At 41.8% G+C, this 57,671-nt stretch carries 50 protein-coding genes and 1 pseudogene (1 of these 51 running past the window's edge); 28 read left to right on the top strand and 23 right to left on the bottom strand.

Going from position 1 to position 57,671, the window contains the following annotated elements:
• Together VJ786_RS11155 and VJ786_RS11150 are read right to left on the bottom strand one after the other, a co-directional pair.
• Positions 1-915, bottom strand: the 5' portion of a protein-coding gene (locus VJ786_RS11155; RefSeq protein WP_099365761.1) for an electron transfer flavoprotein subunit alpha/FixB family protein. The gene continues 60 nt to the left of window position 1, outside the view; 915 of the gene's 975 nt are visible here — the first part of the coding sequence; the start codon lies at positions 913-915; its stop codon lies off the left edge, out of view.
• Positions 916-934: 19 nt separating this feature from the next.
• Positions 935-1,666, bottom strand: a complete 732-nt coding sequence (locus tag VJ786_RS11150) for an electron transfer flavoprotein subunit beta/FixA family protein (protein WP_099365762.1) — start codon at positions 1,664-1,666, stop codon at positions 935-937.
• Between the two features lie 156 nt (positions 1,667-1,822).
• Here VJ786_RS11150 and VJ786_RS11145 point away from each other — a divergent pair, with 156 nt between their 5' ends.
• Together VJ786_RS11145 and VJ786_RS11140 are read left to right on the top strand one after the other, a co-directional pair.
• Positions 1,823-2,155: a tetratricopeptide repeat protein gene (locus VJ786_RS11145; RefSeq protein WP_099365763.1), complete on the top strand. Its 333-nt coding sequence runs from the start codon at positions 1,823-1,825 to the stop codon at positions 2,153-2,155.
• Positions 2,156-2,257: 102 nt separating this feature from the next.
• A complete protein-coding gene (locus VJ786_RS11140) occupies positions 2,258-2,674 on the top strand; it encodes a copper resistance protein NlpE (protein WP_099365764.1) in 417 nt (138 codons plus the stop codon).
• A gap of 226 nt (positions 2,675-2,900) precedes the next feature.
• On the opposite strand, the gene VJ786_RS11135 is transcribed toward VJ786_RS11140, so the two are convergent.
• From VJ786_RS11135 to VJ786_RS11115, 5 genes are read right to left on the bottom strand one after another with little or no spacing between them, the layout of a single operon-like run.
• A complete protein-coding gene (locus tag VJ786_RS11135; protein ID WP_336557710.1) occupies positions 2,901-4,034 on the bottom strand; it encodes a cysteine desulfurase family protein in 1,134 nt (377 codons plus the stop codon).
• Positions 4,035-4,048: 14 nt separating this feature from the next.
• Entirely contained in the window at positions 4,049-5,680 is a 1,632-nt protein-coding gene (gene lnt, locus VJ786_RS11130) for an apolipoprotein N-acyltransferase (RefSeq protein WP_099365766.1), read from the bottom strand.
• Positions 5,681-5,683: 3 nt separating this feature from the next.
• Positions 5,684-6,430, bottom strand: coding sequence for a PH domain-containing protein (locus VJ786_RS11125; protein ID WP_099365767.1), 747 nt, complete (start codon positions 6,428-6,430; stop codon positions 5,684-5,686).
• Between the two features lie 29 nt (positions 6,431-6,459).
• Positions 6,460-7,125: a 16S rRNA (cytidine(1402)-2'-O)-methyltransferase gene (gene rsmI, locus VJ786_RS11120; RefSeq protein WP_336557709.1), complete on the bottom strand. Its 666-nt coding sequence runs from the start codon at positions 7,123-7,125 to the stop codon at positions 6,460-6,462.
• 16 nt (positions 7,126-7,141) lie between these two features.
• Complete coding sequence (locus tag VJ786_RS11115) at positions 7,142-7,585, bottom strand: acyl-CoA thioesterase (protein WP_099365769.1); 444 nt, start codon at positions 7,583-7,585, stop codon at positions 7,142-7,144.
• Positions 7,586-7,927: 342 nt separating this feature from the next.
• Between VJ786_RS11115 and VJ786_RS11110 the strand changes: the two genes are divergently transcribed.
• On the top strand, positions 7,928-10,717 hold the full coding sequence (locus VJ786_RS11110; protein ID WP_099365770.1) for a TonB-dependent receptor: 2,790 nt from the start codon (positions 7,928-7,930) through the stop codon (positions 10,715-10,717).
• 22 nt (positions 10,718-10,739) lie between these two features.
• On the top strand, positions 10,740-11,798 hold the full coding sequence (locus VJ786_RS11105; RefSeq protein WP_099365771.1) for a phytase: 1,059 nt from the start codon (positions 10,740-10,742) through the stop codon (positions 11,796-11,798).
• 199 nt (positions 11,799-11,997) lie between these two features.
• On the opposite strand, the gene VJ786_RS11100 is transcribed toward VJ786_RS11105, so the two are convergent.
• Positions 11,998-13,263 (bottom strand): DUF819 family protein, encoded by a 1,266-nt coding sequence (locus VJ786_RS11100; protein ID WP_099365772.1) that lies wholly within the window; start codon positions 13,261-13,263, stop codon positions 11,998-12,000.
• Between the two features lie 114 nt (positions 13,264-13,377).
• Between VJ786_RS11100 and VJ786_RS11095 the strand changes: the two genes are divergently transcribed.
• Together VJ786_RS11095 and VJ786_RS11090 are read left to right on the top strand one after the other, a co-directional pair.
• Positions 13,378-14,640, top strand: a complete 1,263-nt coding sequence (locus tag VJ786_RS11095) for a Gfo/Idh/MocA family protein (protein WP_099365773.1) — start codon at positions 13,378-13,380, stop codon at positions 14,638-14,640.
• Between the two features lie 49 nt (positions 14,641-14,689).
• Positions 14,690-15,763 (top strand): Gfo/Idh/MocA family protein, encoded by a 1,074-nt coding sequence (locus VJ786_RS11090; RefSeq protein WP_099365774.1) that lies wholly within the window; start codon positions 14,690-14,692, stop codon positions 15,761-15,763.
• A 191-nt stretch (positions 15,764-15,954) separates the two neighbouring features.
• On the opposite strand, the gene VJ786_RS11085 is transcribed toward VJ786_RS11090, so the two are convergent.
• Entirely contained in the window at positions 15,955-20,004 is a 4,050-nt protein-coding gene (locus tag VJ786_RS11085; RefSeq protein WP_218962186.1) for a glycoside hydrolase family 2 TIM barrel-domain containing protein, read from the bottom strand.
• A gap of 134 nt (positions 20,005-20,138) precedes the next feature.
• The gene (locus tag VJ786_RS11080; protein ID WP_099365776.1) at positions 20,139-20,762 is read right to left on the bottom strand and encodes a 7-carboxy-7-deazaguanine synthase QueE; all 624 of its coding nucleotides are present in this window, start codon (positions 20,760-20,762) and stop codon (positions 20,139-20,141) included.
• A 60-nt stretch (positions 20,763-20,822) separates the two neighbouring features.
• Between VJ786_RS11080 and VJ786_RS11075 the strand changes: the two genes are divergently transcribed.
• The 6 genes from VJ786_RS11075 (at position 20,823) to rplT (ending at position 25,378) form a co-directional block, all read left to right on the top strand.
• Complete coding sequence (locus VJ786_RS11075) at positions 20,823-21,437, top strand: Crp/Fnr family transcriptional regulator (protein WP_099365777.1); 615 nt, start codon at positions 20,823-20,825, stop codon at positions 21,435-21,437.
• Positions 21,438-21,503: 66 nt separating this feature from the next.
• Positions 21,504-22,028: a cupin domain-containing protein gene (locus tag VJ786_RS11070; protein WP_336557708.1), complete on the top strand. Its 525-nt coding sequence runs from the start codon at positions 21,504-21,506 to the stop codon at positions 22,026-22,028.
• Between the two features lie 156 nt (positions 22,029-22,184).
• Positions 22,185-24,110 carry a threonine--tRNA ligase gene (thrS, locus tag VJ786_RS11065; RefSeq protein WP_099365779.1) on the top strand — a complete coding sequence of 642 codons (1,926 nt, stop codon included), beginning with the start codon at positions 22,185-22,187 and terminating at the stop codon, positions 24,108-24,110.
• 17 nt (positions 24,111-24,127) lie between these two features.
• Positions 24,128-24,691 (top strand): translation initiation factor IF-3, encoded by a 564-nt coding sequence (infC, locus tag VJ786_RS11060; RefSeq protein WP_245153202.1) that lies wholly within the window; start codon positions 24,128-24,130, stop codon positions 24,689-24,691.
• Between the two features lie 38 nt (positions 24,692-24,729).
• Positions 24,730-24,930, top strand: a complete 201-nt coding sequence (rpmI, locus tag VJ786_RS11055) for a 50S ribosomal protein L35 (RefSeq protein WP_099365780.1) — start codon at positions 24,730-24,732, stop codon at positions 24,928-24,930.
• 103 nt (positions 24,931-25,033) lie between these two features.
• Entirely contained in the window at positions 25,034-25,378 is a 345-nt protein-coding gene (gene rplT, locus VJ786_RS11050; protein ID WP_099365781.1) for a 50S ribosomal protein L20, read from the top strand.
• Between the two features lie 419 nt (positions 25,379-25,797).
• Here rplT and VJ786_RS11045 read toward each other — a convergent pair whose 3' ends face one another.
• Entirely contained in the window at positions 25,798-26,562 is a 765-nt protein-coding gene (locus tag VJ786_RS11045; protein WP_180268422.1) for a DeoR/GlpR family DNA-binding transcription regulator, read from the bottom strand.
• 144 nt (positions 26,563-26,706) lie between these two features.
• On the opposite strand from VJ786_RS11045, the gene VJ786_RS11040 reads away from it, so the two are divergent.
• The 10 genes and pseudogenes from VJ786_RS11040 (at position 26,707) to VJ786_RS10995 (ending at position 40,183) form a co-directional block, all read left to right on the top strand.
• On the top strand, positions 26,707-27,987 hold the full coding sequence (locus tag VJ786_RS11040) for an MFS transporter (RefSeq protein ID WP_099365782.1): 1,281 nt from the start codon (positions 26,707-26,709) through the stop codon (positions 27,985-27,987).
• 76 nt (positions 27,988-28,063) lie between these two features.
• Positions 28,064-29,470 (top strand): annotated as a pseudogene (locus VJ786_RS11035) (FAD-dependent oxidoreductase).
• Between the two features lie 67 nt (positions 29,471-29,537).
• Positions 29,538-30,626, top strand: coding sequence for an endonuclease/exonuclease/phosphatase family protein (locus VJ786_RS11030; RefSeq protein WP_336557707.1), 1,089 nt, complete (start codon positions 29,538-29,540; stop codon positions 30,624-30,626).
• A gap of 273 nt (positions 30,627-30,899) precedes the next feature.
• The gene (locus tag VJ786_RS11025) at positions 30,900-32,171 is read left to right on the top strand and encodes an MFS transporter (protein WP_218962187.1); all 1,272 of its coding nucleotides are present in this window, start codon (positions 30,900-30,902) and stop codon (positions 32,169-32,171) included.
• A gap of 2 nt (positions 32,172-32,173) precedes the next feature.
• On the top strand, positions 32,174-33,184 hold the full coding sequence (locus VJ786_RS11020) for an NAD(P)-dependent oxidoreductase (protein WP_099365785.1): 1,011 nt from the start codon (positions 32,174-32,176) through the stop codon (positions 33,182-33,184).
• Between the two features lie 2 nt (positions 33,185-33,186).
• Positions 33,187-34,635, top strand: a complete 1,449-nt coding sequence (locus VJ786_RS11015; protein WP_099365786.1) for an FGGY-family carbohydrate kinase — start codon at positions 33,187-33,189, stop codon at positions 34,633-34,635.
• Positions 34,635-36,071, top strand: a complete 1,437-nt coding sequence (locus VJ786_RS11010) for an FGGY-family carbohydrate kinase (RefSeq protein WP_099365787.1) — start codon at positions 34,635-34,637, stop codon at positions 36,069-36,071. Before VJ786_RS11015 ends, VJ786_RS11010 begins: the two co-directional genes overlap by 1 nt.
• Entirely contained in the window at positions 36,068-36,664 is a 597-nt protein-coding gene (locus tag VJ786_RS11005; RefSeq protein ID WP_099365788.1) for a histidine phosphatase family protein, read from the top strand. The genes VJ786_RS11010 and VJ786_RS11005 overlap by 4 nt, the downstream gene beginning before the upstream one ends.
• 22 nt (positions 36,665-36,686) lie before the next feature.
• Complete coding sequence (locus tag VJ786_RS11000) at positions 36,687-37,562, top strand: glycerophosphodiester phosphodiesterase family protein (RefSeq protein ID WP_099365810.1); 876 nt, start codon at positions 36,687-36,689, stop codon at positions 37,560-37,562.
• A 59-nt stretch (positions 37,563-37,621) separates the two neighbouring features.
• Positions 37,622-40,183, top strand: coding sequence for a DUF3857 domain-containing protein (locus VJ786_RS10995; RefSeq protein ID WP_099365789.1), 2,562 nt, complete (start codon positions 37,622-37,624; stop codon positions 40,181-40,183).
• Here the strand turns inward: VJ786_RS10995 and rimK are convergent.
• The 7 genes from rimK to purH all read right to left on the bottom strand — a co-directional run bounded on the left by rimK (position 40,180) and on the right by purH (position 46,762).
• Positions 40,180-41,115 carry a 30S ribosomal protein S6--L-glutamate ligase gene (gene rimK, locus VJ786_RS10990; RefSeq protein ID WP_099365790.1) on the bottom strand — a complete coding sequence of 312 codons (936 nt, stop codon included), beginning with the start codon at positions 41,113-41,115 and terminating at the stop codon, positions 40,180-40,182. The genes VJ786_RS10995 and rimK overlap by 4 nt on opposite strands.
• Before the next feature lie 29 nt (positions 41,116-41,144).
• Positions 41,145-41,576 carry an ATP-dependent zinc protease family protein gene (locus tag VJ786_RS10985; RefSeq protein WP_099365791.1) on the bottom strand — a complete coding sequence of 144 codons (432 nt, stop codon included), beginning with the start codon at positions 41,574-41,576 and terminating at the stop codon, positions 41,145-41,147.
• Between the two features lie 11 nt (positions 41,577-41,587).
• On the bottom strand, positions 41,588-42,766 hold the full coding sequence (locus VJ786_RS10980; RefSeq protein ID WP_099365792.1) for an AIR synthase related protein: 1,179 nt from the start codon (positions 42,764-42,766) through the stop codon (positions 41,588-41,590).
• A gap of 56 nt (positions 42,767-42,822) precedes the next feature.
• Positions 42,823-43,554 (bottom strand): helix-turn-helix transcriptional regulator, encoded by a 732-nt coding sequence (locus VJ786_RS10975; RefSeq protein WP_099365793.1) that lies wholly within the window; start codon positions 43,552-43,554, stop codon positions 42,823-42,825.
• 103 nt (positions 43,555-43,657) lie between these two features.
• Complete coding sequence (locus VJ786_RS10970) at positions 43,658-44,140, bottom strand: DNA-deoxyinosine glycosylase (protein WP_099365794.1); 483 nt, start codon at positions 44,138-44,140, stop codon at positions 43,658-43,660.
• A gap of 54 nt (positions 44,141-44,194) precedes the next feature.
• Complete coding sequence (locus VJ786_RS10965; protein ID WP_144038102.1) at positions 44,195-44,851, bottom strand: hypothetical protein; 657 nt, start codon at positions 44,849-44,851, stop codon at positions 44,195-44,197.
• 384 nt (positions 44,852-45,235) lie between these two features.
• Entirely contained in the window at positions 45,236-46,762 is a 1,527-nt protein-coding gene (gene purH / locus VJ786_RS10960; RefSeq protein ID WP_099365796.1) for a bifunctional phosphoribosylaminoimidazolecarboxamide formyltransferase/IMP cyclohydrolase, read from the bottom strand.
• 69 nt (positions 46,763-46,831) lie between these two features.
• On the opposite strand from purH, the gene VJ786_RS10955 reads away from it, so the two are divergent.
• On the top strand, positions 46,832-48,025 hold the full coding sequence (locus tag VJ786_RS10955) for an alpha/beta hydrolase-fold protein (protein WP_099365811.1): 1,194 nt from the start codon (positions 46,832-46,834) through the stop codon (positions 48,023-48,025).
• 24 nt (positions 48,026-48,049) lie between these two features.
• Here VJ786_RS10955 and purN read toward each other — a convergent pair whose 3' ends face one another.
• A complete protein-coding gene (gene purN / locus VJ786_RS10950; protein ID WP_099365797.1) occupies positions 48,050-48,625 on the bottom strand; it encodes a phosphoribosylglycinamide formyltransferase in 576 nt (191 codons plus the stop codon).
• 117 nt (positions 48,626-48,742) lie between these two features.
• On the opposite strand from purN, the gene VJ786_RS10945 reads away from it, so the two are divergent.
• From VJ786_RS10945 to VJ786_RS10935, 3 genes are all read left to right on the top strand, one after another.
• Positions 48,743-49,246, top strand: a complete 504-nt coding sequence (locus tag VJ786_RS10945; RefSeq protein ID WP_099365798.1) for a TlpA family protein disulfide reductase — start codon at positions 48,743-48,745, stop codon at positions 49,244-49,246.
• Between the two features lie 253 nt (positions 49,247-49,499).
• On the top strand, positions 49,500-49,934 hold the full coding sequence (locus VJ786_RS10940) for a helix-turn-helix domain-containing protein (protein WP_099365799.1): 435 nt from the start codon (positions 49,500-49,502) through the stop codon (positions 49,932-49,934).
• A gap of 81 nt (positions 49,935-50,015) precedes the next feature.
• On the top strand, positions 50,016-50,390 hold the full coding sequence (locus VJ786_RS10935; RefSeq protein ID WP_099365800.1) for a RidA family protein: 375 nt from the start codon (positions 50,016-50,018) through the stop codon (positions 50,388-50,390).
• Between the two features lie 109 nt (positions 50,391-50,499).
• Here VJ786_RS10935 and VJ786_RS10930 read toward each other — a convergent pair whose 3' ends face one another.
• Genes VJ786_RS10930 through VJ786_RS10915 form a run of 4 tightly spaced genes read right to left on the bottom strand, consistent with a single transcriptional unit; the run spans position 50,500 to position 54,624 of the window.
• On the bottom strand, positions 50,500-51,951 hold the full coding sequence (locus VJ786_RS10930; RefSeq protein ID WP_099365801.1) for a serine hydrolase domain-containing protein: 1,452 nt from the start codon (positions 51,949-51,951) through the stop codon (positions 50,500-50,502).
• Between the two features lie 20 nt (positions 51,952-51,971).
• Entirely contained in the window at positions 51,972-52,715 is a 744-nt protein-coding gene (locus VJ786_RS10925; RefSeq protein WP_099365802.1) for a LytR/AlgR family response regulator transcription factor, read from the bottom strand.
• A complete protein-coding gene (locus VJ786_RS10920) occupies positions 52,708-53,751 on the bottom strand; it encodes a sensor histidine kinase (RefSeq protein WP_099365803.1) in 1,044 nt (347 codons plus the stop codon). Before VJ786_RS10920 ends, VJ786_RS10925 begins: the two co-directional genes overlap by 8 nt.
• A 3-nt stretch (positions 53,752-53,754) precedes the next feature.
• On the bottom strand, positions 53,755-54,624 hold the full coding sequence (locus VJ786_RS10915) for a LiaF transmembrane domain-containing protein (protein ID WP_099365804.1): 870 nt from the start codon (positions 54,622-54,624) through the stop codon (positions 53,755-53,757).
• Between the two features lie 269 nt (positions 54,625-54,893).
• Between VJ786_RS10915 and VJ786_RS10910 the strand changes: the two genes are divergently transcribed.
• Positions 54,894-55,232 (top strand): DUF3276 family protein, encoded by a 339-nt coding sequence (locus VJ786_RS10910; RefSeq protein ID WP_099365805.1) that lies wholly within the window; start codon positions 54,894-54,896, stop codon positions 55,230-55,232.
• 93 nt (positions 55,233-55,325) lie between these two features.
• A complete protein-coding gene (locus VJ786_RS10905) occupies positions 55,326-57,455 on the top strand; it encodes a S9 family peptidase (RefSeq protein WP_336557706.1) in 2,130 nt (709 codons plus the stop codon).
• The last annotated feature ends 216 nt before the right edge of the window (positions 57,456-57,671 follow it).

Genomic DNA, 57,671 nt, shown 5'->3' with positions numbered 1-57,671 from the left:
TCCAACGATTCCATAATCGGCAACCTTAAAGAATGGTGCCTCCGGATCTTTGTTGATCACCACGATGGTTTTGGATGAACTCACCCCAGCCAAGTGCTGGATAGCACCGGAAATACCGATAGCGATGTAAAGGTTCGGGCTTACCACGATACCTGTTTGGCCTACGTGTTCGGAATGAGGTCTCCAACCGGCATCAGAAACGGGCTTGGAACATGCCGTAGCAGCACCCAATACATCCGCCAATTCTTCAATCATGCCCCAGTTTTCTGGTCCTTTCATTCCTCTTCCCGCAGAAACAACGATCTCTGCTTCCGGAAGCGTCACTTTATCCGTTGCGCGAACGATATCCTTCACCAATACATTGAAATCTGTTGCTTCGATGTTTGGCGTGAAATCCACGATTTCGGCCGAACCTCCAACTTCTTTGACCTCAAATGCATTAGGATTGACCGCAATAACTTTAACCGCCGATTTGATAACTTCAGTCGCAAAAGCCTTATTGGAAAAAGCGGTCTTTTTGATCTCCATGCTATCGCCTTGGAAGCTTGGAAGATTGATAGCGCCATCCGCCAATCCAGCATCCAATTTAGCCGCTAAACGTGGTGCCAAGCCTTTTCCACTGAAGGAATTCGACAATACCACCACTTTAGATGATTCTTGCTGTGCAGCTGATGCGATGATCGATGCATAGGCTTTGTTCACAAAATTCTTTAGGTTCTCTTGGTTAGCGTTCAATACCTTGCTAACCCCATATTTCCCTAATTTTTCCAATTCCGCAGCATCCACGTTTCCAATGGAAAGTGCGGTTACCGAATCCCCTAATTGATCAGCGATTGCTTTAGCATAGGATGCTGCTTCAAAAGCCGATTTTTTTAAGGTTCCGTCTGTATTTTCGATATATACTAAAATTGCCATGATAATTTCTTTTTAAGGATTAGATAACTTTTGCCTCGTTGTGTAATAATTGAACCAATTGATCGACTTCATCTACCAATTTCACGGCTCCGCGAGGAGCAGGAGATTCAAATTTACTGATGCTCGACAATTCGGCTACTTCAATAGGCTCTACAACCTGCAAAGGCTTTGATCTTGCACCCATGATGCCGCGCATATTCGGGATTTTTGGCTCTGCAACACCTTCTGCTGTTCCCACAACAACCGGAAGAGAAACGGTAAGTACCTCTTTTCCGCCTTCGATCTCGCGATCGATGGTTGCTTCCGTACCTTGTATATCTAATTTTTTGGCGATGGATACCGATGGAAGATTCAATAATTCACCCAATAATGCCGCCACCTGCGCTCCATTGAAATCAATGGATTCACGACCGGTCAAGATCAGGTCAAATCCTTGCTCTTTGGCATATTTAGCGATCTGATTGGCTACGAACCAAGCATCACGAGGTTGGGCGTTGATGCGAACTGCATCATCTGCGCCAATGGCCAACGCCTTACGGATCGTAGGTTCTGTGGAGGCATCTCCAACATTGATCACCGTTACGGTACCTTTGCCACCTTCTGCCAGCTCCACCGCTTTCGATAAAGCAATCTCATCGTATGGATTGATGATGTATTGAACACCGTTGGTATTGAATACCGTGTTATCATTCGTGAATGTTATTTTGGAAGTGGTGTCAGGGACATTACTGATACATACTAATATTCTCATAATTCTAACGTTTTACACAAACCTACTTTTTTTTGTAAGCATTTCAAAACCTTTCCAAAACCAGAGGTCATGGAATTGTCATTTTCTATGCTAGCATAGTAATTTTATTCCTTCTTATAGCGCTCCCACGCAATTATTATTTGCTTAACTTTGGGGATGAAAACGCGATTAGATCAACTTAAAGAGTTTTTAAAGGAGTCTCCACAGGATCCTTTTTTGAAGTATGCCCTGACGATGGAGTACGTGAAAATGCAGGATAACAGCCTAGCTTTAGCCGGATTTGAGGATCTGGTAATGGAACATGCTGATTATGTAGGGACCTATTATCATTTCGGGAAGTTTTTGGAAGGGCAGGGAGAAAAGGATAAGGCTATTGAAATCTATGAAAAAGGGATCGCTGTAGCGCAATCCAAGCGGAATTTCCATGCCTTAGGGGAGCTGAAGAATGCTTTGTTGATGGCACAAGGTCTTCTGGATGAAGACGAGTAAATGAGGATGTGTTAATGTTCAAGGGGAAACGGAAATGTTAAATTTTCCTAAACAACCATTTATGGTATCTTTTTTGTTTTTTAAAAGTATATCATAAAAATCATGCGCAGGCTTACTTACATATTATTCAGTATTATCCTCTTGGTTTTTGGTTTTAGTTGTATCAATAACAAAACCAATGTAAACCAGTTAGTGGGTAATGAGGGTAATGCGTTAAAGGGTACTGGCGTGGTTGGAACCTATGAAGGAAAGCTTCCCTGTGCTGATTGCACCACGATTTCAACGGTTTTGAGCTTGGATAACAATAAGAATTACCTGATGAGGTATATGTATGTTGGGAAGAGCGAAGAGGTGTTTGAACATAAAGGAAAGTGGCAATTGGATAATGATATTCTGAGTTTGGAGAATATTGATTATAATTTCAGGATATCGAATAATCAATTGCAGCAGTTGGATTTGTCCGGAAAAGAGATCAAAGGCGACCTCGCCGAGAAATATGTGCTCTTAAAGATTAAGTAAGGTTTTTTATTAGAAATGTAAGGTATTGCGGTTTTGCGTTTATGCTTTTGTGCGTTTGCGCGTTTGCGCGTCATTGCGAGGAGGTACGACGAAGCAATCTTTACATTAGTAGAAAGATTGCTTCGTTCCTCGCAATGACGAATATCCTCGCAATGACGGGGTGAAGATTGCTTCGTTCCTCGCAATGACGGACGCCTCGCAATGACGAATATCCACGCAATGACGGTTATTTATGCTCGCAAATCTCCTTCAAAACACCCACTACAAAATCCACTTCCTCCTTCGTATTATACTTACAGAAAGAAAATCTCACCGATGGTCTTTTCGGATCAGCACAGATCCCTCTCAACACATGCGAACCAATATCCGAGCCCGAGCTACAAGCCGAACCACCAGAAGCCGAAACCCCTTTGATATCCAAATTGAACAATAACATATCGCCCATATTCGTACATGGCAAGGACACATTCAATACCGTATACAAAGCCTTATCCGCATCTGTCTCCCCATTGAACTGTACCCCAGGAATCTCCTGTACCAATTTATCCTTCATATAATCCTTCAGTCCTTGAATATGCGACTGATGCTCTTCCATTTCCTCATAGGCCAATTCCAACGCTTTCGCCAAGCCCACAATACCATACACATTCTCTGTTCCTCCGCGCATATTCCGTTCCTGTGCACCCCCATAAATCAACGGCTTGATCTTATTCTTTCCATTGATATATAAAAATCCGACACCTTTTGGGCCATGGAATTTATGCGCCGCACCCGTAATAAAATCGATCTTCAGATCAGAAAGGTCATGCTTATAATGCCCCATGGTCTGCACGGTATCCGAATGGAAAACCGCATCATACTGCTCGCATAACTCACTAACCCGTTTGATATCCGTCAAATTCCCAAGTTCATTGTTTGCATGCATGATGGAAACAAAAGTCCTTGGGTTCTTCGCCAATAATTCCTCCAAATGGTTCAGGTCGATATTTCCTTTCGCGTCCACCTTCAACAGATCCAGCTGGATCTTTCCGGCATGTGCCAGTTCTTCCAAAGTATGGAGCACTGCATGGTGTTCGATAGGAGAGGTAATGGCATGGGTAATCCCATAACATTCAATGGCACGTACGATGGCCATATTATCCGCCTCGGTACCACCAGAAGTAAAGAAAATCTCCGATGGGGAAGCATTAAGTAATTTAGCTACTGTTCTTCTTGCCTTTTCCACAATGGTCTTGGTTTCACGGCCGTGCGCATGAATAGAAGAAGGGTTCCCGAAGTTCTCGTTCAGGGTTTTAACCATTGCTTCGATAACTTGTTTATCTAAAGCTGTGGTCGCGGCATTGTCAAAATAAACTTGCATAAAGGCAAATATAATTAATCGTTAGGAGAATCGTTTGTAATTTTCTTATTTCTGACCATCATCAAACCTATTGATATCAAGCCCGTTAATAAAGCCAAATAAACGATCAAATCCTTGTTCTTTGTATAAAATGTTAATTCTTCGTTCAGGTTGATTTCCTGCGATAGGGCGGTTGGCACCCACCAGCTCGAACGCTGAACAATATCCCCGCGTTGGTTGATAAAGGCCGATATACCTGTATTGGCCGAACGCACCACCCATCTTCTGTTCTCTATGGCTCTTAATTTGGCATAGAGCAGGTGTTGATCCTTGCCCGAGGTGTCGCCCCACCAGCCATCGTTGGTAATCACAGCAATGAATTGTGCCCCTTTGGCCACATATTCCGCCACGTAATTTCCCCAGATGGATTCATAACAGATCACCGGAGCCGCGCCAATTCCGCTAGCAGAATAGAAAACCGAAGGCTCTTCCTGACTGCCATAACCTCCTGTTGTTCCGCCAAAATGTTGGAACAAGGGTTTCATAAAGGCAAGTTTAGATCCAAATGGCATCAATTCGGCACCAGGTACCAATTTTGATTTATGGTAGAACTGCAGTTTGCTGGATCCGTCGATCAGTACCGCTGCATTAAAATGGTCCTTGAATAGATTTCCGACAGGTCTCGCCGTAAAAGTACGTTGGTCATCATAAAACTGATAGCTTTCGATTCCTGAGAGTACATTTCCATTGTGGTAGGGTTCCAGGAAATCAATCACCGCGCGATACTGTGGATATTCTCGGAATTCTTCCTCGTTGATACCACCATAATTGGAAATGGCCGTTTCTGGCCATATAAAAAATTCCGTATTCAATTTCGCCACTTTCTGCGAAAGATCCATCAGCACCCTCATTTGTTCCTCAGGTGTAATCGGTCCCCATTTTCCAAATGGATCGATGTTCGGTTGAACCGTTACGACTTCGGATGGATTGATGTGTTCTTCATATTGGCTGTAGGCGATGATCGAACCTACGGAAGGGATCAACACTAATGCTGAAGTAACCGATAAAAGGATCTTATTGCTGTAAACTTCTACCTGCTCTCTTCTTTGCCAGTACCATAGGAAAACAACGACATTGACCAGCCAGATCCATAAGGTTCCACCATAAACGCCTGTCACACTGTACCATTGTACCAATTGATGGAAATTTGAAAAACCGTTTCCAAGGGTCATCCAAGGAAAGGAAAGTTCCCAAGATTGGTGCAGGTATTCATAGGCGATCCAAAAGGAAATCAGCCCCATAAAGCTTAAAAGGATGGAGTTTCTTTTCCGCATTTGATAATACAGCCGAAACGCCAGTGCCATGAGCAATGGCCCGAGGGTATAAGGGATCAGGGCTACAAAAAGGGATGGTAGGGCAGGTAAGAATGCGTTCATCGCATTGTACACCCAATAAATGGAAGCGGTATTCCAGACAAAACCGGTAAAAAAAGCCAATCCAAAAACCTTGCTTCCTTTCCGCTTGTAGTTCCCGCGCATCACCTGTTCTATGGCAACCAAAAGTGGTACAAAACCAATGAACAGCAAAACGCTGGAATAAGGAATAGGAGGCCAAGCCAACCACAATAAAAAAGCACTTAACAGCGCCAAAAGGTAATTATTGCGCATGACTTATAACTGGCTTAGGATTTCTGCCTTCTTGGTTTCGTATTCCGCTTGGGTGATCAATTGCTTATCATACAAGCTCTTTAATTTTTTTAGTTTAGCCGTGATCTCATCTTCTTCTTCCTGCTCCACTTTAACAGGCTCCGGTCTTGCCGGTTCAGGTCTAAAAGGCTCCGACCTTACAGGCTCCGGTCTGTTAGCTTCAGGTTTAGTCTCCTCAGCCACCGGACTCGGTGTGGTATTAAAGCCTTGGAAAGTCTTCGGTGATTCCTCTTCCTTAACCTCTGGTTTAGGTGCCGAATAAACAGGCTTATTCTCAATAACAATTTTATTTTCCTTTGCTTCCAGTTTCTGGTTCTGTAGATTATCCAAAGCCGCCTTGATCAATTGGTATAATTTTCTGGCCTGCGTTTTAGGAATATAATCAATGGTCAGATTTTCCCCTGTAAATGGAATAACAGTTACCTTCGATCCGAAGATTTCCTCTTTGAAAGCGATATCCTTCACATCCTGCCAAGAAAAGATCTCAAAGTTCGTCGCCAGTCCCAACTTGGTGAATTCGCATAAGAAGATGCGCTTGTTACTAACGGTTATCGAATCCGGTAAAAGCGTTACGGCCGGTTTCTTCTGTAGGGCAATATAATTGATGGATTCGCCAGGCGTCAGCATATCCAGGATCTTTCCGTGGATTTTCTCTACGACCTTTGGGTCCTGACCATCCTGTACATATTTGTCGATTTGATAATTTTCCATGTTCAAATTCTTTTTTAACGTCTATTTAATTAATCAAGACCAGCCACGCAGCATACAAACTCGCCTTTGATGGGATTGGTCTCGAAATGGGTCTTTAGTTCTTGCAGGGTTCCACGTACGGTCTCCTCATATAATTTACTGATCTCTCTGGAAAAGGAAGCCTGTCTATCTGGTCCAAAAACCCCAATAAACTCATCAATTGATTTGAGGATCCGATGGGGCGATTCGTAAAAGATCATGGTACGCTTTTCCTCCGCCAAGGCTTTCAACCGGGTCTGTCTGCCTTTCTTGACAGGAAGGAAACCTTCAAAACAGAAACGGTCGTTCGGAAGGCCAGAATTGACCAAAGCGGGTACAAAAGCGGTCGCACCTGGTAGACATTGCACTTCCAATCCTTCCTTTATGGCTTCGCGAACCAACAGAAATCCAGGATCGGAAATAGCTGGCGTACCGGCATCCGAGATCAATGCGATCTGATTTCCCTCCTTCAGTAATCGGATGATTTCATTGAAGGCCTTGTGCTCATTATGTTGATGATGGGCAAACACCTTTTTATCGATTCCAAAATGTTTCAAGAGGGGGGCCGATGTCCGGGTATCCTCCGCAAGGATGATATCCACTGCTTTCAGCACATTGATGGCCCTAAAGGTCATATCTTCTAAATTTCCTATCGGAGTAGGTACGATATACAGCATAGGTCAAAGATAATTATTATTCATTGATTTCGAGGTAATCTGCTGCACGTGGAATTTTATGGATGATGCTCATCCATTCTTCGGGGATGTTCGTTAATTTTCGGGCTACAATATCCATCCATGCACCATCAACCACCACAACAGCTGCTTTCACGCCGTTTTCCTTGAAGATCTCATGTCGAAAGGAGAACCTGGAGTTTTTTACATTGAACTTGATGATCTCAACACTGACCTTGATGCGTTCATCCAAGCCGATTTCCCGCAGGTAGTTCAATTCCTCCCGAAATAGAATCGGGCCTATTTTCTTCTGGTTGAATTCGGAGAGGGAAAGCCCCAGTTGGTTCAACATATTGCTCCTTGCCTGCGCACAGAAATCGGCATAGGCCGAGTGGCGTAAGTGTACATTGGCATCAATCTGAGACCATAAAACCTGTCCTTCGTAAAATATATTGTTTTCCATTTGTTTCGATTTATCAATATGCCTAAATTAAGCAAAAGCTCACAGAATTTCCCAATTTAGTTCGCTATGAAACTAAGGTGAAAGCATGGTGAAAGTATGTAAAATGTATGCTAAGGTTATAAAATCATGCTTTATGTATACTTAAGCCTTGGTTTTGCCTCGAAAACATAGGGTTTACATAGGAAAAACATCGATTTTCCACTTAATTGATAATCTTATTTGTTAATATCTAATTAATTTAATTTCTTTAAAAGGTTATCTACTTAACAAATTGATAACATTGCCTTAATTCTGGTTTTAATTATCTGCAATAGTTTTGCAAAAAAATAAAACCATTATTATATGAGATTTTCTTTACTTATTATTTTTCAATTGATTTGTTGTTTAGGATTTGCCCAGAATACGATTCTGAAAGGTAAGGTCATGGACAGCAATGATAAATTCTCCATGCCGGGAGCTACCCTTCGCATTACAGAAGGTAATAGATATACGGTTTCTGATGGAAACGGTAATTTCGAATTCTTAAACCTACCAACAGGAACCTATACATTATCTGTTGATTATTTGGGATATGAACATTACGAGCAGAAAGTGAATGTTTCTGCGAAATTAGGAACTTTAGAAATTCTTTTGGAACCTGCTTCCAGAACTTTGGATGAGATCCAGGTGATCGGAGACCAGGCAAAAGGACAGGCAAAGGCCCTTAACCAGCAAAAGAACAACAGTAACATTACGAATGTTATTTCTTCCGATCAGGTAGGTCGTTTTCCGGATCAGAATATCGGGGATGCCTTAAAACGTGTACCGGGTATCACCATGCAGAATGACCAAGGTGAGGCGCGAAACATTATTGTTCGTGGTTTATCGCCGGAGTTGAACTCCGTGACCTTGAACGGTGACCGTATCCCATCGGCTGAAGGGGACAACCGTAATGTGCAAATGGACTTAATTCCATCGGATATGATTTCTTCTATTGAAGTGAACAAAACATTGACTCCCGATATGGATGCAGATGCGATTGGTGGTTCTGTGAACTTAGTGACCAGGGCTGTTCCAAATAGACAGCGTATTTCTGCGACATTGAGTGGAGGTTATGCCCCTATCCGTGAGAAAGGTGTCTACAATGGAACACTAATCTATGGTAACCGTTTCATGGACAATAAAATGGGTCTTGTATTATCGGGAACTTTACAGAGCCAGAATTTTGGTTCGAACAATATCGAAGCAGTATGGGATAAGCAAAGTGAAAACCTTTTCATCAACGAAATGGATATCCGTAAATATGATGTGAGCCGTATCCGTCGTAGCGTTTCTGCGGCTTGGGATTATGATTTCAATTCCAGAAACCGCATCGCCATCAATGCGATGTACAACTGGAGAGATGATTTGGAAAACCGTTACAGATTACGTTATAAAACAAAGTATGACGATAAAACCAATGTTTTTAATACAGAATTATCCCGTCAGACAAAAGGTGGTATTGACAACAATACAAACGAAAATACCCGTCTTGAAAGACAAAGCGTGATGAATTTCTCGATTGTAGGAGAGCATCTTTTGGCGCCAAAATTGGATTTTGATTGGTCTGCGTCGTATTCCAGAGCAGAGGAAGATCGTCCGAATGAAAGATATATCAATTATGTGTTGAAGAAACAACAGGTTTCTCAAGATCTATCCGATACGTACCTGCCATATTTCAACGATACATTCAAAGATTATTCTAAGTTTAAGTTTGATGAATTATCGGAGAACAACGATAATACGAATGAACAGGAAATCGGTGGAAAGCTTAATTTCCGTATCCCTTTGAGTTTGATCGATGGACAGAAGGGTAGATTACGTTTTGGTGGTAGAGTGCGTTTAAAAACCAAGGAAAGAGAGAATATCTGGAATGAATATACGCCAACTACGGATTTTGGGGTATTGAGTGCGATGCCTAATGTGCAATGGGACGCTAGAACTTGGGAACAAGGAGATCGTTACGCGCCGGGAATGTTTGTGGACAAAGCTTTTCTAGGTGGATTGGACTTGAACGATGCGACAAAATTCGAATCGGAGTTGAAGCCAAAAGAATATTTGGCAGTAAATTACAGCGCAAAAGAACAGATCTATGCAGGATACCTGCGTTTTGATCAGAACCTAACTGAAAATACAGCCTTGATTTTAGGAGCTCGTTTGGAGCATACCCGTATTGATTACAAAGGAAATAACGTGGTAAATGAAGAAGATTTGGAAGGGGTGATCAATACCAAGAATTCGTATACGAATATTTTGCCTAACTTAACCTTGAAACATAATTTCACGGAAGATTTCTTGCTTCGCGCAGCCTATTCAACCGCTTTGGCAAGACCGAACTATTATGCCTTGGCTCCATACATCAACAGTATTCCGGAAGAAGAGGAAATCACTGCTGGTAATCCAGACCTTAAGGCTACTTATTCCCATAATTTTGATGTGATGTTGGAGAAATATTACCGTAATATCGGTTTGATCTCCGGAGGTGTATTCTATAAGAACTTAAATAACTTTATTTACAGATATAGTAATACAGCCTATAAAACCGCTGATTTTGAAAGAGACTTCCCTGGAAAACCGAATCCGATCGAAGCAGGTAAATCCTTTGACTTCTTCCAGGATAGAAATGGTGATAAAGTGAACCTTTATGGATTTGAAGTTGCATTCCAAAGACAGTTGGATTTCCTACCTGGAAAATTCCTTCAAGGATTTGGGGTATATGCCAACTATACCTATACGAAATCAAAAGCTAAAGGTATCGCTGGTGAGGACGGTGTGTTGCGTGAAGGTTTAGGTCTTCCAAGAACGGCTCCTCACATGTTGAACGGTTCCCTATCTTGGGAAAACAATAAATTTTCCGCACGTGTATCTGCTAACTATACGGCAGCTTATTTGGATGAAATCGGTAAAGATGCATTCAATGATGCCTACTATGATAAACAATTCTTCTTGGATGCCAATGCATCTTACAAAATCACACCACAGTTACGCGTATTTGCGGAAGCAAACAACCTAACCGACCAACCTTTACGTTATTACCAAGGTGATGTAGCTCGCATGAAACAATTGGAGTACTACAAGCCAAGATATACGTTAGGTGTTAAATTCGATTTGTAAAATTTAAAAAGAAGGAAAACACATGATTAAACAATTCATCTTTATATGCGGTACAGCCCTGATTTTCGGGGCTTGTACTAGCAAATTAGCCCCTGTGGCGGAGAATGCAGTAAAGCCAACAGTTGTTACGGAACAAGTTCCGAACGATACGGATGACCCAGCTATCTGGGTGAACCCGAATGATAGTACGGAAGTTATTATCGTTGGAACGGATAAGCATGAGAAGACCGGTGGTCTGTATGCTTATGATATGGATGGCAAGATTATTAATAAAGTAACGCCATTGGATAGACCAAACAACGTGGATATTGCGTACGGTTTGGAGATTGATGGGAAATTGGTGGATATTGCAGTGCTTACCGAAAGAGGTACCAATAAGATCCGCGTTTTCAGTATGCCGGAACTAAAGCCATTGGATAATGGTGGTATCGAGGTTTTTGTAGGAGAGACTGAAAGATCGCCAATGGGTATTGCTTTGTATACGAAAAAGGATTCTACTGGGAATAAGATCTATGCTGTAGTAGGCCGTAAATCTGGAGGCGCTGATAATTATCTTTTCCAATATGAGTTGTCGGTTGATGCTGGTGTTGTGAAAGGAAAGAAGGTTCGTGAATTTGGGAAGTTCCAAGGTGGAAAAGAAATTGAAGCTATTGCCGTGGATAATGAGTTAGGGTATATCTATTACTCGGATGAAGGCTTTGGTATCCATAAGTATTATGCAGATCCTGCCAAAGGAAATGAGGAATTGGCCTTATTTGGACAGAAGGATTTCAAATCTGATCATGAGGGGATTGCATTGTATAAAAGCACGGATTCTACTGGTTATATCGTGATTTCAAATCAGCAGAACAATTCTTTTAATATTTATCCAAGGGAAGGTGCTGCTGGGAATGCTCATTTACATGAGATCTTGGCGGAAGTGCCGGTTTCAGCGGTTGAATGTGATGGTGCTGATGCTATTTCCATGCCGATCGGAACGAAGTTTCCGAAAGGAATGTTGGTGGCCATGAGTAATGGAATGGTTTTTCATTACTATGATTGGAGGATTTTTCAGGAGGCAGTGGATAAGGGGAGAATGTAGATGATAGATGATAGATAATAGATTATAGACGATAGACCCGTCATTGCGAGGAACGAAGCAATCTTATTTTTTCTCATCCTGAGCGAAATATTTTGTCATCCTGAGCGAAGTCGAAGGATCTGTACACTGGTAAACGAACAGATCCTTCGACTGCGCTCAGGATGACATTTTTAATATCAGTATATCCTACTTCTTCCCCCTACATCGGTGCTACCATCTGCATCAGCATCGCTGTAAACCAGCCTGCATAAGTTCCAACCGCATACCCAAACACCGCCAAGATAACCCCAACGGAAATCAAGGAAGGGTGGAAAGCGGCCGAAGTCACAGAAGCCGAAGCCACACCACCTACATTCGCCATACTACCTACAGCAAAATAAAAGAATGGCACTTTAAAAATCTTACCGACGATGAGTAACAACAAGGCATGCACACTCATCCAGATCAATCCAACTACCAATAATCCAGGATTTCCAGCAATCGCTGTAATATCCATTTGCATACCAATCGTCGTAATCAAAATATATAAAAATACGGTAGCTACTTTAGAAGCTCCTACATATTCCAATTTCTTGGCAGGCGTAAAGGAAAGAATAATCCCAATTACCGAAGCAATGAATATCACCCAGAAGAAATTACTGGTCAACGAGAATTTTGCTAGTTCTGGATGGTTGTTAGCCATATAAGCAGACAATGGCTCGGCTATCAAAGCCGATAAAGCCGTACCTCCAAATGCCAAGGCAACAATATAGATCAAATCTTTTGTTTCTGGTGTTTTACTGTTTGCTTTAACCTTAGCATCCATTTTTTCCTTTAAAGCTTCCACGTCCGAAGACTCCGCCTTAAAGAATTTATCAAACTGCTTGGATTTACTAGCTCCATATAATAAGAATGCCATCCATAAATAGGCGACAAATACATCCACAGCAATGATGGAAGAAAAAACCTCTGGAGAGGGTTGTAGGATTTCCTTTAGGGCCACCTGGTTTGCCGAACCACCGATCCAAGATCCCGCCAAAGAACCCAGACCTTTCCAAACCTCATGTGGAGTAGCACCACCCACAACCTCTGGCGCAACCATGGAAGTCAACCAAACTGCCAAAGGACCACCAATCATAATGCCGACCGTTCCTGTTACAAACATCAATCCGGCCCTTTTTCGCAATGCCCACATTTCTTTTAAATCCAGGTTGATCACAAACAAAATCAAACAGGCAGGCAATAAATAATTGCTTCCAATGCCTGTTAATGGGGAATTCGCGCCATCGATGATGTTTAAGGAATTGAGCAAGCCCGGTAAGAAATAACAGAGCAATAGGGGTGGGATGATATTGAAAAATCCCTTAACATATTTATTCGATAAGTTCGATGTATAGAACACCAAACCTAAAATTACCATTAGTAATCCCAATACAACAGAAGTGTTACTGATCAAAGGGAGGTTTTCGGTTTCTGGTATTTGCATAAACTTGTAATAATTGTTAATTTGCTGTGAAAATAGTTATTTCCATTGACTAATTTTTAATAATTACCCAAATTGCATGGGTAAATTCAAACTAAATCGAAATAATAACAGGTAATGGACCGCAGAGATTTTATTAAAAGTAGTGGCATTCTGGTAGGAGCCAGCACATTGGATATGCCCGATTACAGCATGGATGCAAAGAAGAAGATCAAGGTAGGATTGATAGGATGTGGCGGTCGAGGCACTGGTGCTGCCTTTCAGGCGCTGAACGCTGATCCGGATGTGGAAATTGTAGCGTTGGCGGATATTTTCCAGGCACAATTGGATACCGCTTTGGCATCCTTGATGGAGGCGCATAAGGAACGTGTAAAAGTTTCGGATAAACGCAAATACGTTGGTTTCGATGCCTACCAAAAGTTGATCAACAGCGATGTGGATGTCGTGTTGTTGGCTACACCCCCATGTTTTCGCCCGGACCATCTCGCTGCTGCAGTGAAAAAGGGAAAGCATGTTTTCTGTGAAAAACCAATGGCAGTGGATATTCCTGGTGTACATAAAGTAAGGGAAGCGGTTCAACTGGCTAAAGATAAAAAATTGAATATCGTTTCAGGTTTCTGTTTCAGGTATACCAATCCTAACCGTGAATTGGCAAAGTTGATCCATGGCGGAGCGATCGGTGATATCTACTCGATCAGTACCTTCCGCTTGGGTGGTGAGCTGACCGAAAAGGTTAGGCAGCCACAATGGGATGATCTGACCTACCAACTGTATAACTGGTTCTATTATCAGCGCTATTCGGGCGATATCATTGTGGAACAAACCGTACACAGTATCGATTTTATGAACTGGATGTTGAATCGTGGATTGCCAAAAGCCGTTTCGGGTACCGGTGGCCGACAAAGTAGACCTTGGGATAAATATGGAAATGTATTTGACCATTTTGCCATAGAATTCGATTATGGGGATGGGGTGAAAGGTTATCATTTCGGTCGTCAACAGAATGGAACGCAATCTCGGAACTCGGTGGAAGCTATCGGTACGAAAGGAGCAATGAATGTGAGTGTATTGAGTAAATATGAAATAACGGGTCAGAATCCTTGGAAATTCGCAGGAAAGACTGATAATATGTACCAGACACAACATAATGAGCTTTTTGCGGCAATAAAGAATAAGCAGGTGATCAATGATGGTGACTTCATGGCAGATTCTACTTTATTGGGAATCTGGGCGCGCGAAGCTGCCTATTCAGGAAAGATCATCAGTTTAGAGGAGATCCAGAACTCGACCAAGGTTTATGGGCCAAGTGCCGATGAATACAGTTGGCAGATGGAAATTGATAAGGCATTGATCCCAAGACCAGGTTTGGCAAGTTCTTAAAGCCATAAATAGATATTACTTTGCTTAAACATTGTATCCTTAATTAATAATGAATCAAAAAATTAAGATTTTGGTGGTGGGTTGTGGCAATATGGGTGCATCCCATGCACAGGCCTATCATGATATGGATGGTTTTGAAATTGTAGGCTTGGTTTCCCGTGGAGCGAGCAAAGAGATTTTAAATGTGCGGCTGGAAGCCGATTATCCTTTATTCGATGATTATGCGACCGCCTTGAAGGAAACTCAACCTGACGCGGTTTGTATTTCTACTTATCCGGATACCCATGAAGCCTATGCCATTCAGGCTTTTGAGGCCGGAGCGCATGTGTTTATCGAAAAACCATTGGCGGATACCGTGTTGGGTGCGCAGAAGGTGGTTGAAGCAGCAAGAAGGGCCAATAAAAAATTGGTCGTTGGTTATATCTTAAGGCATCATCCTTCTTGGATCAAATTTATTGAGGTTGGAAAAACCATGGGTTATCCTTTGGTTATGCGCATGAACCTCAATCAGCAGAGCCATGGGTACATGTGGGATGTGCATAAAAATTTGATGAAGAGTTTGAGCCCGATTGTGGATTGCGGGGTGCATTATATTGATGTGATGTGCCAGATGACAGTGGCCAAACCATTGTCCGTTTCGGCTATTGGAGCGCGGTTGACAAATGAAATTCCGGAAGATAATTATAATTATGGGCAGTTGCAGATCCGGTTTGATGATGGGAGTGTGGGTTGGTATGAAGCAGGTTGGGGACCAATGATCAGTGAAACGGCATTTTTTATTAAGGATGTGATTGGACCGAAGGGTTGTGTTTCCATCGTAGCGAATGATGCTGGGAAGGCTGGGAATTCGGATTCCGTGGAAGCCCATACCAAAACGGAGTCGTTGAAGGTGCATTATGCGGATATTGATGAGGAAAATGAATTCCTTAAAAAGGATGAATGGATTGATTTAACGGATGAGCCGGATCATCAGGAACTGTGTAATCGGGAGCAGGCATTCTTTTTAAAAGCGATTGCAGAGGATTTGGATTTGGAGAAATCTATGCAGGATGCGGTGAATAGTTTGAGGATCGCAATTGCATGTGATGAGTCGGTGAAGACCGGGGAGATTGTGAGGTTGTAATTTTTTGCGTCATTGCGAGAGGGTTTCTGCGTCATTGCGAGGAACGAAGCAATCTTCCCGCATGTCATGCTGAGCGCAGTCGAAGCATCTGTTCGTTTATATTCGTACAGATCCTTCGGCGATGCTCAGGATGACAAAGTTCAAAGATTGCTTCGTCGTACCTCCTCGCAATGACGCAAAAACTACCTACCCTAATCCGCTAACACCGAAAACTCTGCTCCAGAGGCGAAATCCTGTCCGTTTTGCGAACTCAAAGCCGTAAAACGAATATACCTCGCCAATACAGGTTTTGTCAACATGATCGTCTTCAATTTACTGCTTCGATCAAATTCCCCTTCAGCCACAGGTTCTGACCAATTCTCCCCATCCAAACTTACCTGAATCCTATATCCTTTTACATTTCCATTCGATCCATTCTGTCTCGGCAAATACGTAAAACCCTTGATTTTCTTCGCCATGCTGGCATCAAAGTCAATCCAATGCGGATATTGCGCAACTGTTACCGAATACATCGTATGCCAAATCGTCGATGGGTCCCCATCAATTATATGCTCAGCATTTCCTTCACCAATCTCCTGGCTGGAAACAGATTTGATTTCCATCTGAATACTTTCAATCTTTGGAAAATCCACACTTGTTTTCAGTTTTTCTTTTCCGTGGTACCATGCCGTTACCTTACCACCTTCACGTAGGTTAATAGCGCCCTTATAAACAGAAACTTTGCCTCGCCCAATCTGTACCATCAACGGAGATCCATTCGAATCCGTACGAATTTCCACCTTTCCAGAACGATCGCGGGTGATCGATAATGGCATATCCCCAGCCACAGCCGCTTTTGCTTGTGTTGCAGCATTATTATTTGCCACAGGACGAATTATAAATCCAAAATCATGCGCTCCAGCTTTCACGCGGTCCTGCTCTAATGGAGGGCCTTGTCCACAACTGTTACCTCCCAATCCAGTTACCTCAGCCATCAGGTACAAATGCGTGCCAGAGCTTTTCGGTAATTGATATCCATGTGGTGCCAAGGTCATTTCCAATTCCGACCAAGGCAATGCAGAAGCAGAAAAGGTATTTTTCGCAATAAAGATAGCTCCAGAACCAGCAGCATCGGTTAATGCACACCACCTCAATTCTTCCCTGTTACCGGTAGACTGTGGTTTCGGCCAATTGACCATCTGGTTCTTTACCGAGCTTTGGTATTGTTCAATGAATTGTCCCGTTTTCCGATCCGCATAATTATTGATCGGTCCACGGCCATAATATTGGTAATTGCTATAGTTCTCAGGTACCTGCATGGCAAAGCCTAAATGCGGTAATACAAAGGAACTATTGTTGGAAGTAATGTTGCTTTCCAGTTCGATCGACCCATCTTTATAGATCGTCCAAATATAATTGCTGGAGAATTTAAAGTCGTTCTCCCCAAATAGACGGTCTTTATGGTCTTCTATCGTATATGTTCCTGAACTTCCTCCACGGATGGTTCCGCCATTTTTCGCTTGGGATTCTACTTGGTAGATCAACACATAAGCCCCATCCTCTCGCTGATAGCTGTTTTTGGATTTTACCCTATGCTGCAATTGATGCAAACCTTTTTCGAACCACTGTTGATATGCCCAGTTATCATTGTCCAATGGAGCACGTAAAGCATCCAATTTAGGGCCTTCACCAGCACGAATTACTTCCTCTCCCTGGTAACTCAATTGATAAATGGTTCCTGTTTTATTGTCAAATTTCACATTAAACCCTTCACCTTTGATCTCTTGAACATCACCTTCCGCGCCTATCATCAGCTTACTTCCTTTGGCCAGATCCGCAATGGATGGAAGGAAAGTCATCGGTTTAACCAATATTTGTTCTTCCATCTGCACCTGACCTTGTTTTGCCCAAGGCATATCCTTTTTATGTACAAATTGCACCTTTAAGAAATATTCCGAGCTGGCCTCCAATTTATCGTATGCATATGGAACCTGGAATTCTTTATGCTGTCTTGCCGCAATAGCATTGGTCCCTTCCGTTGCGAAAGTACCTTTCTCCATTTCCTTACCATCTTTCCATAAAGACCAATTGATCTGATAATCATCCAAAGAGCTGAAGTAATTCTTATTGAACACATCAATCTTACCATTTTTCATATCTACTGCCTTTACACTCACATTCTGGTAAACTTTGCGAACCTCATAGTATTGGGGTTTTGGTTCCATGTTAGCAAAGATCAACCCGTTCATCACAAAGGTTCCATCATTCGGTTTGTCGCCAAAATCTCCACCATAGGCCAGGAATTTCTCACCTGTTTTCTTGTCGTAATAATACATGGATTGATCGATCCAGTCCCAAATTGCACCTCCCATAAAGAAATTGGTAGATTCGATGACCTCCCAATAATCGATCAGGTTACCCGATGCATTGCCCATGGAATGGGAATATTCGGAGATATGGAATGGATATTTGAGGTTATATTTTCCTTTTACAGCACCACGAACCCATTCAATGGAAGGGTACTGGTTGGAGCCGATATCCACGATGCTGTTGTTCCTTTCGTATTGAACCGGTCTGGAATCATCCACTTTTTTGATCGCATCGTACGCATGGACAAAATTCTTGCCCGGTCCAGCCTCATTTCCTAAGGACCAGATTACGATGGAAGGATGGTTGATGGTCGCATGTACCATTTCCAGATTTCTCGCCACGTGTGCATTTTTCCATTCCACAGGATGGGAAAGTGAAGCATCGCCATAATAATATTGATGGCTTTCGATATTGGCCTCATCCTCGAGATAGATACCATATTTATCACATAGGTAATACCAATAAGGATCATCTGGATAATGCGAGTTTCTAACATGGTTGATGTTTGCCCTTTTCAATAACATGATCTCTTTTTCCATCTGATCGTGGGAAACGACCTTTCCCGTTTCCGGGTTGGTCTCATGTCGGTTCACCCCTTTAAGTTTTACCGTTTTTCCATTGACATAGAAATAACGGCCTGCCAATCCAAACTCATCATCTGCAGCTTTGGTGTCTTTCAATTCTACTTTTCTGAAACCAATATAGCTGGAAACAACCTCGATAAGCCGGCCTCTATTGTCCAACAATTCGGCAAGAAGCGTGTATCGGATTGGCTCTTCTGCTGACCATTTTTTTGGATTGCTGATCTTCAAGGTCTGTTCTACGATGCTGGTAGAATCTTTGGCAATAGGATCAATGGATCGCTGAAGATCTATTTCCTTCACCTTGGAAGAGGCATCACTGTATAAAACATTTTCGTATAGGGAATACCTGATTTTATAGCCTTTGACCGATTTTCCTTGGCTGTTTTTAACCTCGGCAGTCACTTTTAGCGTCGCATCTTTGTATTCCTGATCCAGATCAGGGATGGCAACCAGGTTTCTGATCTGTACTTTTGGCTTCGCTGTTAGGGATACGGTTCGGAAGATACCTGGCAAGCGGAACATATCCTGCGCTTCCAAATAGGAAGCATCGGAGCTGCGGTAAACTTCCACAGCTACTTGGTTCTCGCCTTTTGGATTCAGGTAGCTACTGATATTGAAAGAGGCTAGGTTCCTCGAGTTTTTGGAAAAGCCTACATATTTTCCATTGATCCATAGGTAGAAGAAGGAGTCTACGCCATCGAAATTGATGTAGATTTCTTTTCCTTTCCAATCTTTTGGAACAGAGAATGTGCGTTTATAGGACCCCACTTCATTGCGATAGATATAGGTTGTCCAATTTTGGGGAGGCGTACGCATAACCCCGCCACGCCAATCATCCACCTTTACCTGATGTTGGAAAATCACCGGTTGGTTCACATAGATCGGCACGCCATATTTCAACGAACCATCCTTCTGAATGCCCAGGATGTTCCAGCTCATCGGTACCGGCACATCATCCCATTTACTCACATCGAAGTTTTTCTGGTAAAAATCTTGGGGTCTTTCCTCTGGTGTCTTTACCCAATGGAATTTCCAGGTGCCATCCAAGGACATCCAATTGCTGGAGTTCGTTGGCAACACTTTTTGGGCGGAGTTGATATCATTGAAGGAAAAATGGTAGGCATGGGGAAGTTCTTTGTTCAAGGATAGTTCCTGCGGCGATTCCCATTCTTTTCCGGTAGGCGCCTGGACCTGACCATAGGCAAATCCTTCTATATTCCTGGTTACAGGTGTTTGGGCAAATAAGTGGGTTGGTTGACTAAAAATCAGCAAACCAAAACAGAGTGCTTGCGCTAGGCTACGATTCATAAATTTGGAATTAGGTAAAACAAATTTAGGAATCTTTAACCCCATTTTCCGATATTTTAATCGGTAGGAGAAGGTTAAGGTATGAAATCAAGCCTTTTCGATAAAAACAATCGTTTGTGTATTTTATATTTTACCTAAGGGATATTCAGGTATTTATGGGTTTGAAGGGAAATCTCCCATTTTGGATTATCCTTGACATAGTCAATGATCAATGGGGTCATCTCCGCTGCTTTGGACCATTCGGGTTGTAGGTACAGCTTGCAGGTAGAACCTACGAATTTGGCATGTTCTTCTGCCCAAGCAAAATCGCTCTTGTTGAATACGATCACTTTCAATTCACCTGCCGCGCTCAGGACATCTGGTCGAGGACCCTTGAATTTCTTTGGTGAAAGACAGATCCAATCCCAGTAACCGGTTAATGGATAGGCGCCTGATGTTTCCAAAAAGATCTGTATGCCTGCTTCCTTTAATTTTTGGGTCAAGTAGGAGAGATTGTACAATAATGGCTCTCCACCGGTAATAACCACTGTTTTTGCAGGAAATTGCTTGGCATTTTCTACGATCGTTTCTGCCGAAGTCAATGGATGCAGGTCAGCATCCCAACTTTCCTTCACATCACACCAATGACAGCCCACATCACATCCTCCAAGACGGATGAAATAAGCCGCCTTTCCGGTGTGGTATCCTTCGCCTTGTATGGTGTAAAATTCTTCCATCAAGGGAAGCATTGATCCGTCTGCTGGAACTTGATTTGACATAACGATTAAAATAGAGCTGCAAAGGTATGGAATTTATTGTTTGAGAATTGTTATTTTTAAGTGAAAAATCTAAAAAACAAGATATTGGATTCATTGATTCGTAAGATTTCTGCCTATGTAACCTTGACCGATGAAGATGTTGAAATCATTCAATCGTTGTTTAAAGTGAAGCAGTTGAAAAAAAAGGAATTCTTTCTTCAGGAAGGAGAGATCGCTCGGTATGTCGGGTTTTTGGACACAGGCATTGTGCGTTATTTTGTTGATGTTGATGGCATTTGTAAAACCTATGAATTTGGTAGGGAAGGGGATTTTTTTAGTGAATATGAAAGTTTTATAGGATTAATACCCACTACGAAAAATATTCAGGCCTTGGAGGATTGTACCTACTATGAAATCGGAAGGGCAGATCTTGACAAGCTATATGGGCTGTTGAGCCAAGGGGAACGATTGGGCCGGTTGGTGATCCAGCAATTGTTTATTGATGGAATGAAAAAGCTGGCCTCCCTATATTCGGACGGTCCAGAAGAAAGGTACTTGAAATTTCGGGCGATGTTTCCTGATCTGGAGCAAAGGGTATCCCAATACCATATTGCAAATTTTGTAGGCGTAGAGCCCTCTTCGCTGAGTCGGATTAGAAGAAGGATGGTTGGGTCGAAGTTAGCGCTTAGGAAATGAATTTATTGACTTAGGTATATCATTTACGGATTTTGGAGCCGGAACTTTGCTGAAAACCAAATAGCAATGGGAAAAGTTCAAATCCGAAAAGTAAAGATTCTTAAATCTGTTTCAAAACATCCTTACAGTGAGATTTTGTTGCGTATTTTTCCTGGAGAAAAAACGCCTAGGCATTTCCATCGGGAATTTTCCGAAAGTTTCAGGATAATTTCTGGTGCATTGGAACTGGATGTGGGTGATAAAACATACATCCTTCGAACAGGTGATGAAATGACCATACCAGCGGATGAGATCCATTATTTCCATAATATCTGGAGCGAGGAATGTATGGTTCAGGTAAGGGTGGAAATGGGAAATAAAAATTTTGAAAAGGCTTTATTGCTGTTGTCTTCCCTGCATGCTTCTGGCTGGATCGCCAAAGATGGAAGCCCGAGACGATTCAAGGATTTGGCCTTGTTTGTTTATTTGAATAATTCTTTCAGTATTGGGGTAAGGTCTTGGTTCGAGCCTTTCCTGTGGTATGTTGCTAAGCGAGCTATCGCGAAGGGGTATTTGGAGGAACAGTTGAAAGCTCATGATGATGTTGTTTAATAATTTCAATGGATTTGGTTGGGGATTTGATTTCATTATGCGGTAATTTTTCCGTATTTTTGTAGCCGAATTAATTAAGGTGATTCCCGAAAATCAAGGTACTTGTAGACCTTGATCGGAATCATGATTTATGAACAAACACCAATCATGTTGTAAATGATTAATATTACACTACCTGACGGCTCCGTACGTCAGTATGAAAAAGGCACTACGGCCATGCAGGTTGCATTGTCAATCTCCGAAGGATTAGCAAGAAATGTATTGGCTGCCGAAGTAAATGGCGAGGTATGGGATGCCTCTAGACCTATCGAATCCGATTCCTCCATTAAGTTATTGACTTGGAATGATGATAAAGGGAAAAACACCTTTTGGCATTCCTCCGCACACTTATTGGCAGAAGCATTGGAAGCATTGTACCCAGGTATTAAATTCGGTATTGGTCCTGCCATCGAAACTGGATTCTACTATGATGTAGATTTCGGTGATCGTGAGTTTTCATCTGATGATTTCAAACAGATCGAAGACAAAATGGTTGAATTAGCTAAACAAAAGGAAACTTTTGAGCGTAAAGCGGTTTCTAAAGCTGATGCATTGGCTTATTTCACCGAAAAAGGAGATGAATATAAACTGGACCTGATCAAAGATCTTGAGGATGGTAAGATCACCTTCTATACGCAAGGTAATTTCACTGACCTATGTCGTGGTCCACATATTCCACATACTGGAGTGATCAAAGCCGTTAAATTGACCAATGTAGCTGGAGCTTATTGGCGCGGTGATGAAACCCGTAAGCAGTTGACACGTATCTATGGGGTGACTTTCCCTAAAGCTTCTGAATTGACAGAATACCTGAAATTCATCGAAGAAGCAAAGAAACGTGATCACCGTAAATTGGGAAGAGAATTGGAATTGTTCGCTTTCTCTGAAAAAGTAGGGATGGGTTTGCCTTTGTGGTTACCTAAAGGAACTGCTTTGAGACAGAAATTGCAGGACTTCCTACAGAAAGCACAGATTGCTGCTGGATATGAGCCGGTGATCACCCCTCATATCGGGCATAAGCAATTGTATATAACTTCTGGACACTACGAAAAGTACGGTGCGGATTCTTTCCAACCGATCAATACTCCGGTTGATGGCGAAGAGTTCTTGTTAAAACCGATGAACTGTCCGCATCATTGTGAGATATACAAAACGAAACCTCGTTCTTATAAAGAATTACCGGTTCGTTTTGCAGAGTTTGGAACGGTTTATCGTTATGAACAGTCGGGAGAATTGCACGGTTTGACTCGTGTAAGAGGGTTTACACAGGATGATGCCCACTTATTCTGCCGCCCTGATCAGGTAAAAGAGGAGTTCAAAAAAGTAATCGACCTAGTGCTTTACGTTTTTGGAGCTTTAGGTTTCGACAATTTTACCGCTCAGATTTCTTTGCGTGATCCGGAGAACAAGGCGAAATACATCGGTTCGGATGAGAACTGGGCTTTAGCAGAAGCAGCGATCATCGAATCGGCAGCTGAAAAAGGCTTACCGACTGTTGTTGAATTGGGTGAAGCGGCTTTTTATGGTCCAAAATTAGACTTCATGGTGAAGGATGCTTTGGGACGTAAATGGCAATTAGGGACCATCCAAGTGGATTATAACCTTCCAGAGCGTTTTGAACTGGAATATACAGGAAGTGATAATCAAAAGCATAGACCGGTGATGATACACCGTGCACCATTCGGTTCCTTGGAACGTTTTGTTGCCGTATTGATCGAGCATTGCGGTGGACAATTTCCGTTATGGCTTGCGCCTGAGCAGTTTATCGTCTTGCCAGTGTCAGAAAAATATGAAGAATATGCGCAAAAACTTTTGGAATCACTAAATAATTCCGATATTCGCGGTCTGATTGACTTACGTGACGAGAAAGTAGGACGGAAAATCCGTGATGCAGAGGTGAAGAAAATACCTTATATGCTGATCGTAGGGGAGAAGGAAGTCGAAAGTGGAGCAATCTCGGTTCGTAAACATGGTGGTACCGACTTAGGGTCGATGACATCAGAAGAATTTAAAGATTTATTAATAAAAGAAATTACTGTTTAATTTAATTAAGGAAACATTTGGCAAAAAGTAACAATTTCGGCAATAGAGGCCCAATTAGAAAGAAGGAACCTGAGCACCGTATCAACGAGCATATCCGAGTTCCAGAAGTGCGTTTAGTAGGTGATAATGTAGAACAAGGAGTTTTCCCTACGCGACAAGCTTTAGCGCTCGCTGATGAATTGGAATTGGATTTGGTGGAAATTTCTCCAAACGCTACGCCTCCTGTTTGTAAGATTATCGATTACAGTAAATTCGTATACGAACAAAAGAAAAAGCAAAAAGAAATCAAGGCTAATGCTAAGCAAACCGTGATCAAGGAGATCCGTTTCGGACCTAACACGAGTGAGCACGACTTTGAATTTAAGTTGAAGCATGCCATGCGTTTCTTGGAAAGTGGTGAGAAGGTTCGGGCCTATGTACACTTTAAAGGCCGTGCGATCGTATTTAAGGAACAAGGTGAAATCTTGTTGCTACGTTTCGCTCAAGCTTTGGAAGAATACGGAAAAGTGGAATTGCTGCCTAAATTGGAAGGTAAGCGTATGTTCCTGACCCTGGCTCCGAAAGCCGCCGCTAAGAAATAACAAAGTATCTAACAGATTGATATAAAATTTATAGTATTATGCCAAAAATTAAAACCAATTCCAGCGCGAAAAAACGTTTCAAATTGACTGGAACCGGTAAAATTGCAAGAAAAAACGCTTACAAAAGCCACATCTTGACTAAAAAAACAACCAAACAGAAACGTAACTTAACTACAACTAGTTATGTATCTGATGGTGATACAGGCAACGTAAAACGTATGCTTGGTATCGGTAAATAAGTTTTATACAATTTTTTTTAAATAACAATATTTTTAACCGGGTATCGGGTAGTAAGTTTACTGAAACACGTAACACCTTATACCAAACTAAAATTTAATCATTATGCCACGTTCGGTTAACGCAGTTGCTTCTAGAAGAAGACGTAAAAGAATCCTAAAATTAGCTAAAGGCTATTACGGATCTCGTAGCAAAGTTTATACTATTGCTAAAAATACAGTAGAAAAAGGTTTACAGTACGCTTACCGCGACCGTAAAACCAAAAAACGCGAGTTTAGAGCTTTATGGATCCAACGTATTAACGCTGGAGCTCGTCAACACGGAATTTCTTATTCTCAGTTGATCGGTAAATTAAACGCTAAAAATGTAGGTTTGAACCGTAAGGTTTTAGCTGACTTAGCTTTAAATAACCCAGAGGCTTTCAAAGCAGTTATAGACGCAGTAAAATAAAGATTTTTAAACCGCTGTCAATTTGTTAGGTATTTGAAAAGCCACCCGTTAGGGTGGCTTTTTTAGTATTAAGTAGTTAGACCTGTGGTTTGATAACCTTGTTGGATTAGGATATGATAGACTTGTTGGATAAGATAACCTTAATAGATTTGTATATTACATCCTTATTGGGGTTAAGAATTGATTGATGTTTAAAAAGGTTTTAATTTATATTAGGTATTAAAATTGATTCTTGGAAATGGAATTATTTAATGCATTTTAATTATTAAATTTTCAAAGAATTATAAAGATGCTATTTATTCATAAAATGGTAACACTAAATTATTTTCTTTTAAAGCACTTGTAAAACAAAAAAAAGATTTTTAAACATGATTATGTTCAAAATCTTTTTTTAAAAAGTTAAAGAAGTAGGGTAGGTATTAGGCGATAATGATTTTTATGCCTAGGTCTTCAATAGTTTTAACAGTGCTTTGTGATACCTTGCTGTCGGTGATGATGTAATCCACATCGACGAGTTCACAGATTTTGCCGAGTCCGCGTTTTCCGAACTTGCTGCTATCTGCCAGGATAGCGACTTTCTGTGCGGTGTTCAACATTTTTTGGTTAAGTGTTGCTTCTGGAAGGTTGCTGATGGAAATCCCGAAATCCAGATCGATGCCGTCGGCTCCTAAGAACAGGATGCCACAGCTGATCTCATCAAGGATTCGCATGGCGTATTGCCCAGCGACTGAGGAAGAGTTCGGGCGGATCAAGCCACCAAGTTGTAGCACCTCTATGTTTGGTTTGTTGCTGAGTTCCAAACTTACCTTAAGTGCTGGTGTTATGACAGTTAAACCGTGCGTCACTTCCAGATTTTTAGCCAATGCAAAAACAGTCGTGCCAGATCCAATCATTATGGAATCGTTGTTTTTGATCAATTTTAAAGCTTCCTGAGCAATTCTTTGCTTCTCCTCATCGTTAATAGTTTCCTTTACGAGGATGGGCCGGTCTATGGCGTATGGGTTGCTGTTTGATGCGCCGCCCTTTATCCTGAACAACAGGTTTTTGTCCTCAAGTACCTTCAAGTCCTTGCGGATCGTGACGCTGGAAACCTTCATGGTTTCGCATAACCAATCGATACTGATCTTTCCTTTGTCTTTTAGTGTCTTGAGGATGAATTCGTGTCTGTCCGTTATATTCATCATAATTCATTTATAAGTTAACTTATGACAAATATAGCCACCTTTTAGCAAGTAATGAATTCTTTTTTTTTATTTAAAAATCTTTTTTTCTATTATTTTCCATACATTTGATTAGGCATTAGCAAATATTATAACCTAATCTTAAATATGTCCAAGTTTACTTTGCCCATCCCCGCTGAAAAGAGGCGTTGGTTCATCATTTTTGTGATTTTCCTAGCCATCGTTTTCAACTATTACGATAGACAGATCGTTTCCATATTAAAACCGATGTTGAAGGAGGAGTTCTCGCTAGGTGATGATGGGTATGCTATGGTGCTGAATGTATTCACCATATTTTATGCGTTGATGTATCCTGTTTCGGGTTGGTTGGTCGATAAGTTTGGAGAAACAAAGGTGATGCTATGGGGTATTTTGGGTTGGTCGACAGCCTGCCTGGGGGGAGGACTTTCCAGAACATTTGGTTCTTTTCTATTTTTCAGGGGGATGTTAGGTGCTTCGGAGCCTACCAATTTCCCTGCCCAATTGAAAGTAGTCACGGTTTGGTTCTCCGGAAAGTTAAGGGCAACCGCCAATAGCCTTTGTGTTGCAGGAAGCAGTATTGGGGCGATAATCGCGCCGCCGTTGGTAGCTTGGCTCGCGATGCAGTATGATTTCCATACGGTTTTCATTGTTGCAGGTATCGTAGGATTAATCATTGCGCTTCTTTGGTTTCTGATCTATACCGAACCGCCGGCTGTAATAAAGCAGGAAGCGGTAGGTCAGGATGCGGCTAAAGGAAATGAGATCGGATTTACATGGGGGCAGCTCTGGAAAACAAAATCCTTATATGGCATCTTATTGATTCGCTTTGTGAGCGATCCGGTCTGGTATTTTTGTCTCTTCTGGCTACCTGGATATTTACAGGAGGAGAGCGGATTGACATTGGCTCAGATCGGTATGTTCGGTTGGATTCCTTTCCTAGTGGCAGATCTCGGAGCGATAGCCACTTCAGCCTGGTCAGATAAAATGGTTAGAAATGGAAAAGAACCGTTGCTTGCCAGGAAGATCATGTTGAGTACGATTGCCGTTCTTGCCCCCTTATGTTGTTTAACGACCTATGTCAATAGCCCCTACCTAACGATAGCTATTTTTGCTTTGGTGGCTGTTGCCTGTCTGAGTTGGCTGTTCACTATCTCCGTAGTAATTGCAGAGGCTTTTCCTGTAAAGAATGTGGCTTCGGTATTAGGAATAGCTGGAGGTTTTGGGGCTTTAGGCGCGGTTCTGTTCAATTATTTTGTCGGGCAGATGATGGGGTCCTTGGGTGCTGGAACCATCTTTATCGCCATGGCGTTTATGCATCCCGTGGCTGTATTGATATTATGGACCATGGTCCGTAAAGAAAAACCTTCCGATAATGCTCATAAAGCACAAGGCTTCCAGGTGAATTAACCAAGACTACGGCATTATTGATAAGAAATCCAGATAAATTAAGATTGAAAAAATAAGACTTATATAGTTAGCAGATATGAAAGATGTTAAGACCATTTTGGAGCCTGCAAGGGAAACTCCAGTTCGTATGGAAGTGGATGTACTCGTTGTAGGCGGAGGACCAGCAGGAATTATTGCAGCACAAGCGGCTGCATCCGAAGGATTGAAAGTCGCATTGATCGATAACCGCAGTTTTGTAGGGGGGAATATGACCATTGGTTTACCTATTTTGGGTTTTTTAGGCCAAAAGGGAAACCAGATCATTAAGGGATTGCCACAAAAATTCATTGATCGTCTGAAAGAAGTCGATGCGGCATCGGAACACAGACCATGCCCGCTGCACATGAGTTTGACTTTGGTCGAACCCGAAGCCGTTAAAAATATCGGTCTAAAAGTATTGGAAGAATCGGGTGTATAAGTACTTTTATATGTTTTCTCTTCTGGAGTGGTGATGGATGGTGACGAGCTAAAAGGGGTGATCATCGAAAGCAAATCAGGTAGGGAAGTGATCCTTGCCAAGACGGTGATTGATTGTACTGGAGATGCGGATGTCGCCTACAAAGCGGGGGTAGCATGTGAGCAAGGGAATGATGTTGGCGGCGCGCAGCCACCGACCTTGATGTTCTGCATGGCCAATGTGGATACCGATAAATTAAGGATGTCCATTGCGGAGGAGCCTCGAACTTACTTAACCGATTTTATTCCTGCGGAATATTTCGGACAGAATCATCAGTTTATTGTGGTTGGATTGCGCAGTGTGATGGAGAAAGCAAGGGCGGCGGGATATGAATTGCCGGTTGAGCGGACAATTCTGATCACGGGCCTTCGAGAAGGCGAGGTGTGGGTAAATATGTCGCGAATCAATGGAGTAGATGGAACCAACCCAGAAAGCTTGACCTTCGGCGAAATCGAAGGCCGTAAGCAAGTGGAGGAAATCCAACGATACCTGAAAGAATATGTTCCGGGATTTGAAGACTCCCATTTTACCAAAATGGCACCTTTCCTGGGAATCCGAGAGACCCGTCGAATCGTTGGGAATTATGTGATGACCGCGGATGATATCTTAGAATGCCGAAGATTTGATGATGCAGTGGCCGTGGCTAGTTATCCATTGGATATCCATCATCCAGAGGGTGGGGGATGTACTTTGACCTGGTGTGGCGATAGCTATGATATCCCTTATCGCAGTTTGGTGCCTACAAAGGTGAAGAATCTTTTGGTAGCAGGGCGTTCCATTTCCACCACGCATGAAGCCATGTCGGCGATTCGGGTGATGGCGCCTTGTATGGCCATGGGCGAGGCGGCAGGAAGAGCCGCAAAACAAGCGGTGAGGAAAGGTGTAACACCTGCTGATGTGAATGTCGATGAATTGAGAGCAGAATTGATACAATCAGGAGCTTATCTGGGTGAAAGTGTAGGAATAGATGTAACTTTACTCAAGTAAGGCTACGAAGATTAATACTGTAAGGTTTCTAAATTTTACTCCAATAAGGTTTCAAAGAATTATAAAAATGGCTCCATTACCCAAATCCAATCGAAGGGAATTTCTGATCAAAGCAGGGCTATTCGCCAGCATCCCTTTTCTGCATCGTTTTGATGTGGAAGCAGCTGAGCATATCCTTCAAACCTCCGAAGCAGGGAAAAACTCCCTGAAAGTGCTTACTTGTAACATCCGGGTGGATCTACCGGAAGATGCTGAAAAAGGATTGGGTTGGAAGGATCGGAGACTCTCTTGTTTGCATGTTATAAAGAAACAGCAGGCAGATCTGATCGGTTTTCAAGAGGTCTTAAGAGGACAGTTTTTAGACCTCAAAGAATCGCTTCCTGATTACTTTGCTTTCGGTTTTGATGGCCCGGAAATGGATAAGTTCAAAGAAGGGTATCATGGGATTGCCAAGAACCCTATCTTTTTCTCTAAAAAGAGGTTTGAACTATTAACTGCTGGAGGATATTGGCTGTCCGAAACTCCACTGCAAGCAGGTAGTTTATCCTGGGGATCTGCTCGCGCGCGGAATGCTTCCTGGGTGAGGTTGCTGGATAAGAAAACTAACAAGGAGATCCGATTGATCAATCTTCATTTGGATCATGTTAGTAATGAAGCAAAGGAAAAACAGATGGATGTGGTTTTGAGGGAGGCGGCACAATATCAAGAAGATTTTGTACAAATCCTTACTGGTGATTTTAATGTTGGGATGGATTCGAAAGTGTATGAAAATGTATTGGGGGCGGGATGGGAAGATTGCTTCGTTCCTCGCAATGACGGTCAATCTCGCAAAGGCAGTAATTCTTCCCATGACGGGCAATCTCGCAATGACGGGCAAACTAACAACGACGGTAATTCTTCCGATGACGGGCAAATTTCCAATAATGGGCAATCTCGCAAGTATGGCCAATATGGCCATGACGGGCAAAGGATAGAAGGAACTACCAATGGATTTAAACCCATAAACGATCCTCGACAGGCCAAAGCCAAAAAAATCGACTTCATTTTTATAAAAGGACCGGTTAAAGCGAGCAGCTCCCAAATCATCAAAGATAAATTAGGGGAAGTATATGCAAGCGACCATTATTTCGTCAATGCCGTTGTGAACTATTCCTAGATTAATATTTGCAATGATTCCGAGGAAAATTTGAAATATGAAAAATGAAAAAATTTCAAAATGGAAAATGGAATTTGCAAAATTTAAAAATGGAAAACATACCCTTAACTCCAAAACTTACCCTTACTCCAAAACTTAATCTAAACAACCCCAAAAAAAGAACAGCTAAAAACTGTTCTTTTTTTAACATAAAATACTTTAAAAATCTTTTTTTATATTAATTTTTATTTATTTTAGTATAACCAATTCCTATAATCTAAACAAAAAACTCAAATGGGAAAAGACAATTTATCCAATAAGCTTGGAATACCTGGGAACTTAACTTGGGGATATCTAGGTATTTTAATCTTTATGATGGGCGATGGGGTCGAACAGGGCTGGCTAAGTCCCTACCTGATCGAGCATGGCATGTCGATGGAACAATCAGCGAGCCTATTTACGGTATATGGTATTACCATTGCCATTTCCTCTTGGTTTTCCGGCGTACTGGCCGAAAGTTATGGGCCTAGAAAATCCATGGTCATGGGGCTATTGCTGTATATCATCGGTACCATCGGTTTTATTTCCATGGGTATGGCGAAACTGGACTATTCCTCCATGTTGCTGTTTTATGCGATTAGAGGTTTTGGCTATCCCTTATTTGCCTATTCCTTCATGGTCTGGATCAATTATCGAACCCCACAAAAAATGCTGGGAAGGGCCGTAGGATGGTTCTGGTTTGTTTTTACCGGCGGCTTGAACGTCCTAGGGGCTTATTACTCCAGCTGGGCATTGGAGCGCTTTGGCTACGAAAATACCCTTTGGAGTTCCATTTTCTGGGTATTGGTAGGGGCATTTTTCGCCCTCGTACTAAACCGCGATAAATTTGAAACCAAAGCTTCCAAAGAATCCAAGGTCAAAGAACTGGTCAATGGCCTAACCATTGTGAAAAAAGAACCTAAGGTATTGATCGGGGGCATCGTACGGGTCATCAATACCACCGCCCAATTCGCATTTCCAGTTTTTCTTCCGCTCTATATGGCGGAACATGGTTTTGATACCAAGGAATGGCTACAGATCTGGGGCACCATATTCACCAGTAACATTGCTTTTAACCTAATTTTTGGATTTGTAGGCGACCGTTTGGGCTGGCAAAACACCATCATGTGGTTTGGCGGAATCGGCTGTGCCATCAGTACAGTGCTGTTCTACTATTCGCCAGTTTGGTTCGATGGAAGTTATTGGGCCGTAATGGCTGCAGGTATTGCCTGGGGAGCCTTATTGGCAGGCTATGTGCCACTTTCCGCACTAGTGCCTTCCTTGGTCAAAGAGGATAAAGGCGCCGCCATGGCAATCCTAAACCTAGGAGCAGGACTGCCGGTATTTGTCGGTCCGGCCATCGTTGGGCTCCTGATCGGATCGATTGGATCCGAAGGCGTCATCTGGGTATTGGCAGGTCTCTATGTCATTTCAGCCATATTGACCAAGTTCATCAATATCCCGAAAGAAGAAATCTCCCCTTTAGGAGAAAATAGCAGTTTAAAAGAAAATAGTATTCAAGCATAATTATGAAAGTATTACTTACAGCACCTTACGAGAACGAAAAGGCATTGAATGAGTTGAAAGGTCTTTTTGATGAAGTTATCTATCGATCTTGGAAACCACACGGACGTGCCTATAACCCATCAGAATTAAGTGAATTATTAAAGGAAACAGGTGCTGAAGCATTAATTTCAGAGCACGATGAAATTACAGAGCAAGTATTGCGTGCGCATCCAGATCTCAAATTCGTAGGGATCTGCAGAGGCACACCATCGAATATCAACCTAGCCGTAGCTACCGAATTGGGCATTCCAGTGTTCAACACACCTGCCAGGAATGCCCAGGCGGTGGCAGAAATGTTCATCGCCAATGTGATTACCTTAATGCGCAATACCCTGCCGGCGATCAGCTGGTTAGAAGGCAAGCATTGGGGCGAGGGCGCCCATACGTCCTATTTGGAATTTAAGGGAAATGAACTGGCCGGAAAAAAGGTCGGTATGGTGGGCTTTGGAGCAGTAGGGCAACATATTGCCCGTATGCTACAAAATTTCCCTTCAGAAATCTATTATTACGATCCCTACTATACCGATGAAAACAAAGATTACAAAAAGGTGGAACTCCAAGAATTATTCGCCATATGCGATGTTGTTGGTATCCACCTTCCGGTAACACCTGAAACAGAAGGGTTGATCGATAAAAAATACCTGGATCTCCTCAAGGAAGATGCTATTTTTGTGAATACCGCTCGCGCAGTTGTGGTCAATAAAGAGGATTTATTGCATACTATTGAGAACGGTAAGATTAGAGGTGCTGTACTGGATGTGTTCTACCATGAACCACCAGATGAAACAGATTATAAAATGATATTGAACAAACGAGTGCTGGCCACGCCACATATCGCCGGGGCAACCCACGAAGTGGAAGACCACCATGCCTTCATCATGAACAATAATCTCCGTGAATTTTTCCGTAAAGGAAATACAGGCATTAAACAATTGGTGAACAAAAACGTATTGGAGAGAATTTCAATTGGCTAAACATGGCAAATAAAGAAGGTTATTTAATTGTTGATATCGGTACAGGAAATGCTAGGGTTGCTGTTGCAGGAACAGACGGCGAATTATGGAGCATCAAACGCGAAAATGTACATTACGAAACAGATGCGAACTATGAAGAGTCCATCTATTTCAATCCAGAGGAACTTTGGGGCCAAATTCTAAAATTGGCCAAGGAAGCCTTAGCAGAGGCTCCAGAAGTGACTATAAAAGCCATTACCGCCACCAGCCAACGCGAAGGCATCGTGATCATCGATCCATCGGGTAAATCCCTTTTGGGCATGCCAAATATTGACCACCGCGGAAGGAAATGGGAAAAAGACCTGTTGGAAAAAGACCTGGTCTATAACCTTTCCGGAAGATACCCAACCTCGCTCTTCTCCGCTTTTAAACTGGTGGGTGTGCGAGAGGTGTATCCCGAGATGTATGCACAGATCGAAAAGTTCATGAGCATCAGCGATTGGATCCAATATCAATTTTCAGGAGTTCCTTGTTACGAGCATTCCCAGGCATCGGAAACCCTGTTGTATGATGTGGAGCATAAACAATGGTCTGCACCATTAGCTGAACTGTTTAATATCCCTACTTCTATTTTTCCGCCTTTATATCAAGCAACTGATATATTAGGGAGTATAAAACCGGAAATAGCCAATGAACTAGGCATTAATCCGGAGGCGAAGATTGTTGTAGGTGGTGGAGATACCCAATTGGCTATCCGAAGCATGGAACCATCGGCAAACGATGTGGTCATTGTTTCCGGTACGACCACACCGATCATCAAGATTGTCGGACAATATGAAAAGGATGAGGATCAACGTACTTGGACAAGCCGGCATATCGATGAAAACAACTTTATCCTGGAAGCCAACGCAGGGGTTACAGGATTAAACTACCAACGACTCAAAGAGATTTTCTATCCAAACGAGGGCTATGAGGTAATCGAAAAGGAATTAGAAGATGCTACCTATTCGCAATGTGTGGCTTCTTTAGGTTCGCTTATTGCCGATGAGGATGAGCCGCTGACCAAAGGGGGCTTCATATTCAATGCGCCGGTATCCCATCAATTGACCCGTGGAAGTTTTGTCTTTGCGATCCTTTGGGATATTGCCTGCAGTATTTATGAGAACTATAAATTTTTGGATGCGGTCTCGCCGCATACCGAATCCTATATCTGGGCATGTGGCGGTGGAGTGGAAAGCCGCAAATTGCGACAGTTCATTGCCAACCTGTTCGGGAAAAGCATCAAAATCCGCGATACCTTCCGCCAAGCTTCGGTCTTGGGTGGAGTATTTGTGTGTAATGATGCCCTAGGTGTCGCAAATAAAACCCCAGAACTATTGGAAGAGGTCTTTCCGAAAGACCACGAGGAGTTTGAAAAGTTATACCAGGAATGGAAGAACGCTAGAAAAACCTTTAAACAAGTAGCACATTAATGGATAACTATTTCATAGGTGTTGATGTGGGAACCCAGGGGGCGAGAGTTGTCCTGGTCGATCAAAAGGGGAACCTCCTAGCATCGGATTCCAGGAAGTTTGCCCTCGATGATCGTTTTAGGGAAGAGCAATCTCCAGCAATCTGGTGGAAGGACGTGGAGGAAATGTTGGAAAACCTTTTCCATCAGTTACCTGCTACAATCCAGAAAGAGCATATCAGGGCAATTTCTGTTACTTCTACTTCTGGAACCGTTATCCCTTTAGATAAAAATAACCAACCTATCCACGAAGCGATCATGTACAGTGACCCTCGATCGGAAGAGCAGGGGAAACGCTGTCGCGAAATAGCCTTGCGTCATGTTAAGGATGGTTATACAGGTTTTAATGCATCCAGCGGCATTAGTAAGATGTTGTGGTTCATAGAAACCTATCCCGACAAAGCACAGCAATTGGCTACTTGGATACATGCCTCTGATTTTATGGTCGGTAAATTATCCGGAAATTACCATACTACAGATTATACCAATGTATTAAAATCAGGTTATGATCTCGATAAATTAACCTGGCCAGCCTATATCTCAGAAGAAATAGGTATTAAAAAAGCCTGGTTACAACAGGTGGTTCCATCAGGTACCGTTGTAGGAAAATTGGATGCCGAGCTGGCTTCAACTTGGGGGATTCCCCCCATCGATGTGGTGGTCGGCATGACCGATGGCTGTGCTACGCAGATGGCTTCTGGAGCTGTGAAACCTGGCGATTGGAACACCACCATCGGAACCACCTTGGTCATCAAAGGTGTGACGAAAAACAAGGTAGTCGACCCATTGGGAAGACTATACAGCCATCGCCATCCCGAAGGTTATTGGATGCCAGGGGGAGCCAGCAATACCGGAGCAGATTGGATTTCCTTGGATTTCCAGGAGGATCTTCAAAAGCTCACCGCAGCGGCAGAGAAGCTTATCCCTACAGGCGAATTAGCCTGGCCCTTGAAACAGATTGGCGAACGCTATCCCATTATGGCTCCGCAGGCTAAAGGCTTCGAACCTCAAACTACAGATCGGACAACCTTATTTGCTGCGAATCTGGAAGGGGTAGCCTTTATAGAGCGTTTGGCCTATGAGATCATCGAAGAATTATCTGGCGAGAAAATAGCGGCCATTTATTCGGCCGGTGGAGGAGCAAATTCCGATCTATGGCTAAAAATAAGGGCCTCGGTCATGAATGTACCAACTTATAAATGTAAGGAGGCAAGTGGTGCTTTTGGAGCCGCTATTATGGCTGCATCCTATACCTATTACCAGTCCTTGCAGGAAGCCGCAGCCGAAATGGCTTCCATAGAAAAGAAAGTCACGCCCGATCCGATACTCCATCAGGAATATGAGAAACAATACAACGCCTTTAAACAAAAACTAAAAGATCTAAATTATATTTCATGATAACAATCTGTTTATTGCGACATGGTGAAACAGCCTATAATGCAGATGGAAATAAATACTGTGGTAGAACAGATATCCCTTTAACCGAAAAGGGAATGGCACAGGCCAATAGAATGAAAGCATTATTGAAGGATTATTCCTTTGATCAGGTTTTCTCTTCACCCTTGATCAGGGCAAGAACAACGGCAGAAATCGCAGCCGGAAATAAGGATTTGGTCCAGACTGATGATCGACTGATCGAGGTGGATTTTGGACAGTGGGAGGGAAAAAGTTCAGAAGAGTTTAGAACGGAAGATCCGGATTCATGGAATAATTGGTTATCCGATCCTGCGGCTTTCCGAGCAGGGAATACAGGTGAAAATGCAAGTCAGGTGTTGGAGCGTCTGAACGGTTTTTACCAGGAGCTTATGGATAAATACGATGGACAAACCATCTTGGTTGTAGGGCATAACGGTGTCAATCGTTTATTCATGGCGAGCCAATTGGAAATGCCATTAAGGAACTATAGAAAGATCGTACAGGAAAACTCTGCATTGACTTTGATAACATTAGATAAACATTCTGGCTTTAATTTATTAAAATTGAATGCCTAATTTCGAAACAATCTTATTATCCATGAAAAAATACGTTTCCCTTGCCATGCTTTTCTTGTTGATGATGCCATTTTTTGTGCAGGCCCAACAGAAATCCAATTATCTTAATTTTCCTACCGTTCAGGATATGTATGCTTATTTCCGATATGTACCTGGGAAAAAGATCATCTCAGGCCATCGAGGCACCATGGAGCAGGGATTGCCCGAAAATTCCATTCCCGCTATGGCGGCCGTTTTGAAGCATACCCCGGCTATTTTTGAGGTGGATCCACGCTTGAGCAAGGATGGAATTCCGGTGATGGTTCATGATGCTACACTGGATAGAACAACGACGGGAACCGGGAAAGTCGCCGATTATACTTATAAAGAACTGAAGAGATTAAGGTTAAAGGATAAACAGGGAAACAAGACAAAACATAAAATCAATACCTTGGAAGAAATGATCCTTTGGGCAAAGGGCAAAACCATACTCAATTTGGATAAAAAGGATCTTCCCATGGAGATGACTGCTGAAATTATCCGCAAGCACAATGCGTATGCATGGGTCTGGGTGACGGTTCATAACGTGGAGCAGGCGAAGTTTTACTTGGACAAAAATCCTCAACAATATTTATCCATGCACATCAAAACCGCTAAGGACCTGGACACATTTAAGGCTTCGGGATTGCCCTACGACCGCATGATTGTATACATTGGTCCTGAAATCAAGGAATCCAACCAAGCGATGTACGACTTCTTTAAAGAAAAAGGCGTGCTATGCATGATTTCCACGGCGCCAACTTACGACAAATTGGAAAGCAAAGCGGAAAGAGCAGCGAAATATAGAGCCGTTTTTGCGGATGGAGCCACCGTCCTGGAGTCCGATCTTCCGATCGAGGTGAGCCAAGCCATCCGGTAATTTTATTTCCTACGATTTAAGATAAATTAATCAGTATATTCGTATACTGATTATTACAGATGAGACTACCAATTATTATCGCAATCTGCGCAGCTTGGCTGTGCAGCTATGTTACTGCATTTGCACAGACTCCGAAAATCCAAAAGGCTAATACCCCAAATTGGTTATTGCCCTCTAGCATTAAACCCCAAGTTGTAGATCTCGACGATATCAGTTTGGGTTATTATTATGAATCGACGATAGATCAGGTCCACCTAGGACAACAAACTTCCTATTATAAGGAAGTAAAAGTAATCACCGATGATTCGGGGATTGAATATGCCGGACAAGTGAATGTAAATTTTGATCCAACCTACCAACGGTTGGTTTTTCATGAAGTTCAGATCTTGAGGGGTAACCAGGTATTAGACCGTTTGGATATTTCCCGGTTTCGGGTCCTGGCTACCGAGACCGATTTAAGTCGATTTCTTTACAACGGTACCTATACAGCCCATCTTATTCTCGATGATTTAAGAAAGGGGGATAAGATCCAAATCGCTTATTCCTTGGTCGGATTTAACCCCGTCTTTGGCGGTAAATATTCTGGCGAATATTATTTTACCTCCGGGGAGCCGATGGGTAAGGCACAGGTGGTGTATATTGTGCCTGATTCCCGAAAACTTAATATCCGCCGGTTGAATGATGTTCCGGTAGAGAAAACTAAAAAGCAGGGCGGTCTCACCTATATCTATTGGGATTTTCACCCGAGTGTTTCCGATGAATATATCCCAACGACACCAAGTTGGTTTAGCCAATCGGGTAAATTGGAAGTCTCCGAATTTTCCACTTGGCAAGAAGTATCGGATTGGGCCACGAAGGTCAATCCGATTCCAGCAATCAAAGCAGGATCACCCATTGCTAAATTTGTGGATGAACAATGGGCGAAAGCCAAAGGGAATAAAGAAACCTTTTTGGAGTACTGTTTAAATTTTGTGCAGGATGAAGTCAGGTATATGGGTATCGAAATGGGGGAGCATTCCCACCTTGCCCATGCTCCAGAAAAAGTATTTAATCAGCGGTATGGCGATTGTAAGGATAAATCCCTGTTGCTGGCGGCCATGTTGAAATATAAAAACATCAAGTCTTCCCTTGTTTTAGCGAATACCTACCAGGATAAAGAATTGAACAAGCGCTTACCTAGTCCATACGCTTTCAACCATATGGTCATTCGCGTGGATATGGAGGGGCATAATAAATTCTTGGACCCCACCATTAGCCATCAAGGATCTTTGCCTTTAGATCGCTTCTTTCCTTATTATGGCGAAGTGTTAGTGCTTAATAAGGGGAACAAATTAATGGAAGTTCCAAAACCAAACGGCCAAGAGATGATAGTGGAGGATATCATCCATATGATATCGGGTGATAAGGTTCGTCTGGATGTAAAGACAATCTATAAAGGTAGTCAGGCGGATGAGATGCGGGCTAACCTCAAACAATCTTCTAAAAATCAATTACAGAAGGATTATGAAAACTATTATGAGGAATTATATCAGGATGTAAAACGGATTAAGCCTTTAGCCATCCAGGATGATAGGAAGAAAAATGAGATCATTGTGATGGAAAGTTACGAGATCGATGATTTCTTTATCCAGGAAGAAGGTAGTCAACGGAAAATGGTGCCTGCCTATGCCAAGACAATTTATGATCGTTTGCCCCAGGTAGAAAATAAGGTGAAGGCTCCAATCGCTGTCCCTTTTCCGATTAAAATTTCCCATACGGTGAAGATCATCAACAAGGATAATAAACCATTAAGTTATTTTCAGGAAAAAATAAATGGATCCAGCGATTATTATCAGTTGGATCATGAGGTGTATACCCAAGAAGATACCTTAGTTTCTACCAATATAATGGAATTCTATGATAGCTTTCTTCCAGCAGAAGAAGCATTGATCTACGCAAAGGATTATGAAAAAAGCAATACACCGCTTTGGTATAGCTTCTATTTAAACGACGATGGAAGTCTTTATGTGAATACTGTTTTGGAAGGTATAAATGTTAATTTTTGGGCGTTTGCATATTTTTTCCTGATCATTCTGCTAACGATAAGTTTTATCTACATAAAATACAATAAATCGAAACCTTTCCTTCGGAACAACGATCCTTCATTGCCGATCTATACGGGTATTGGGGGGTGGATGATCGTTGTTCTGATCGGGGTCATCCTTGCTCCGTTACTCTCCCTATCTAATCTTTTTTCGCACGATTCCGTTCTTATGGAAAAATCCTGGGCAGCAATCGAATTTCAACCAAAGGCTGATCAATTACCTTTATGGTTATTTCAAGGTTTTTCATTAACTTTTTCAGCAATAGCCCTTACCTTCACTGTCTATCTTGTTATTATCTTTTTCCAGAGACGGGATATATTTCCACAGACATTTATAATTTTTAGAATTTCCATGTTGGTGTTTATCATTATTCACCTTTTCTTTTTGTATAAATTCAAACTTGGTGCTCCAACCTATATTCCTAAATTCATTGGAGACATGATTGGGACCTTGCTTATCGTGGCATACATCTATTTTTCCAATAGATCAAGAGGTACATTTGTTGTACCTTATCTAAAAAAAGAGAGCAAGTTTTAAAGCTTGCTCTCTTTTTTTATTTTTCTTTTTACCGTAGTCGGTTTTGCTAATTGTTTGGCTTCGTATTGCCTTTCCAGATATTTGATGATCTCCGCAGCGATATCCTTTCCGGTAGCATTTTCAATACCTTCCAAACCAGGGGAGGAGTTTACCTCCAAGATCAACGGACCACGTGCTGATGGCAACATATCCACCCCGGCAACGGTTAATCCCATGGCTTTTGCTGCGGCAATGGCAGTCTGTCTTTCCTTTAAGGTTAATTTTACCACTTCGGCGGTACCTCCTCGATGCAGGTTCGAACGGAATTCTCCTTCTTTAGCAGTACGTTTCATAGCGCCAACCACTTTACCATCCACCACAAATGCACGGATGTCAGAGCCTTTTGCCTCCTTAATGTATTCCTGGATCAGGATGTTGTTTCCTAAACCATAGAACGCTTCGATCACCGAAGATGCGGCTTTCTTGGTCTCTGCCAATACCACACCGATCCCTTGGGTTCCTTCCAACAATTTGATCACGAGCGGTGCACCACCAACCATGTTGATCAAATCGTCTACATTGGCTGCAGTCCTTGCAAATCCGGTAATCGGAAGTCCCAATCCAGCACCGGAAAGGATCTGCATACAGCGCAGTTTATCCCTGGACCTGGTAATGGCCTGGCTCTGGTTAGCGGAAATTACATCCATTACTTCGAACTGGCGGACAATCGCTGAACCGTAGAAGGTTACCGAATTACCGATACGTGGAATAATGGCATCTATGGCAGGCATGTCCTGGCCTTTATAGTGCATGGTAGGTTCGCCTTGGCGAATCCCTACGTAACATTTGCTATGGTCTATGACTTCGCACTCATGTCCTCTGCTGATCGCAGCCTCTACGAGGCGTCGTGTAGAATATAACGACTTATTAGTCGATAAAACGGCTATTTTCACTGTTGCTTTTTGTATAAAACTTATAATGATTATATCATATTGGATGCCAAATTTTTCTTAGATACATCCACAAGAAATTTTCCTGTAATAAAGTTTCGACCTAATAACATGGGGTAGGACATGGCTGAACGGTCGCGAAAAGACAATTTAATGTCGTATAGCTCGTTAAACATGCGAACCTTGGTCAAGAAGATATAGCGGATCTCTGATTGCCCAAAAGAACTCTTTACGGTTCTCTCGCGGTGCACAGGGAATGTAAGTTTCAAAACCTGATCACTTTCCAAGTTCGGGCGGATATGCCCGATGATATACAAGTGACCTTTTCGTTTTACCACCTCCATCTGTTCACAATGAAGGACAGAGGTTTCTGCTCCCGTATCCGTTTTCGCCTCGATATTGTAAAGGCCCAACTCGGGTAAATCAATGATTTCTGTTCTTCCGATGATCTTCTTGCCCTTCACGCACAAAGATTTTACTCGTAAATAAATTCTCCGTATGGGGAGCGAATCGTCACTTGTTTTTGCGTTGATTCTTCCACACGACCGATGATCTGTGCCGGAATACCAAAGGATTCAGAAATCTGGATGATATCAGCAGCAATTGCTTCCGGTACATAAAGTTCCATACGGTGACCCATATTGAATACTTTGTACATCTCCTTCCAGTCGGTATTGGATTCTTTTTGAATCAATTCGAAAAGGGGAGGGATCGGAAATAGATTATCCTTGATGACATGTACCTTGTCCACGAAGTGCAACACTTTCGTCTGCGCACCTCCCGAACAATGTACCATCCCATCAATCTGCGAACGGTATTTGTCCAAAATCTGTTTGATAACAGGGGCGTAGGTCCGGGTAGCCGATAAAACCAATTTTCCAGCGGTCACCTCTTCACCTGTTTCTACTTTAATTTTATCTGTTAAGGCTTTTCCACCAGCAAATACCAGATCGTATGGTACTGCCGGATCAAAACTTTCCGGGTATTTTTCTGCAATATATTTACTGAATACATCGTGACGGGCAGATGTCAATCCGTTGGATCCCATTCCACCATTGTATTCTTTTTCGTAGGATGCCTTGCCATTTGATGCAAGACCCACGATCACATTTCCAGCTTTGATGCGGTGATTGGAGATTACGTCCTCCCGTTTCATCCTACAGGTCACGGTACTATCTACAATGATCGTACGAACGATATCGCCCACATCAGCGGTTTCACCACCGGTGGAATAGATACCAATTCCCATTTCACGCAATTCGGCCAAGATTTCTTCTGTTCCGTTGATGATCTCTGCGATCACCTCTCCTGGAATCAGGTTTTTGTTTCTACCTATGGTAGAAGATAATAAGATGTTGTCGATGGCTCCAACGCAAAGCAGGTCATCCAAGTTCATGATGATGGCATCCTGCGCAATACCTTTCCAAACCGAAAGATCACCGGTTTCCTTCCAGTAAACATACGCTAAGGAAGATTTTGTTCCAGCGCCATCCGCATGCATGATGTTGCACCAAGCTTCATCAGCACCCAATATATCCGGGATGATTTTACAGAAGGCCTGTGGATATAAACCTTTGTCAATATTTTTAATTGCATTGTGTACATCCTCTTTCCCTGCGGATACACCTCGTTGATTGTATTTTAAATCTGACATCTTGATGCAAAAATAAACAAACCAAGCGATTAAACCGAATGTTTTTCTATCCTGCCTTAGCGGAAATCAAAAGGGTCAAATTTATGTAAATCGGATTCCTCCTGATTGTTATTCATCAATTGGAAGGAAAAGGTATCTCCCAAACTGATCAATTCACTTATTTTATTGATTTTAAGTTTTTTATAGATCGTTTTGCTATGCGTCTGCACGGTGGAGGTGGAAATAAACAATCGACCTGCAATTTCTTTTTTACTTACGCCATCGATCAGGAGTTGAGCAATCTCTTTTTCCCTGCTCGTCAGCTGATTGATCAGGTCTAATTTGCTGGTGCTGCCCTTTTCCGAACTTTCTTTTGCTACGGTGATAGCATATTTAGGTTTTCCATTCTCCGTTCTGATGATGGTTTTGGAAGTCCCGATCACCAGCCTAAATTCCTTGCTATGATGCAGGAGCTTGTAATCCAGGTTAAGGTAGGAGGGTTTATCCTTACGGAAGAAAGTCAGGGAATTTAATAAACTGTGGTAAGTGCTGGTATGTATGGTCTGCAGGTAATAAAGGTAATCCATTCCGGTCAACCAATTTTTTTGAAATCCATAGAACAGCCGCATGGCATCATTGATACCGATAGGCCGGTAGAATTCCACATCATGAATGGTAATCAGATAGGGGGAGCTATTGATCAGGTCCATAAACTCCTCCGTTCGAACACTGGAAGTATTGGAAAGATTTGCCGATTTGATCTGCAGAACAAGCTGCTCAAGGGCATCTTCTAATTCCTTAAATCTCATAATAATTGGACGTGCTAATAATGGTTTCTTGAAGTTACGTCATTATATCTTATTATGAAAAAGGTTTCCCGTATTTTTTTTAACACCTAAACAATTTTCCGCATCAAATGAAAACCATTACCCATTTTTCGTATAATTTTTCCAGGTTATAGCTGGCATTTGCAGGGCTCGTACTCGGCAATTCATGATACTGAATGCCATCTATGCGTTCAAAAAATCGATCGTACAGATGCATCGCTTTTTTTCCATTAAAAAGTACATGTTCAATCCCCGGATTTTGCTTTAGCAAATCCAGTATATCATTAGGTACTACCTCCTGAATCGCCGTATCCATACTCCCCACCCGAAATGCCGTCCCGCAAACATCCCATACCGCGATATGATGCTTAAGAAGAAATCGCTTTTTATCGGCATAATCCAACATGCTATCCTCCTGAAATATCATCCCCAATAATCTCCAAAACCTATTCTGCGGATGCCCATAATATTCCTGTTTCTCCAGCGAAAGATCCCCTGGCAACGAACCAAGAATCAGATACCTCGAATTCAAATCCACTATAGGCCTAAACGAACATTTTATAGCCATCTACTTATTCTCCCTAATTCCAATCCACAACCTCCATTCACTAATCCCCATTCACTAATCCCTCTCCGCTTTATAATTATTCGCCTTTATCTTCATAAACTTTTGAAACATATCCAGGTTCACCTGCGCCCTATCCCTTGTTCCTGCCACATCTTCTTCCTGTTCTTTCGTCCCTATAAATTTGAAAAATTTCCCATCATAATAATAAAACCGATCCTCCCCAAACTTCTTCGTCTTATCCATATCAAATTCCGGCGCATACATATGACTGTTATAATTATACCTTTCCTCAAAAACAAAGGAAACCTTATTATCCAATAAATAATACTTCGCCAAGGTATATCCAGACTCCCCATAATAAGAGACATCCAACTTCTCCAACACCTTATTTTTGAAATAATAATAAACCATACCACCTTCCGTAGACTCAAAAATTTCAGCAGAATCAATCCGATCCCAATCCCGAATACCCTGAATCCGATCATAATTCGCTCTCACCACCTTTAAACTATCCACATTCCCACCATCAGAAAACCCATCCTGTCCCAACACCGAATCCAACCCACTTCGTTCACCTAATCCAACAGTATCTCCCGAACCAACAGAATCATCAGAACCCATCTTACCTCCTCCTTGACATCCCACCAATCCCAAAGACACGATCCCTAAAGCCACCATGCCCATAACTAATCTTAAAAATATGTTCCTCATAACATCCAAATTTCTAATATCTTTAATCTAACATCTATCATCTAACATCTATCATCTACCATCTAACATCTAAACACGCAAATTGTTCCAATTCGGTCCGCTCTGAAACCATACTGAAAGTATACCTAAAGTATGTAAAATGTATGCTTTCCATACTTTTCCTATACTTTAACCCTCCTTTAACCCTGCTTAAACCACGTTTTTACCCCAAATTCAAACATATTTTGAATACACAGGTTAGAAGCCACCTGCAAAAAACAGACAATATTGGTTAAAAAAAAAGCCGATTCAAAACATCTCTGTTCTGAATCGGCTTCATAAATTCTTTGAGCAGTGTCTAACTACTAAATACTATCTACTAAATACTAAAACTTACTACTACGATTAGTGTTTGAAATGCCTAACCCCTGTAGTCACCATAGCCACGCCTTTTTCATTGGCCATATCGATGGACAGTTGGTCTTTGATCGAGCCACCTGGTTGCAATACCGCGGCAACACCAGCATTTCCAGCAATTTCCACACAGTCTGGGAAAGGGAAGAAGGCATCAGATGCCATGGAGCTACCTTTGATATCGAAACCGAAAGATTCCGCTTTTTCGATGGCCTGTTTAAGGGCATCCACGCGTGAAGTTTGGCCAACGCCAGAGGCGATCAAGGTATTATCCTTAGCAAATACAATCGTATTAGATTTGGTATGTTTTACAATTTTATTGGCAAAGTATAGATCCTGCAATTGTGCTTCATTTGGTTTTACCGTGGTTACTGCGGTCATTAATTCAGGACCTTCCACTGTATTGTCCTTATCCTGCATGATCACACCATTCAACAAAGTCTTGAATTGCTGTGTTGGAAGTTTCACTTCTTTACGGCGAAGGATAATTCTATTTTTCTTTGCGGTAAGAATAGCCAGTGCATCTTCCGAATAAGCCGGAGCGATCAATACCTCAAAAAACAGGTTATTGATTTCTTCTGCAGTTTCCTTATCTACTTCACGGTTGCAGATCAATACACCACCAAAGGCAGATACCGGGTCACAGGCCAATGCAGCCAACCAAGCATCTTTAACTGAAGGTCTCGACGCTACGCCACAGGCATTGGTATGTTTTAGGATCGCGAAGGTAGGTTCAGTGAATTCATCAATGATGGCCACTGCCGCATCCACATCCACCAAGTTGTTATAGGAAAGTTCCTTACCATTCAATTTATCGAACATGCCGTCCAAGTTACCGAAGAAAACACCTTTTTGATGAGGGTTTTCGCCATAACGCAATACTTGTGCGGTTTGTTCCGACTGCTTGAATACCTCCAAAGGTTCTTCTTGATTGAAGTAATTGAAGATTGCGGTATCGTAATGGGAAGAAGTGTTAAATGCACGTTTTGCGAAGGATTTACGTTGCTCTAGGCTAGTGCTTCCTTCTTGAGCGGCTAAGATCTCTTCCAACTCGGTATAATCATTCTTTGAAGAGATGATCACCACATCGTTGAAGTTCTTTGCTGCTGCGCGGATCAATGAAATTCCTCCGATATCGATTTTTTCGATGATATCTTGTTCAGATGCGCCTGATGCCACTGTTTCCTCAAATGGATAAAGGTCAACAATAACTAAGTCAATTTCAGGAATGTTATAAGTTTCCAATTGCGCTTTATCATCAGCCAATGGACGGCGAGAGAGGATTCCACCGAAAACATTAGGGTGTAATGTTTTTACACGTCCACCAAGGATGGAAGGGTAACCGGTTAGGTCTTCTACACGTTCAACTGGGATGTTCAGGTCGCGGATAAAGGCTTCAGTTCCGCCTGTGGAATAAAAGGTTACTCCAAATTTGTTAAGTAACTGAATTAGAGGTGCAAGGTTGTCTTTGTAATATACAGAAACTAATGCATTTTTGATCTTTACAGGATGATTCATTGCGTATTGTTTGGAGCGGCAAAGGTAACTATATTTTTTTTATTTTTGATTAGGATTAACCGTATAAACATGAATAAAGCATATTACCTTCTTTTGGGATTATTTCTGGCCTGTACCTGCAAGCTTGCCGCCCAGCCTGCTGTTGGCGATTTTAAGTCTTCACAGGTTTATCTATACGATGCAGAAAAGAGGACCGCTGATGGGAAGTATCGTTTTGAAATTTTCGCGCCTAAAGCCAAGGATGTAAACCTTTTTGCCCATTGGATCGAAGACAATGATTTTGGAAAGAGGCTTATTAAAATGACTGCGGATCGTTCTGGAGAAAATTGGGCGGTTGAACTGGACAGTCTTCCATCCGATCTGTTGCATTATAGTTTTTTAGTGGATGGGATATCGGTTCTGGACTTGAAAAACCCACGGGTAATCCGTGATGGAAATGGCCTATTCAGCTATATCATTCCGGGTGGAGGCGTTGGGGATTATTATAAGGCTCAACAGGTTCCTCATGGAACGCTCCTTCAGACCTGGTATCCTTCGAAAACTGAACATGGGGCGCGAAGGATGAATATCTATCTGCCTCCTGGTTATGAGAACAGCAAACAGAAATATCCGGTTTTATATCTCCTCCATGGCATGACGGGAGATGAGGGGGCATGGGTAGAACTTGGTAGGCTGCCTTTTATTATGGATAAGCTGATTGCTGAAGGCAAGGCTAAACCCATGATCGTCGTGATGCCCAATGGCCATCTGCCCAATGATGCTGCGCCAGGTTATAGCCCTAAAACCTATGCGATAAATGTTCCAGGAAAAGATATTGGTTCTGGTTTGATGGAGAACTCCTTTCCGGAGATTATCCAATATATCGACGGCCATTTCCGAACCAAAAAGGATCGCGCTAACCGAGCCATTGCTGGGCTTTCTATAGGCGGCTCCCATACCTTGTTTATTTCTGCTAACTATCCGAAGACTTTTGATTATATCGGACTGTTCTCCGCGGCTTTCAAGATGGGGAAGATGGCCGATCTACCGGTTTATACCGATTTTGATCAGCACTTACTGACCCAAAAGAAAAATGGATATAAGCTGTACTGGATGGGAATGGGGAAACGGGACTTTCTGTACCAAGTAGGGGTAGATTATCGAAAGAAATTAGATTCCATACAAATGCCATATACCTACCATGAATCCGAAGGAGGCCATAGTTGGTCCAATTGGCGGAAGTATATGCTGGAATTTGTGCCTTTGTTATTTAAGGAAAAATAATTAATAATCCCTTCGAAAGGCTGATTAATTGTATTTCTTCAAAAGGTTTTCAATAACCTTTGGGTAGTGCAGGTGTTCCAATTGCTGTCCATTGAACTTGATGATCTCCAAGGTGTCTCCAGGTTCCACACGGAATTTTGCCTGATAAATAACCTCGCCCTCATCAAAATGCTCATTCACGAAATGAATGGTGATTCCATGTTCCTCTTCTCCGGCATCCAAAATAGCCTTATGCACCCGATCACCATACATGCCTTTGCCACCGAATTTCGGTAAAAGGGCAGGGTGTATATTAATGATCTTATTCGGGAAAGCTTTCAGTAGGTTTTCAGGTACCAACCATAAAAATCCAGCCAGAACAACCAGGTCAATTTCCAAACGTTTTAAGAGGTTAACCACTTCATCCGTTTGATAGAAATCGTGCTTATCAAATACATGGGTTGGGATTTCGAAATTATCTGCGCGTTGAAGCACAAAAGCTTCAGGATTGTTGCTCAACACTAAAGCAACTTCTGCAGAGTCGGAGTATTTGAAATGCTCCATGATCTTTTGGGCATTGGACCCAGACCCAGAAGCAAATATGGCAATACGTTTTTTCACTCGTTTCGTTAATAGTAATGTTTAACCTGATAAAAATCAAATATAGCGTTTTTTTGTCAAGGGAATGCCTTTAATATGAATATTAGGTATTTCCGTAAGGATTTGTTAAATTGAGGTATGTTACAGAAAAAATCCTTTCTTTTTGCTATAATCCTGTTTTTTGCCATAAAACTTCATGCACAAGTCCCTGATAGTATTCCTCCTTTCCATAAATTTAAGGATTATGAACTCGGAGCAACTTTTTCGCGCGACTCTTTAAATAAGGACCATAAACAGGTGTTCATCCTCTATGATGCAGGTTGTGGTCATTGTCAGGAATTAGGGCATGAATTCGCCAAGGCCATTCCAGAATTGGACAGCCTAGTGGATTACTATTTCATTGCCATGCAGGAGAAACCTTTGGTTGAAGGCTATATCAACATGTTTGCTAAGGAATTGAAGAACTACGCCAATGTCAAGTTCCTCCACGATCCGGAAGGGGAGTTTATCTTGAAGTTCCATCCGAAGAATTTCCCAGCCACCTACATCTATGATCGGAAGACCTCCAAATTGCTATTCCAAATAGATGGGGAGAGCAAAGTGGCAAAAATGTTACCATTTCTGAAAAAGCAAAAAGAGTAAATAGTTCAATTTACTTAAAAGGGCTTTTATTTTCCTAATATTAAAATTTAACATTTCATTAAACAAAAATTTCCGTAGCTTTAGCTTGTCAAAGGCGAGTAGTGGAAATTCTTGTGGAATTTCCTTATTCTTTTCATTTTAGTCTACCTAAAAATAGCATCATCCCCACCTATGAAAAGAACAATCTACTCTTAACAGCTGAGAACAGAGCTGTAAGGAATGCCTATGAGTAAAATTCAATTGATGCTATAGAATGATTAATATTTATAAAGATCTGAGTTATAGGGATGAACAGACTTTTAAAGAGATAGAAGCCCTGATCTTAAAAATAGAAGAGGGTAACAAAAAAAGGGTAGAACAATTACAAATTCCAAATTGGGTAAATACAGCAAAAGAGTATCTTTTGGAGAACTGGAACAAAACAGTTGGTCTGGAAGAATTGGCCGCTTTATGCGGTGTCCATAAGGTCACCATTTCGAAATATTTCCCGAAATATGTAGGAAGTTCGCTACGGCTTTACCAAAGAAAAGTGCGGATTATTCGGGCAATTGAATTGATACGATCGAAGAAATATTCCCTTACAGAAGTGGCTTTTTTGTGCGGTTTTGCCGATCAGAGCCATTTTACACGGTTCTTTAGACAGACCGTTGGCTGCTTGCCAAAAGAGTTGCCCATGGACGAAACTTAGTCCTTACGCTAATATCGTTCTATTTTAATTTTTAAGCATGAGGTTATTTTGTAAGGGGAATGATGAAAATAATTGTTGAACATGAAAATATTACAAGGTAGTCGGATACCTAAAGCCAATGGACACTATAGTACGGCCATAGTGTCCAACCATTTATTGTTTGTTTCTGGACAATTGCCTATATCGAAAGAAGGAAAGGATTATGAAAATGCGGAATTTGAGGAACAGTTCAATGTGGTTTTCCATAATCTGGAAGACATCCTATTGGCCTCATCGACCAACTTTCAAAAAGTAGTAAAAGTGACCACCTACCTCTCCGATGTGCAATATTGGAAGCAATTCAATGCTTTATTTGCCGATTTTATCGGTAAACACAAACCTGTAAGAACGGTGATAATCGTGCCTGAGCTTCCGCAGGGATTCAAGCTCGAGGTAGAGATCATCGCCGAGGTATAAAGCACACAAATAAACCCGTATATGCTCCTGACGTTTTAACAGATGGAGAAAAAAATAGCGGGAAGTCTTTAATGGACTTTCCGCTATTGTTTTTTTATGTTGAGGTATATTACTTAGTAGTCAATACCTTTTCAAGTAACTGTATGCCTGTTTGGGTTACATCGATCTCCGAATTGGATAGGATGATCACGACCGACTTCTCATCAGGCACAAAGCCAACAAAGGAACTGGAACCCGCTGTTCCACCATTATGCCAATAATAGGTCATGCCCTCCAACATGTTCATGTGCCAAGCCATACCGATATCGGAATTTGGTGGCACAAAAAAAGTGAATTGTTTAGTGAGGTTCATCGCTTTTTGGATATCCGTTTCTGGATAGGTCAATTGCGCAATGGTATATCGCAACATATCGTTCAAGGACGATTTCAATGCTCCTGCACCTGCCATTGCTTGAAAATTCCAAAAAGAAACTTTCGTTCCTTCCTTATTATGGGGAGGGGCAATATTCTTATTTTTCGGATCGATTTTATCGGAAGTATTGGTCATTTCCAATGGAACAAGTATGGATTCCTTGACCAATTGCATATACGGTTTTTTCTGGATGATGGCTATCAATTCGGCCAATAGTCCAAAACCTAAATTGCTGTAGGCATATTCTGTCTCTGGATCTCCCTTTGCTTTGTAATTTTTTAAATAGGCGAATAGTTGTTTCCTATCGTAAAAGGCATAAGGATCATCCATAGAGAATTTCGGGCCTTTATTCCAGTTATCTGCCAGTGCTGGCAGGCCGGAAGTGTGGTTCACTAAAGATTTAAAGGTGATTTTTTTAATGTCCGGATTCTGGGCTATGGAATCAGGAAGAAACTTAGCGATGCTATCCTCCAGGTTGACCAATCCTTTGTTTACCATATCCGCCAGTAAGGATGCAGTAAATGTTTTACTGATGGATCCGATTTCAAATAGGGTGTTGGCATCCGGAAGCTTATTGTTTCCTTTGTCGGTTTCCCCATAGAAAAACGTATTGATTTTGTTCTTATGGATAATGGCTACCGCCAGACCCTGTGCATTTCCTTGTTTGGCATAGTTCCGAGCAACCGAGTCCACGAAATTATCCAATGGATTCGTTGCTTTAACATTGGAGATGATATCCTTTTTAGCGCTTGCTGCCGAGTCGGCTTTCGCATCGCCCTGGTAAGGTTGGAAGGCAAGGGTATGGTAATGCATGGTTGAATCAACCCCTAACAAAATAGTCATGGTCTCTTGTTCAAATTCCGTTTTGTAGCTGGCTACTCCACGGTTGTATTTGAAGACAGTGGCATTCTTTATTTTGCCCAAGACCGATAACTGGGTCAATATGCCCGTTAATTGGGACCTACTGATCTGCGATTGGAAATCTTTATTCGCTAATTGATAGATGGAATCGGGCTGTTGGGAATTGATGAAATATTCAATCCGGTTAAAAACAGCCCTATTGTTTTTTTCTTCCAAAGATTGTCCTTTGGAAAAAGAGATGGTTAAAAAGGAGATGAGGGTAAAAATGCCCAGTATTTTGGAATTCATATCCAAAAGTACAAAACAAATTACAAACCGATAATCTGTTTTAATCTGGCATACCCTGATTTGGAGATATTGACTTTTCCTCCGCTCAAAAGGGTAGCGATATAACTGTCCTTTTCCATGGGTTCTATTTTCTGCAATTGGTCTACTTTCACGATGAAGGAGCGGTGCACCCTGACGAACTGTTTGTTGTCCAATTGTTTTTCAAAAGAACTCATGGTTTTGTTCTTTAAGAACATGCCTTCGGAGGTATGGATTTTAACATAATCATCATAAGCTTCCAGATATAGGATCTGTTGAACAGGTATGATTTTAATCTGGGTTCCATTCTTAACTACGATCCGCTCCAAAGAGCTTTCTTCTTCCATGGACTCCTGAAGTTTTTCCGTGTCGATTTTAGGGCTGCTTTTCGTCTGAAAGGATGCTTTGAATTTATCAATAGCTTTCTGGAAACGATCTGGGCGAATAGGTTTTAATAAATAGTCGACCGCATTTTTCTCAAAAGCTTTCAAGGCATATTCATCAAAGGCGGTGGTAAAAATGATGTGGGGTTGGTTGTCCAATAATTCCAACATTTCAAATCCTGTTAATTTAGGCATCTGAATATCTAGAAAAACCAGGTCAGGTTGGTGCTGATGAATGGCTTTTACACCTTCAAATCCATCATTACATTCTGCCAATACCTGAAATTCAGGGTACTGCTGTAGGTATTCAAGCACCATGCTGCGTGCTAAAGGTTCGTCGTCAATTAAGATGGTCTTAATCATATTGTGGGATTCTTAAAATTGAAATAAATGTGTTTCCTTCTTTCTTCGTCTGTAGGAGATCCGTTCTGCCATATAGTAAATATAGCCGTCTTTGAATGCTGGAGAGGCCGAAGCCAGTCCCTTTTTTCTGTTCATGTTGGTCAGCTTCAAAAGGATTGCTGATTTTTATGGTCAGCATTTTTTCTGCTAAAGTTAGGGAAATTTTGATCACCACTTCCGTAGTAACATTATATAAACCAAACTTAATGGCGTTTTCTACCAAGGGCTGTAGGATCATCACTGGGATTCTGCCTTGCAGAACATCCTCTTCATAATGGAATTCCGTTTCCAGGCGATGGCCAAACCTCACCTTTTCAATATCGAGGTATAAGCTGAGATGGGAAATTTCTTCTTCTACTGTAGTGAATTGCGCATCATCTTTCCGCATGGTCCCCCTAAGAAAGTCGGATAGTTGAAAAGTCATGTTCCTGGCCTCCATCGGCTTACTTCCGATCAGGGCAATGATGGAGTTTAGACTGTTGAACAGGAAATGGGGTTGTAGTTGTTGGCGAAGGTTATATAACTCCGCATCCCGGACCATTTTCTCGCTCTCCTCCTTACGTTTTTTATTCCCCATCGATTCTTCTTGGATGTTCCAAAACACATTGATGGTCATCACGCAGGTGATGATCAGGAAGTTGATGACAAAACGGAAGGGTAGGCTGAAATTAAGGTATATCAATTCCTCGTCGGAAATAAACTGAACAATCAAAAAACGAGTTATTGTAATACTTATCAAGGAAAAAATGGCAGCCAGTGCGAATAATTTCCAATAATTCCTGTTATTCGGGATGTAATACTGTAAGGAACTGAACACCAGGTACGAAATACCGGTAATGGTCAGTGCACTGATCCCAGCATCATAAATAGCGACATCCCTAGCGATCTTTGACCACCATAAAAGTCCATACATGATGGCCAGGTATAAACCACAAATAATCCAAGAGGTACCATGGATTATCGATCGTTTGGATTGTTCGCTAATGGGTTTTGCCATGGCCTAGCTGTTCTTTATCGTAATGCTTCCAAAGATCGAGGTACCTGTGATATAGATCTTCTTGTTGCTGTCGGTCGTGATCTCGAAATGTGGTCTACGATCGTCTACATCACCAAAAATGGACGATACGTTGGTATGTACGCGCCAATGCATCGGCACAATGATCTTGGTGCTTCCGAACAACTGGAAGGTGTCGATGACTACCGGTTGGTTCAGGTCTGCCTGTAAGAAGTTCAGGTTGGTGCTTCCGAATATACTGGTGATGTTTCCGCCTAGAAAATTTTTGCTCAAAATGATCTTTTTGGTATCACTGAAGAAATTATCCACTTTGAGGTAGTTCTCAAATTCGGGCAGGTAATTCTTAAAACCAGTTATCTTACGCTCTGCGTTTGGGCTTTGAGCGTAAGAATCTGATGATGTTTTTGTGGATGATTCACTGGAAGGGGTTCCTGTAAAGGTACTGTCTACCCGCTTGTCCCAATCAAATTCGTCATCCTTTGGAGGAGTAGGTGGCAATTGCGGCCTGGTTTTGTTACGATTAAGTAAATACAGACCTAAAATAATGGCTGCGGCCGGGATGATGAATCTACCGATATGTAAGCCCAATTCATTCCTTAAGAAAAATACCGATCCGATCGCTATTAAAATAATAGATGATTTTTTCTCGAATTTGGAATTTACACCGATAACCAAACCAATGATGATTAAAATAGTCTCCCATCCAAATAACCAACCTGGGATGATATTACCCAAGTTCATTTGCTTCATCAATAGGGCAAAGCCTAAAAAAATGATGATAGCACCTACTATGGTTGAGGTATTGTTGTTTTTTGGAGGCCTCCCGTCGATCTCGTTTCTGTTTTGATTGTTCATTGTCATTTGTCTTTTGATTTAGTTTACTCAAAAGTATTGCGAATATAAGCATCAGCACATAGCAAATAGGTCTTTTGCCTCATTTTTTCGGTGAATGTGTGGAAATCTTCGGTGAAAATTCTATCCATGAATTTTATGATATCTGTAGAATGAGTGAATAATTTAATTAATATAATAAATAATTTTTACAAAAATTTGGATGTTTGAGTTTAATTATTATATATTTATGACTGAAAATAGAGGATTAAACTTAAATATTAACAAATCTAATGGGAGATTTTGATAACAAAGAGCGTGAAGAGGTATTTTCAAAAAAGGTGAGAGCGGGTAAACGTACTTATTTTTTTGATGTAAAAGCGACTCGTTCCAACGACTACTACGTAACGATTACGGAAAGCAAGAAACGTTTTGAAGACGGCCAATTTATTAAGCATAAGATCTTCCTTTATAAGGAGGATTTTGAGAAGTTTGCCGAAGGCCTTCAGGATGTGGTAGAATACATTAAATCCAATCAGGAAGTGATTGAGAAAAGATATGAGCCTAACTCGGAAGATTTAGGGTATGAGAATAATGGTCGTCTGGTAGAAAAAGATGATTATTCTTTTTAAGTAACAAAGATATACCGTATAGGGAGCCACTGTAAAAAGTGGCTTTTTTTTGTTAACTTCGACATCCAATTGAAAAAAAATAATAAGAGATTTATGAATAAACTGTTTTCAGTTAGTAGTGCCGTATTTTTTATTGCGGTTTCACTGGCAAATGGTCAAACCAAGAAATTAACTTCTGCCCAAGCCTGGGGCCAAGAACAGTCCTTAACCAAAAGCATCGGCCGTTATGAATGGGCAGATGCCGATCATTATATTGAGCGCAGTGATGCAGAATATAAAGTGAACGTGAAGACTGGGAAAAAGGAGAAAATGACATTCAATAGGAATGAAGTTCAAACTCCTCAGAATTTTACCCGCGTATATTTGAGGGACAACGATATCTATATCCAAACGAATGGCGGAGAGGGAAAGCAGATTACAAATAGCCCAAAAGATGCAGAGCGTAATCCGACTTTGTCTCCAGATAAGAAATATGTTGCTTTTACCAGGAACAATGACCTATATAGCGTCGATGTAGCCACTGGAAAAGAAGTGCGGTACACCTCTGATGGAACCGATGTGATATATAACGGTTGGTCTTCATGGGTCTATTATGAAGAGATTTTAGGTCGTGCTACGAATTACAAAGCTTTTTGGTGGTCTCCAGATAGCAAAAAAATTGCTTTCATGCGTTTTGATGACACCAAAGTACCTATGTTTCCGATCTACGGATCCAAAGGTCAGCATGGTTATTTGGAAGAGACTAGATATCCTAAAGCCGGAGATCCCAATCCAGAAGTAAAAGTCGGATTTGTAAAAGTGGAAGGTTCACCGGTTGTATGGGCAAGTTTCAATGAAAAAGATGATCAATATTTTGGTCAACCTTATTGGAGCTTCAACAGCAGCACGATCATGGTTCAGTGGATGAACCGTGACCAGACCAACCTGAAGTTTTATGAAGTAAATCCGGAAACTGGTGCGAAAAAAGAAATCTATAATGAAGAACAGAAATCTTGGATCAACTTAGATCATGATGAGCGGATTACCTATCTGAAAGATAATAAACATTATATCCTGAAATCGGATAAAACGGGTTGGGCCCATTACTATCTATATAAATTGGATGGCACCTTAGTGAATCCATTAACTTCTGGAGATTGGCAAGTAACCGATCTTACCCGTGTTGATGAGAAAGAAAAGGTGGTGTATTTTATGGCACGCAAGGAAAATTCTGCAACACAAGATCTATATCGGGTGGATTTCAATGGAAAAAACCTGAAACGTCTAACGTTCGGTGATTATACCCACAGCGTGAGCATCGCTCCTGAATCGAAATATTTCATTACTACTTATTCTAATATCCACACCCCAACGAAAGTTGCGTTGCTGGATAATAAAGGAAAAGTAATCCGTGAATTAGCAGATAGCAAATCTCCTGATTTCGCGACCTATAAAGTGGCTAAGCGTGAGTTTGTTACCATCCCATCGGACGATGGTAAATTTCAACTTCCAGCTATCATCACCTACCCAACAGATTTTGATGAGACGAAGGAATATCCGGTTATCATGAGTATCTATGGTGGACCAGACGCTGGTACGGTTAGAAATACCTGGAAAGGTGTGGCTGGAGAATACTGGGCACAAGAGGGGATCATACAGATCGAATGTGATCACCGTGCGTCAGGGCATTTCGGTAAACAAGGGGTAGCTTGGATGCACCGTAATTTAGGAAATTGGGAATTGGTGGATTATATTACCATTGCCAAATGGTTAAAAGCAAAACCTTATGTTGCCAAAAATAAATTATTGATGACTGGCCATAGTTATGGGGGTTATATGACTTGTTTGGCGCTGACCAAAGGGGCGGACTATTTTGATTTTGGAATAGCGGGTGCTCCAGTGACCAGTTGGGAACTTTACGATACCCACTACACCGAAAGATGGATGGATACGCCACAGGATAATCCAGAGGGATATAAAAATGGTTCTGTTTTAACTTTTGCAAATAAATATAAAGGCAGATTGCGTATCCTTCATGGGGACATGGACGATAATGTGCATATGCAGAATACCATCCAATTGGTAGATGCCTTGACCAGTAGATCTGTGCCATTTGAGTTGATGATCTACCCGGGAAGTCGACATGGGTTTGATCGTTCAAAATCTAACTATGACTTCAAAGAGCGTGCTCGTTTCTATTACCAGTACTTATTGGAGAAACCGGTTCCACAAGATATCAGATAAAAGTTAAAAAAGGCTAAGAAAATGTATGAGGGCACTGAAAAAGTCCCCTTTTAGAATGGGCTAAAAAAAGGAGTGGAAAACAACAGTTTTCTGCTCCTTTTTTCTTATCTTAAAGTAGGCTTTAACGGATATCAGGATGCTTTCTACCCAACAAAAAATTCAGTTCAGTTCCTATTCGGGATTGTACGATATCATTGTTCCAAAAGACAATCTACT

It is taken from the genome of Sphingobacterium tenebrionis (genome assembly GCF_037126265.1).
GTDB classification, from domain to species: domain Bacteria; phylum Bacteroidota; class Bacteroidia; order Sphingobacteriales; family Sphingobacteriaceae; genus Sphingobacterium; species Sphingobacterium tenebrionis.
Note: the sequence above shows the minus strand (reverse complement) of the source record. Positions and strands in the feature narration are given on the sequence as shown.

What these genes read in the sequence shown, in the direction of transcription:
- VJ786_RS10910 (WP_099365805.1), top strand. Translation starts at nt 54,894, where the DNA reads ATGGGAGATTTTGATAACAAAGAGCGTGAAGAGGTATTTTCAAAAAAG.
- VJ786_RS11070 (WP_336557708.1), top strand. Translation starts at nt 21,504, where the DNA reads ATGGGAAAAGTTCAAATCCGAAAAGTAAAGATTCTTAAATCTGTTTCA.
- VJ786_RS11100 (WP_099365772.1), bottom strand. Translation starts at nt 13,263, where the DNA reads ATGCAAATACCAGAAACCGAAAACCTCCCTTTGATCAGTAACACTTCT.
- VJ786_RS10970 (WP_099365794.1), bottom strand. Translation starts at nt 44,140, where the DNA reads ATGGCTATAAAATGTTCGTTTAGGCCTATAGTGGATTTGAATTCGAGG.
- VJ786_RS10935 (WP_099365800.1), top strand. Translation starts at nt 50,016, where the DNA reads ATGAAAATATTACAAGGTAGTCGGATACCTAAAGCCAATGGACACTAT.
- VJ786_RS10940 (WP_099365799.1), top strand. Translation starts at nt 49,500, where the DNA reads ATGATTAATATTTATAAAGATCTGAGTTATAGGGATGAACAGACTTTT.
- VJ786_RS11025 (WP_218962187.1), top strand. Translation starts at nt 30,900, where the DNA reads ATGGGAAAAGACAATTTATCCAATAAGCTTGGAATACCTGGGAACTTA.
- VJ786_RS11045 (WP_180268422.1), bottom strand. Translation starts at nt 26,562, where the DNA reads ATGATGAATATAACGGACAGACACGAATTCATCCTCAAGACACTAAAA.
- VJ786_RS11010 (WP_099365787.1), top strand. Translation starts at nt 34,635, where the DNA reads ATGGATAACTATTTCATAGGTGTTGATGTGGGAACCCAGGGGGCGAGA.
- VJ786_RS11085 (WP_218962186.1), bottom strand. Translation starts at nt 20,004, where the DNA reads ATGAATCGTAGCCTAGCGCAAGCACTCTGTTTTGGTTTGCTGATTTTT.
- VJ786_RS11125 (WP_099365767.1), bottom strand. Translation starts at nt 6,430, where the DNA reads ATGGAAAATTATCAAATCGACAAATATGTACAGGATGGTCAGGACCCA.
- rpmI (WP_099365780.1), top strand. Translation starts at nt 24,730, where the DNA reads ATGCCAAAAATTAAAACCAATTCCAGCGCGAAAAAACGTTTCAAATTG.
- VJ786_RS11105 (WP_099365771.1), top strand. Translation starts at nt 10,740, where the DNA reads ATGATTAAACAATTCATCTTTATATGCGGTACAGCCCTGATTTTCGGG.
- VJ786_RS11095 (WP_099365773.1), top strand. Translation starts at nt 13,378, where the DNA reads ATGGACCGCAGAGATTTTATTAAAAGTAGTGGCATTCTGGTAGGAGCC.
- VJ786_RS11020 (WP_099365785.1), top strand. Translation starts at nt 32,174, where the DNA reads ATGAAAGTATTACTTACAGCACCTTACGAGAACGAAAAGGCATTGAAT.
- VJ786_RS10995 (WP_099365789.1), top strand. Translation starts at nt 37,622, where the DNA reads ATGAGACTACCAATTATTATCGCAATCTGCGCAGCTTGGCTGTGCAGC.
- VJ786_RS11030 (WP_336557707.1), top strand. Translation starts at nt 29,538, where the DNA reads ATGGCTCCATTACCCAAATCCAATCGAAGGGAATTTCTGATCAAAGCA.
- VJ786_RS10905 (WP_336557706.1), top strand. Translation starts at nt 55,326, where the DNA reads ATGAATAAACTGTTTTCAGTTAGTAGTGCCGTATTTTTTATTGCGGTT.
- purH (WP_099365796.1), bottom strand. Translation starts at nt 46,762, where the DNA reads ATGAATCATCCTGTAAAGATCAAAAATGCATTAGTTTCTGTATATTAC.
- VJ786_RS10925 (WP_099365802.1), bottom strand. Translation starts at nt 52,715, where the DNA reads ATGATTAAGACCATCTTAATTGACGACGAACCTTTAGCACGCAGCATG.
- VJ786_RS11115 (WP_099365769.1), bottom strand. Translation starts at nt 7,585, where the DNA reads ATGGAAAACAATATATTTTACGAAGGACAGGTTTTATGGTCTCAGATT.
- VJ786_RS10965 (WP_144038102.1), bottom strand. Translation starts at nt 44,851, where the DNA reads ATGAGGAACATATTTTTAAGATTAGTTATGGGCATGGTGGCTTTAGGG.
- rplT (WP_099365781.1), top strand. Translation starts at nt 25,034, where the DNA reads ATGCCACGTTCGGTTAACGCAGTTGCTTCTAGAAGAAGACGTAAAAGA.
- VJ786_RS11090 (WP_099365774.1), top strand. Translation starts at nt 14,690, where the DNA reads ATGAATCAAAAAATTAAGATTTTGGTGGTGGGTTGTGGCAATATGGGT.
- VJ786_RS10975 (WP_099365793.1), bottom strand. Translation starts at nt 43,554, where the DNA reads ATGAGATTTAAGGAATTAGAAGATGCCCTTGAGCAGCTTGTTCTGCAG.
- VJ786_RS11140 (WP_099365764.1), top strand. Translation starts at nt 2,258, where the DNA reads ATGCGCAGGCTTACTTACATATTATTCAGTATTATCCTCTTGGTTTTT.
- VJ786_RS10920 (WP_099365803.1), bottom strand. Translation starts at nt 53,751, where the DNA reads ATGGCAAAACCCATTAGCGAACAATCCAAACGATCGATAATCCATGGT.
- VJ786_RS11000 (WP_099365810.1), top strand. Translation starts at nt 36,687, where the DNA reads ATGAAAAAATACGTTTCCCTTGCCATGCTTTTCTTGTTGATGATGCCA.
- VJ786_RS11015 (WP_099365786.1), top strand. Translation starts at nt 33,187, where the DNA reads ATGGCAAATAAAGAAGGTTATTTAATTGTTGATATCGGTACAGGAAAT.
- VJ786_RS11145 (WP_099365763.1), top strand. Translation starts at nt 1,823, where the DNA reads ATGAAAACGCGATTAGATCAACTTAAAGAGTTTTTAAAGGAGTCTCCA.
- VJ786_RS11040 (WP_099365782.1), top strand. Translation starts at nt 26,707, where the DNA reads ATGTCCAAGTTTACTTTGCCCATCCCCGCTGAAAAGAGGCGTTGGTTC.
- VJ786_RS10945 (WP_099365798.1), top strand. Translation starts at nt 48,743, where the DNA reads ATGTTACAGAAAAAATCCTTTCTTTTTGCTATAATCCTGTTTTTTGCC.
- VJ786_RS11135 (WP_336557710.1), bottom strand. Translation starts at nt 4,034, where the DNA reads ATGCAAGTTTATTTTGACAATGCCGCGACCACAGCTTTAGATAAACAA.
- rsmI (WP_336557709.1), bottom strand. Translation starts at nt 7,125, where the DNA reads ATGCTGTATATCGTACCTACTCCGATAGGAAATTTAGAAGATATGACC.
- lnt (WP_099365766.1), bottom strand. Translation starts at nt 5,680, where the DNA reads ATGCGCAATAATTACCTTTTGGCGCTGTTAAGTGCTTTTTTATTGTGG.
- VJ786_RS11080 (WP_099365776.1), bottom strand. Translation starts at nt 20,762, where the DNA reads ATGTCAAATCAAGTTCCAGCAGACGGATCAATGCTTCCCTTGATGGAA.
- VJ786_RS11005 (WP_099365788.1), top strand. Translation starts at nt 36,068, where the DNA reads ATGATAACAATCTGTTTATTGCGACATGGTGAAACAGCCTATAATGCA.
- VJ786_RS10955 (WP_099365811.1), top strand. Translation starts at nt 46,832, where the DNA reads ATGAATAAAGCATATTACCTTCTTTTGGGATTATTTCTGGCCTGTACC.
- thrS (WP_099365779.1), top strand. Translation starts at nt 22,185, where the DNA reads ATGATTAATATTACACTACCTGACGGCTCCGTACGTCAGTATGAAAAA.
- VJ786_RS10930 (WP_099365801.1), bottom strand. Translation starts at nt 51,951, where the DNA reads ATGAATTCCAAAATACTGGGCATTTTTACCCTCATCTCCTTTTTAACC.
- VJ786_RS11150 (WP_099365762.1), bottom strand. Translation starts at nt 1,666, where the DNA reads ATGAGAATATTAGTATGTATCAGTAATGTCCCTGACACCACTTCCAAA.
- VJ786_RS11110 (WP_099365770.1), top strand. Translation starts at nt 7,928, where the DNA reads ATGAGATTTTCTTTACTTATTATTTTTCAATTGATTTGTTGTTTAGGA.
- VJ786_RS10915 (WP_099365804.1), bottom strand. Translation starts at nt 54,624, where the DNA reads ATGAACAATCAAAACAGAAACGAGATCGACGGGAGGCCTCCAAAAAAC.
- VJ786_RS10980 (WP_099365792.1), bottom strand. Translation starts at nt 42,766, where the DNA reads ATGTCAGATTTAAAATACAATCAACGAGGTGTATCCGCAGGGAAAGAG.